The sequence below is a fragment of the Nonomuraea sp. NPDC047529 genome (assembly GCF_040642995.1).
Taxonomy (GTDB): domain Bacteria; phylum Actinomycetota; class Actinomycetes; order Streptosporangiales; family Streptosporangiaceae; genus Nonomuraea.
On sequence record NZ_JBEYTJ010000035.1, the window covers coordinates 1 to 54368 of the forward strand.

Below are 54368 nucleotides of genomic sequence, written 5' to 3' on the forward strand. Positions count from 1 at the left end.
TACGGACCGAACGTTCCGACACCTGCCACACCAGTGGGAAGAGGCCCGTCACCAGCGGAAACGCGGTGTCGGGCCTCTTGTTTCATGTCCGGCCGTCTCCGGCCTCCTATGGCACCTCGCCGCCGCCGTCCTCTTCCCCGGCGCCGCTGCGGCCACTCGCTCCTCAGACGGCAGAACAGGCCTATCCGGCCGGCGTGTCGCAGAACTCCTGCTTGACGAGGGCGTCCACAAGCGTCAGGAAGTCCTTCGCCGGGCCTCTGGTGGCCGAATCCAGCCAGGTCACCGAGGCGGTCAGGGTCTTGCTGCCGTCGGGCGAGCTGTACATCAGCGCCCCGTAGCCGTGCGGTGGGCTGCCGTTGTGCTGGTAGACGGTGCCGCAGCCGGGGCCCAGGTCCTGCGCCCATATGCCGAGGCCGTAGTCCTGCTTGGGGAGCGGCGTGGGGATCGCCGTGCGCATCTCGGCCAGCAGGTCGGCGGGCAGGAGCCGGCCGCCGTTCAGTGCGGAGAAGAACGTGGTCAGGTCCTGCGTGGTGGAGATCAGGTCGCCGGCGCCGGTCAGCAGGGACAGGTTCTGGTGGGAGAGGTCGATCACCTTGTCCTTGTACTGGTAGTAGCCGTGGGCGTGTGGCCCGGGCAGTGCCGTCGTGCGGTTGCCTGCCGCGAGGGTGTCCCGCAGTCCGAGCGGGCCGGTGATGCGCCGCTTCAGCTCGGTGGCGTAGGAGTGGCCGGTGATCTTTTCGATCATCAGCAGCGCCACCGTGTAGTTGGTGTTGGAGTAGCTCCACTGCGTCCCGGGTTCGAAGCGCGGCTTCTTGGACAGCGCCAGCCGTACCAGTTCCTCGGGCTTGTAGCTCTTGAACCGGTTGGGCACCCATCCGTCTCCGTTGGCGGGGATCCCCGGTTCGTCCATTGTCCCGTCGGGCTTGTACTCGCCGGTGTAGTTGAAGATCCCGCTGGTGTGGCGCAGCAGCATCCGTACCGTGATCCGCTCGTCCAGCCCGTAGCCGGGCAGGTAGTCGGCGGCGGGCCTGTCCAGCTCGATCCTGCCCTCTGCCACCAGTTGCAACACCATGGTCGCGGTGAAGGTCTTGATGATGCTGCCCGTCCAGAAGCTCCCGTTGGTCGGGGGCTTGGCGGCCGATCCCAGCTCGCGCACCCCGGCGCCGGCGGCCCAGTCGCCCTGCTGATCGCGCACGCGTAGCTGGATCCCGGTGAAGCCGGCGTCGACGAAGGCGTTCATCGCCTTGTGCAGCTCCGGGCGATCCGGCCCGGTGGGGGTGGCCATGGCGGGGGTGGCGACCCCCGCGAGCACCGCCGTTGCGAGCGCCGCGACGGCCGTGCGCCGGCTGATCGTCGTGTTCATGGTTTCCTCGTTTCTGGGGTTCTGGGCTCTTGGTCGCTGTTCTCAGTTCGTGGTCCGGCCGTCGCGGAACACCTCGTCGATGAGCCGCTGTGTCGCCTGCTGGAACGCCGCCGCCTTGGACAGGTCGGCGTCGTCCACGTAGGTCACCGAGGCCGTCATCGTCTTGCCGCCGTCGGGCGTGCTGTACATCAGCGCCGCGGAGCCCGCCATGCCGCCGTTGTGGTGATAGAGGGTGCCGCCGTTCCCGCCCAGGTCCTGCTCGAAGATCCCCAGGCCGTAGCCGATCTTCGGGTCCGGCTTGCGCATCTCGGTCAGTAGCTCGGCGGGCAGCAGCCGGCCGCCGTTCAGCGCGGCGAAGAACGTGTGCAGGTCCTGGGTGGTCGAGATCATGTCGCCGCCGGCGGAGATCCACGAAGGATTCTGGCTGGTGACGTCCACCGTGTGCTCCCGGCCGCCGTCCTCGTACCGGTAGTAGCTGTGGGCGTGCGGCCCGGTGATCTCCGTCGAGATGCCCGGCGCCTCGGTGCCCGTCAGCTCCAGCGGGCCGAGGATCAGCCGCTGCAGTTCCTCGGCGAACGAGCGGCCCGTGACCCGCTCGATCAGCAGCCTGGCCAGCACGTAGTTGGTGTTGGAGTAGCTCCAGTCGGTGCCCGGCTCGAAGCGCGCCGGCTTGGACAGCGCCAGCCGGACCAGCTCTTCGGGCCGGTAGGTGCGGAAGCGGCCGTCCACCCATTCCTTGCCCGACCACGCGATTCCCGGCGCGAACGTCCCGTCCTCGTAGTACTCGCCGGTGTGGTTGAAGATTCCGCTGGTGTGCTGCAGCAGCATCCGTACGGTGATCCGCTCGTCCAGCGCGAACTCGGGCAGGTAGCCGTCCACCGGGCTGTCCAGCCCGATCTTGCCCTCGGCCACGAGCTGCAGCACCACAGTTGCGATGAACGTCTTGGTGGAGCTCCCGACCCGGAACCGTCCGTCCGCCGGCGGCTTCTCCGACGAGCCCAGCTCGCGCACCCCCGCGGTGCCGACCCACTGGCCGCGCTCGTCGTTCACCCGCAACTGCATTCCGGTGATGCCGGAGTTCACGAACTCCTGGATGAGCTTCTGCAGTTCCGGGCGATCCTGCCCGGCCACGGTGTTGGCTGCGCTCACCTCGGGCGTGGCCGGGGCGGTGTCGAGGGCTGCGCTGATCTTGCGGGCCATCTCGGTCATGGTGGGGCTGGGCCTCCCCTGGGTGGCCGCTTCGACGGCGACCAGGACGGTGCGGCGGAAGTTGTCGGCCTCGGCCGGGGCCTGCTTCCTGAGCAGGCTCATGGAGGCGTTCAGAGCAGGCAGCACCTGGTCGGCGAGTTCGGCCACGGTCTTGCCGTACTTCACGCCCTTGGGCGCCTTGGCCAGCACGTGCCCGACCGGGCCGGTCGCGGAGGTCAGGGCGACGGAGCCCTCGGCGGCGGCCTTGTGCGCCGAACCGGCGGCACCGGCGGCGGACATCAGCGAGACGGCGCCCCAGGCGGCGGTGCGCAGGGTGAGCTGGTCCTGGTCGGTGAGGGCGAGGGCGAGGGACATGGCGGTGCTCCTTCGGGGCTTCCGGCTTGTCGGCGACGAGGTCCGTTGGCGACGACAGGAACGTTACGACCGTTGCCACAATCTTGGCAAGTAGTTGCCAAGATGAATTGCCAAAGCTGTCGGTGTGCGGCATGGGGATCTGGCAAGAACTTGTCTGAAGGGAGGCAAGTGAGTTAGCCTCTGGCGTGACCCTCAAGACGTCGGACGACGTCAACCGCTACCCGGGAGTTCGGACATGCTCGAACAACCAGTCTTCGGCCGCCGACTGAGGCAACTGAGGACCGAACGCGGCCTGACGCTCGCAGCCCTCGCGGGCGAGGGCATGTCCACCGGATACCTGTCCCGGCTGGAATCAGGGGCGCGTCAGCCCACCGAACGAGCCATCAAGCACCTGGCCACGCAGCTCGGCATCAGCCCCACCGCACTCACCCAGTTCACCGCCACCTCCCTGGCCCAGAGCCTGACCCTGGCCACCGGCCTGAGCCAGGACGAAGGCGGCCAAACCCTCAGCGACGCCCTGAAAACCTCCGGCGGGGAGGACCCCCTCCTGCGCTGGCAGGCCCTCTGGCAAGTCGCCGAATGGCGTCAGTGGCGTCAGGAGTACGCCGAGCAGCGCACATGCCTCGACGAGCTGGCCACGCTCAGCGCACAGATCGGGCTACCCGAGCTGCAGTCCAGAGTGCTGGCCGCACTGTCGCGCTGCATGCGCAGCACCGGAGAGATCGTCGGCGCCGTCGATGCCGCAACACACGCCTACGAGCTGGCCGAACGCGAAGCGCTGCCCGCCCGCGTGCGGGCCTCCGCGCTGCTGGCCCTGGTGTCGGCGCTGGCCGAGGCCGGGCGACTCCCCGACGCCGCCCGGCATGCCGACGAACTGCTCACGCTGGCGGACCAGGTCTCGGGAGCGCTGCGGGCCCAAGCCGTGTGGACCGTGGCCAACATCCGGGTCCGCCAGGGCGACCTCGAAACCGGCGCGGAACTGATGGACCAGGCCATCGACGGCTTCAACGGCCGTGACGACCTGACGCTCTGGACGCGTCTGCGCCTCGGCGCGGCCCGGCTCGACCTCAGGGCCGATCCGCCCAGAATCGAGTCCGCCCGGCGGCGTGTCACAGAAGTCCAGGCCGTGTTGCCGTTCGCGGACGCCCCGGCCATCGAGCAGCAACTGCTGGCCGTGCGCGCCCGGATCGCCGTCCTCGCCGGCGACCTCGACGAGGCCCGTACGGTCCTGGACCGGCTGACCGGCTTCGACGACCTGCTCACCTACCAGGAGCGGATGCGGCTCGACGTCCTGCGCAACCGCGTCCTGCTCCTGGAGGGCGAGCAGGACACGGCGCTCGCCGGGCTGCGCAAGCTCGCCGAGCAGGCCCAGCAGAGCGGCAACATGGACCTGGCCGCGGACATCTGGCGCCTCGTCGCCGAATCCCTGACCAAGTAGGGCGCTGTTCCGACCCGGGTGGCGGCGGGGCGGCGCGCGATCTCACCGGCGAGAGCTCGGGGAGGCAGTGTCCGACGCCTCGTCGTGACGGTTCGCGACACACCTGCGGGCCTGCCGGACATGACCTAGGCATGAACGTCACTGATACTGAGCCGCCGGAGCGCACCCAGCGCTTCGGCCGGCTCTACGAGCAGACGTATGCCGCGTTGCTGCGGTTCGTCGAGCGTCGCGTCCACCCCTCTCACGCCGAGGACGTGGTCGCCGACGTGTTCCTCGTTGCCTGGCGGCGTCTGGACGACGTGCCGCCGGCGGCGGATGAGGCGCGGGCTTGGCTGTTCGGCGTCGCGCACCGCACTCTCCGCAACGGGTTGCGGGCTGATCGGCGGCGGCAGGCGCTCGCCGTCCGCATCGCGGACGGGCAGCTGACCGGCGCCGCGGTGGCCGGGCTGGACCCCGAACTGGTGGCGCGCCGGCTCGACCTCGTCCAGGCGTGGCGGCGGCTCAGTCCGCTCCACCAGGAGGCGCTCGCCTTGGCCGTGTGGGATGGACTCACAGCCCCGCATGCCGCGCGGGTGCTCGGTATTTCTCCCGTTGCGTTCCGGCTTCGGCTCACCCGGGCCCGGCGTGCCCTGCGCCGCCACGCCGACGCGGCTCCCACCACAGAAACCCAGCTCGTGGCGACCGCCACCGTCGACTCTCGGAGCACGCGATGAACGACATCCTCGACCACACCCTGCGCGACCTCGACCCCGCTGTCACCCCGGCCGACCTGGACACCGGCACCGACCCGCAGGCTCGTGCCCTGCTGGCCCGGGTGGTGGCCGCCGACCCGATGAGTGCGCATGCACCGACGACCAGCAGCCCTCGCGTGCTCACTGCCGGGCGGCTCGCCATGGTGAGCGGAGGGGTGGCTGCCGGCATCGCGGCGGCGTTGCTGCTGCCCGGCGTGTTCGGCGGTGGCACGGCGATGGCCGCGTGGACCGCGACGCCGCACACGGTGAGCAGTGACCGGGCCGTCGAGGCCCAGGAGAACTGCCTCGACAACGCCCAGGACACCGCCGAGCGCACGACTGGACGCAAGCTCGACTTCCGGCCCGTGGTGACCGAGGGGCGGGGACCATGGACGCTCGTCTACGTCAACGATGACAGCAGCCACCTCGCCGAGATCACCTGCCTGCTCCGCGACGGCGACCTCGTCGGCATGCACGGCAGCACGCCGGGCCCCGGCGCGAAGCCGCTTCCGCCGGTTCCCGCGGGGTCGGCACGGGCGGCCCTCGGCGCGGCCACGAGTTCGAGTGAGGAGAGCGTGCGTACGGTGACCGGCAGGGTCGGTGCCGGTGTGGTGGGCCTCCAGCTCGCCACGGAGGCGAAAGGCACCGTCACTGCGACCGTCACCGGCGGCTACTTCGCGGCCTGGTGGCCGGACGCGCCGACGACGGAGGAGCGCGAGAACGCCTCAGGTCGGGGCGGCGTCACGGGCGTCACGACAATCCTCCAGGACGGATCGCGGCGCAGCGTCTCGCTCGAGGAGCTCACCGGCCGGACGAGCGCGCAGCTGAACACGCCGGCCACTGGCGGCTCCGTCGAGCTCGACTGACAGTGGCCACCCGCTGACGACGCCGATTCTGTCTTCTTCACCGCCGGCGCGGAGTTGGCTACAGTGGCGATCTTCCGGAGTCTCTGAAGGCGAACGTCCATGACGAACCTTGATCAGGCGTCCGCGCGTCTCCGTCTCGGCGCCGCGTTGAACCGCATGGTCGTCACCTTCCAAGGCATGACCGCACGTCCTGATGAGTACAACTGCGAGTGCCACTGGGGGAGTGCGGAAGAGCTCGCGCAGTTGAAGGTGCCGGACGTGGAGCTAGAGCTTGATCTTCTGCACCGCGCTTGGCGGCCCATCGATTGGAACGACCATGGATCCGTGTTGCGCCGTGTTCTGCCTCAGTTGTCGAGGGCTCTCGTCGGCGGTCTCGTCGAGCCGCTTTTCGGTATGGATGAGGTCGGACGTTCACTTGCCCGGGGCCAGGGGCAGCAGTGGCCTGGCGAGCAGGTTGCAGCGGTCCGGGAATTCCTGAACGCCTGGTGGGCCCGCACTCTCATCGACCCGGATCCGGTTGTGCCCGTGCACGAAGTTCTCGCACTGTGTCACGAAGCCTCTGCCACACTCAGCCCCTGGCTGGACGTCTGGGAAGCGCAGACGTCCAGCGTGGCCGACCACCACCTGGCCAAGGCGGTGGCGCACTGGGAATACGACTTGCTGGGAGACCGACTCCCCTGGGAAACCCAGGAGCACGAGGAAGAGACGTGTATCGAGTTGACGGCCTGGCTGATCCGCACCGCCCCCGCCCGCCTCCGCAGCCAGAACGCCCCCGTAGAGCTGCTCCATCGCATACGACTGCTCGGCCTCGCCGGCTCCGCCCGCTGGGAGGACCCCCACTGGCCTGACCATCGCTACTGAGCCAGTACCCACGGCGGTCTGAGCCGATGGCTGCAGGCTCCTACGCCGGAAAATCCGTGTTCCACGGATAGGCGAGCCGCTCGGGCGCCACCCCACTCTTGAGCAGGGCCAGGTCAGCGGCCCTGTCCGCCTGTGGTGGACCCGGCGGAGGCGCACCCGCAACACAAGCGGGCCCGAAGCAGGGACAGGTCGACAGCTCTGAAGCGAGGGGCTCTTTGGACCTGTCGCTGTTACGCGTGGTCGAGGCCGACTTCGACCCGTACGGAACGCCGGAAGAACTCGCCGCGGACCGCCCCGTCGTGGCAGCCGGAACAATCGACGGCTGGCAGCAGGGCCCGATCCCTGATGGGCTCGTTTACATAGAGCTCAGCCAGGGTGGTGTCGTCAGCGATCCGACGGCCTCGGTCGAGCAGTGGAAGCCGCGCAAATCCGTCGAGGATTTTGAAAAGGCTCTTCCCGCCGGCACCAAGATGCTCGCGTTCCCGCGCGAGCGTCCTGTTCAGGAACTGGAGGTGCGCGACCCGGGAGAACCTCTGCTGATGCTCGTACCTCCGCAGGGACTGATATCCGAAGACCCGCAATTGGTCGGTCAGCCATCCGGGGGCACGGCTTTGGTGGGGGGCAAGGAACGGCTGAGCGTCGGAGGTGAGGCCTGGGCATGCACCAGGTGAGCCGCGTGTTCGGCTGCCATCCAGACTGCTGAGAAGAGTGGATTCGCTCGTGTTGGATGAGATCGTCGCTCGTTACGGCGACATGCTGAGTGACCTCGACACCATCGCCTACACGGTGACGCTTCCCGACTTCGGTGTCCTGTCGATCAGGGATGCCGTACGTCGGCTTGGGGCGGACCTCACTCTGCTTCAGGGCCCCGACGAGCTGCCGCGCAGCACCGGCTCCATCAGTCTCCACCAGGTCGGCGACGGCATCGTCACGCTGGACTGGGTCAACCCGGGAGGCGACCGCATGGAGATGACCGAGCGACTCGCCGGCCAGGGATTCCGGCACTGGTACGTGTCCTTCGACATCGAAGGCAACACCAGCATGTACGCCCACTACGGCCAGGCCGAAGGCTTTCTCCATCATCCGGAGCCGGACCTCATGTCCTTTACGGAATGGGCAGACCACCTCGGTCCCTTGAGCCCGTACACCGACTTCCTCGCGAGTGGCTATGACAGCGAGGACGCGGAGGCGAGGGTGGACATCCTCGCGGCATGCCTCGCCGTGGTGGAGCTGGAAAGCGGTGTCCGCCTGGACCGAGCATTGATGGACAGCCCCTGCTCGGCACTGCCGATGCCTCTGTGATGCAGCTCGCCGCCGAGACGGCCTGATCAGCGGGGCCCATTGCCGAACCGGCCTCATGAAGATCGAACGGCGGCGCGGCGCCGTCGTAAGCCCGCCGTCCGGGCGTGCGGCCTGGCCTCATTCCAGGTTGGAACCCAGGAGAAGGCCGTGGAGATCCCAGCCCGTTGGAATGGGCCTGTCATCCGGATAGTCGATCACCTGGAGCGAAGCCTCGTCGTAGAGGCTGTACGTCGTGATGTCGTCGCCTTGGGCCACTATGAGAAGACGTGCGCCCAGCCGCCAGACCGCATGTTGCCATTCCGACTCGTCGTCCCAGCCGTCATCGATCACAGTCGGTGCGCCCAAGCGTCGTGCGACAGTCCTGTGCCCGTCTTCCCAGACGCCCTTGAACCGGGCCCGGTCGGCGGTGCGATCGATCCGCCAGATATCCGATGGGACGTGCTGGGGAAACTCGCTCAGGTCCGGGTCTGGGTCGGGATCCCAGATATCGTCGGGCTCGTAAAAGAGGGCGAAGCCCACGGAGAATCCTCTTACCCGAGTGCTCTTGCCGTTGGTGATGACACCGACGTTCCACTCTCCCGCGGGCACTATGGGCCACTCTTCATCGTCGAGGATGTGCTTGGCGAGAGAGCCGCCTTCCGGGAATGGCCATCCGGTCGGTTGCCAAGTTTGATCGAGTGCCTCACGGCTCCATGGGCTTCTCGCCAGGTTGATCACAGTGTCCACGAGAGCAAGGTCGATGCCATGCCATGCCAAGGCCATGGTGGGTGCCCCTCTGACAGATCGTTTCGACGGCTCGGGGCAAGTTACGGCCCGCATCGTCGGAACTGCAAGCCCGATGGCGGAGCGCGGTTGTGGCGGGCAGTGCGTAGAACTCGTTAGGACTGGGGGCGCGTCAGCGGTTCATCTGGAGGAAGCACAGGGCAGGGGACAGGCGCCGTGCCACCGTGACGACGGGTGATGTGGGCCTCAAGTAGCCGAACAGCCAGCCCATGACGGTAATGGAGGGCGAAGAGCAGCGGGATGTCCCCATCGGGGCCCGGGCGTTCAGGATCCGCCCCATATGCCAGGAGCGCGGCGGTGCATGCAGCATCGAGTGGCTCTCCGGTCTGGGCTGCTCCGTCCGCCTCCACGTCGATCGCATGCAAGAGCAGTGTCGTGTTGGAGCACACCTCATTCGGGTCGGTACCGGCGTCGAGCAACCGGGTCAGCTCCCTCAGGTCGCCATGCTCTACTGCCAGGTGCGCCGGAGTCATCGGCTCATGGGGTGCCGCTGCTGGTTCCATAACCGTGATCAAAGCAGACGCCGGACCCCTGCCGCCGGCTCTGGGTGAACCCCCGCGGAGTGGATCTGACTTGGGAGCCACCCTGGGCGAACGATGCTTGTCCACGTTGACGTAGCCGTCGATGAATCGCTCGAAGACCTCGGGGCTCTGCTCCGGAACCACGCGTAGACGTCGAGACATGGCGGATGGGGGCGTGAACGTGATGCCCAACGGGTCCAGAGATCGTGTACCGAAACCCTCCAACTGACATGACGATTGGCGACGGTCAGGGGACCAGAGCCTGCTCTCTTTCATTTCATACGTCGTAGTCGCGCCGCTTTCGCGATTTCTCCAGCTTGGCATCGGAGCTCATCATCAGTTGGCGGCGTGCTTCGTAAGGCTTCCCAATCATCGATGAGAATCATGAGCTCTGTGATCTCGGGAGGGTGGCCGCATCGAGGTGAGAGTTCGGTGACCAGGAAATCGGCACCAGCCGAAATGGGCAGCGTGCCTTCCTGCATGGCTAGTGAGACTTCGAACGCGACATTCCACGGTTCCTGCTGGGTATTCAAGGGGGGCATTCCACATTCGGAGAGCACCTGGCGAAGCAGCGGTTCAATCTCCGAAAGGGAGCCGATGGAGAGGGCATATCCGGCTAGTTCGATGGTGCTGGGTGTGTCGACTCCGGCTCCGATCAGATCGCAGGCCATCCAACCTGCGTCTGCGACACGACCGACGAGTCGTCGGCAGTGCAGGTCACCCCGAAGCTCAACAAGATACGCGCGCAGTTCTGCCGAGAGTTCCACGGGACCAGCATCGTCGTGGGAGCGTGATCCGGAACATGCCCGGAATGATCAGCGACATCATCTTCGCGCCAGACTGTCTATCCGCAGTGCGGTCGCACGTTGGCCGGTACAACCGCCGGCTCCGGCGGCTGGAGGAGCGGGCACAACGAACGTGATGACGTCGCAGAGCCGAGGCCCGATCCAGAGACGCAGGCCAAGCGGCCAGTTGAGGCGAGACCACGATCCCCTGTGAAAACCGTCGGCTCAGCCTACGCAAGTTCGAACCTTGCACCTGACGCACCAACGGGAAGAGGGCCGTCACCAGTGGAAACGCGGTGACGGGCCTCTCGTTTCATGTCCGGCACTCCATGGCTGACCACGGGTGATCGTTCTCTGTATGTTCCCCAACGATCAAAGACGGCAGAGCCTGATCGCCTTCTGAGCACCACCCCGACCCTCCCCGGCCTCGCCAAGGGCCGGGGAGGGGAGCGGGCCGAGGATGCCGATAGTCTCCGCAGACCCCTGCACCGCTGATCGGCGCCGGCGTACGAGAGGAGACCCATGACCCACGTGCTGCTCACCGGGTTCGAGCCGTTCGACGGTTCTGGCGTCAATCCGTCGTGGCAGGCGGTGCAACTGGCCGCGACCACGCCACCGGAAGGGGCGTCGCTGACGACTGTGATGCTGCCGGTGGTCTTCCAGGACGCCATCGCACGGCTGCGCGCGGCCGTCGAGGAGTCCGGTGCTGAGGTCGTCGTCTGTGTCGGGCAGGCGGGCGGGAGGCCGGGTATCACGGTCGAGCGCGTCGCCGTCAACCTTGATGACGCTCGCATCCCCGACAACAAGGGCGCCCAGCCCATCGACGAGCCCGTCGTCGTGGACGGCCCGGCCGCGTACTTCTCCACCCTCCCGGTGAAGGCGTGCGTGGCCGCCGTCCGCGAGGTCGGGCTGCCGGCGTCCGTCTCGCACACGGCGGGGACGTTCCTCTGCAACCACGTCTTCTACGGGCTGATGCATCTCATCGAGTCCGGCCGGCCGGGGGTGCGCGGCGGCTTCGTGCACGTGCCCTACCTTCCCGAACAGGTCCCGAGCGGCGACCAGCCGTCGATGTCCGTCCAGTCGATCGCCGAAGCGCTGACGGCGATCGTGTCCGTGGCGGTCACCACGACCGCAGACCTCAAGGAGACCGGCGGCTCTCTCCACTGATCCACTGCCGACCGTCGCCCATCTCGGCCGTCTACCTGCGGGCCAACCCGACGTTCGAGCGGCCCTGCGGCTGGGCCTGTCTGTTCGCGCCGGCCGCTGAATGCGCCTCGGCCTGGCCCGGCGTGATGCCTGCCTCGCGTGGTCACGGCCTGTTGCCGGTGGTTCACCAATAGATGTGCAAGGATCTCGGCGGCGTTTCCGTCGGTCTTCGGGGCTTGGTAGCGCACTTGACTGGGGGACAAGGGGCCTCGGGCCGGATCCGTGCGGCGCGTGACATGGCTGAGAGCCCCGGATGGTGTCCGGAGCCCTGTGGGTGTGGCTGAGCATCACGCCGCCAGTGCCTCCAGTGGCGCTCTCCGGGCGTTCCTCCGGCCCCGGCGCCCATGATGGGCGGCTCGTGAAGGATTTCGGCCTGGCGCGGTAAGTACAGGTGACCGCATACGCCAGGAAAGGTCGGTATGCATGACAATCCCTCGCGAAGTAGTTGAGGTCGACGACGCGCTCCTCATTGAGAGATCGCTGAACGAACCCGAGATCTTCGCCACGTTGTTCGACCGGCATGCGCCGCTCCTGCACCGTTACGTGACCAGGCGCCTGGGGCCCAGCGAGGCGGAGGACGTCGTGGCCGACACCTTTCTGGCCGCCTTCCAGCACCGCGGCGGCTACGACCGAAGTCGCGCCGATGCCCGACCGTGGCTGTACGGCATCGCCTCCAACTTGATCGGCCGGCGGCGGCGTACCGAGACGAGCCTCTATCGCGCCTACGTTCGCAGCGGCGTGCATCCGGCGGAGCTGTCCGGCTCGCAGGTCGAGGACGAGGTCAACACCCTGGCCGTCAACCGCCCGCTTGCGCTGGCCCTGCTGGGGCTCGCACCGGCCGATCGCGACGTGCTGCTGCTCGTCGCATGGGCCGAACTGAGCTACCAGGAGGTGGCCGACGCGCTGGCCATCCCGCCGGGAACCGTCGCCTCGCGACTCAACCGAGCCCGTCTCCGGATCCGTCAAGCCCTGAGCAAGCAAGGAGAACGCTGATGGACGCACTCAAGGCCATGTGGGAGACCATCCCCCCCGCCACCCCGGACGAACTGGCCGGAGCGCGGCAGCGGCTGCTCCACGGGATGCGGCCCCGGCGACGCGTCGTCACCGGCCCCCGGCTGCTGGTCGCGGCCGGGCTCGCGGCGGGGCTAACCGTCGCACCGCTGATCATCGGAACCGAGCCCGCCGCCCACGCGGTGACCAGAAGCCCGGACGGCACGGTCGAGGTCACCGTCAACGAGCTGAGCGATCCGGCCGGGCTGGAGGCCGAGCTGGCCGCGGTGGGCATCAAGGCCGACGTGACCTTCCTGGCCCCGGCCACGCGGTGCGCGGGCCCGCGGTTCGCCGGCGTGGACCGGGCCTACGGCGGGGAACCCGCTTCGAACGCGAGCGAGCTGCGTTCACTCGTGGAAGAGTCGCGGTCGTTCAAGGCCACCCGGGTGACGTCCGTTCGGACGATCCGGATCTTCCCGCAGTACATCAAGCCGGGCGAGACGCTCGTGGTGGAGTTCCGCGACAACAGGAACCCGCAGGTGCCCTGGCGGCTCGGCGCCTGGCTGGCCGAGGCGGGCACATCCGTGAAGCCGTGCACGCCCGTCACGGGCGCTCAATGAGGCCTTGCTGCTGATCGGCGGCAACCGCGTCGCCCGGTACGGAAGCGGGTTCAGCCCTCCTCGTTCCCGGCATTTCGGGCTTGGCGGCGACCTCTCCGGCGCCCTTCGTTCAAGCCGTCAACCAGCACCGACGCCGGCCTCGCCGGCGGGGGTGTAGCCGCGGGTGCGGACGAGGTCGCGGGTGAGCTCGGTGAAGGCGTGGGTGGCGGCGCTGCGGTAGGCGCCCTCGCGGTGCAGAAGGGTGACGGTACGGGTGGGCAGGGGCGGGTCGAGGGGGACGGGGGTGAGGTGGGGGTGGTCGTGGGTGATGGCGTCGGGCAGGACGGTGGCCAGCGGGGTGCGCTGGACGATCTCGATGAGGGCCTGGACGGAGTTGGCCTCGACCGCGATGTGGGGGGCGGTCCGGTGGCGGGCGAAGTAGGCGTCGATGTGGCCCCGGGTGGCGAAGTCGCCGCTGAGCAGGGCGAGTCGCTCGTCCTTGAGGGCGCGGACCGGTAGGGGGGCGGGCAGCGGCCGGGCGCGGGGGATGCCGGTGACGAGGCTGAGGGTCTCGGTGAACAGCGCGGTGGCGGTGACGCCGGGCAGGTGGGGGCCGGCGAAGGCGATGCCGAGGTCGAGGTCGTCGGCGAGCAGGGCCGCTTCGATGCGGTCCTGGGCCATCTCCGCCAGGGTGAGGCGGATGCCGGGGTGGCGGGTGTGGAGCTCGGCGGTGAGCGGGCCGACCAGGTAGGCGGTGAAGGTGGGGGTGACGCCCAGGCGCAGGTCACCGCGGGAGAGGTCCTGGACGTCGTGGACGGCGCGTTCGGCGGCGGCCAGGTCGCGTAGTGCGCGCCGGGCGTGGTCGGTGTAGACGACGCCGGCGTCGGTGAGGCGTACCGTGCGGCCGGTGCGGTCCAGCAGTTGCACGCCCAGGGTCCGCTCCAACTGCCTGATCTGCTGGGAGAGCGTGGGCTGCGAGATGTGCAGCTCCTCGGCGGCGCGGGTGAAGTTGCCGTGTTCGGCCACGGCGAGCAGATAGCGCAAGTGACGCAGTTCGAGGACGGCCATGGAACAAATATAGATGAGAGCAATAGATTCCATGTCGAACAACTCTTGGACTCTATAAGCCCAGGTCATGCATGATGGATTCACCAGCCCGCGAAGGGAGTGACCACACCATGCAGGACCTCACCGAAGGCGTCGCCCGTTTCCAGCGGGACGTCTTCCCGGCCAAGGCGGAGCTCTTCGCCCGTCTGGCCACGCACCACACACCGCACACGCTGTTCATCAGCTGCTCCGACGCCCGCGTCGTCCCCGAGCTGATCACCGGTACCGAACCGGGTGACCTGTTCGTCATCCGCACCGCCGGCAACCTGGTGCCCGCCTACGGCCTCGAAGCCGACGGGGTCGCGGCGAGCATCGAGTACGCCGTCGCCGCCCTGGGGGTGGAGGACATCGTCGTCTGCGGCCACTCCGCGTGCGGCGCGATGACCGCGCTCGCCGAGGGGCACGACCTCAGCGGCGCCCCGACGGTCGCCGCCTGGCTGCGGCACGCGGACGCCTCCCGGGCCCGCACCGCCACCGCCGGCGACGTTCCCGCCCTGGTCCGGCAGAACGTGCTCGCCCAGCTGGCGAACCTGGCCACCCACCCGTCGGTGGCCCGCGCCCTGGCGGAGGGGAAGGTCGCCCTGCACGGCTGGGTCTACGACATCCCCACCGGCCGTGTCGAGGACCTGACCGCCGCCGGCCCCGCGCGGGCGGCCTGACGCCGGGGTTTCGCCCGCGACAGCTCGCCGGAACCCCCGTATCCATCGAACAGAGAAGGACGTACCGATCATGGTGCACGCACAGTTCAACGCCACCGCTCGCGAGGCCCTGGCCGCCGCCGCTGTGGACGCCAAGACCCGCAGGAACCTCACCTGGCAGCAGATCGCCGACGCCTCCGGCCTGTCGGTGGCCTTCACCACCGCGGCCGTCCTCGGCCAGCACCCGCTGCCGGAGACTTCCGCCAGGGCCGTCGCCGAGCTGCTGGGCCTGGACGAGGACGCGGTGATGCTGCTGCAGACCATCCCGGTCCGCGGCTCGATGCCGAACCGGATCCCGACCGACCCGACCATGTACCGCTTCTACGAGATGCTCCAGGTCTACGGCACGACCCTCAAGGCCCTGGTCCACGAGCAGTTCGGCGATGGCATCATCTCCGCGATCAACTTCAGGCTCGACGTGAAGAAGGTCGCCGACCCCGAGGGCGGCGAGCGCGCCGTCATCACCCTGGACGGCAAGTACCTGCCGACCAAGCCCTTCTGACGACCTGACACGGCGTCACAGACGGGCGGCAACGGGGCGGGCCGCAGACGACCTGCCGGCCCGCCCCGCCCCGTTCGACGAACCCAGCCGAGCCGACTGCCCACCCAGCAAACCTCTGGAGGATTTCCGTGGACTTCGCCCAGCGCACCATCGACATCGCCCGCCAGAACGTCGCCGACGGCGGCCGTCCGTTCGCGACCGTCATCGTCAAGGACGGCGAGATCCTGGCCGAGAGCCCCAACAAGGTCGCCCAGACCGGCGACCCCACCGCCCACGCCGAGATCCTCGCCATCCGCGAGGCCTGCACCAAGCTCGGCACCGAGCACCTGACCGGCACCACCATCTACGTGCTGGCCCACCCCTGCCCGATGTGCCTGGGCTCGCTGTACTACTGCTCCCCGGACGAGGTCGTCTTCCTCACCACCCGCGACGCCTACGAGCCCCACTACGTGGACGACCGCAAGTACTTCGAGCTGAGCACCTTCTACGACGAGTTCGCCAAGCCCTGGCAGGAGCGCCGGCTGCCGATGCGCTACGAGGCACGCGAGGACGCCGTCGACGTGTACCGGTTCTGGCAGGAGCGCAACGGCGGCGACCGCCACGTCGCGGGCGCACCCACCACCGCATGAGCCCAGGCGAGGGAAAGGGGGCCTGGCTCCACCCCTAACGGCCGCCGGTCAGGAACAGCGTCGACCACCGGAGTGAAACGTGCCCAGGTCGATGTCGGGGGATGTCGTACAGCCAGTTGTGCAGTCGCTGCTGGGGGTTAAGCCGGATACTGCCGAATTGGTCTCGTGGGTTTCAAGGCTCCGGCACGGGGCTGATGGACCAGGTCCTATCACCACCTCTCGCAGATCAGCGGATGGCCCTTGACGCCTCTCGCAAACCCACTGGCGTCGTACCGGGTGCCAGACGCCCACCCCACCAGCCACTCGGTCATGGTCTCTGCGATGGGCGGCTCTTGGTCGGAATCGTGAGGAACGACGATCATCGGCCACTCTTCGGGTTCGCCTACCGTCAGCCAACCCATCGCATCACCGTCAATGGTGCTACCCCACTGGAAGAACCCGCCGGGTTCAGGCCACATGGCGAGCGTGAAATCTTCGGGAGAGTCCTCTCGGAGATCCCGGTAGTAGTCCATCCCTTCCGGTATTTGAGCACACTGCTCTGCAGTAAGAAGGCGCTGGTCGTAGATGGCCAGCCAGCGAGCGAAGTCGCAGCTCCCGTAACGTTCGATGAAGGCGACGTAGTCATCTGGAAGGCGCACCCCGATATCCGCGAAAAGCTCATCCCAGGCACGAGTGCCGAAGAGCGGTGACGATGGCGGGGGAACAAGGGCAGTGAGTTGCTCAAGCGGTTCAGGGTCGTATGCCACGGCGCCGACTGTAACGGCAACGACAGACAAATCATGGCTCCGGCACCGGGGTGATCAGGAGGGCAGAGAGCGCGTCGCGCGAGAAATGCCAGGTGACGAGCCGATCGCTGTCGCGTCTTGTCGCGGCTGGTCGACAGGAGCACTCCGGCCCACTTGGCGGTACACATTCTGCGCGGGTGAGCGACCTACAGTAAGAAGCGTGCCCCAACACGAAGTTGACCCAGCCGTTCAAGCTGCTGAGCGAGTGTGTGGTGGGTGTGGGGAACGGTACCGTGTCGCCTCGCGCGGGGAAGGGGGGCCGTTTCACTTCCGGACGATGACCATGGAGGCAGGGCTGGGTTCGGGCGTAAGAATCATTGGTCACTGGCGTTCGGGGGACTGGCGTCCCGGGGAGAAGCTCGAACTTCGGCGTCGGGACGGTTTCAGGCTCCTGATCACTGGTGCTCAACTGGAGCCGGCCGTGAGTACGGGGAGCGAGCGCCGTGGACAACGCACCCTTCTGGTGCCAGGGCATCGGTCACTTCAGGCTGGTGGCTGCATCTGGGCGCTGCCTTCCCGGGAGTAATTCGCCCTGCAACTGGACCCGGTTTCACAGCGCGTGATTTCAGTGCGGGACCATGCGTCTTACCTGCGGAAAGACGCACGAGGGCCATTTGATCGGCCTTGCTCATCGCACGCATATTGCATGGTGTCTCAGTACTCGAAAACGCCATGGGCGGCCACCACGTCACTTGACGCGTTCGGCCGCACCTCGGTGATGCGCTCGGCCGGCAGCAGCGCAGCGGCGAGCCCGCCCTTCGCATTGTCGCCGGTCAGCCCGAGTTCGATCCGGTCGGCCAGGTAGTCGTCCGGGAGGTCGCGCACCCCGTGCAGGAGGCGAGGATCCTGGTCATCGAACGCAAGGGCAGCATCTGACCCCGCAGCAGTACCCACCTGCATGGAGTTCCACCGGCAATGCCGCCCTGCGGGCCGTCGCCACCGCTGGACCGCCGGGACAAGGGGCCGGCGCGGGCTCGCACTCTGGCTAGAACGATAGCTTGAACCCGTCGTGGCTGCGGACGAAGCCGAGGGAGTCGTAGAAGCGATGGGCCTCGGTGCGCTGCTTGTTGCTGGTCAGCTGCACCAGGGTGCATCCGCGGGCGCGTGCACGTTCGATCGCCCAGGTGAGCAGTTCGCGTCCAAGTCCCGCCCCGCGTCGATCGGCACGCACTCGGACTGCCTCGATCAGAGCCCGCTCCTGTCCGTGTCGTCCCAGGCCAGGGATGTACGTCAGTTGGAGGCAGCCAAGGACCGTGCCGCCTCCCTCGTCGAGAACGAGCATTTCGTTTCGCTCATCGGTGTCGACGGCCTTGAAGGCCCGCTCGTACGCCTCGTCGACTTCAACGGTCCGGGGATCAATCACACTGTCCTCATCAGCCAGGAGGGCAATGATCGCGGGCAGATCCCGGCGCGTCGCAGTACGAATCATCACGCCACAGAGCATGCCAGGCACCTGAGCGCGGTCGAGCGGCGCGTTGGCATGCTGGCCGTTGCCCTGGACCTCGGGTGCGAGAGTGGAGGCGATCACTGGAAACAGGAGGTTCGGTCTCCTGCGCGCTGAGCAGCCTCGCCGACATCGTCTACGCCGGCCCCGGCAACGACACGGTCGACGGCGGCCTCGGCTCCGACACCTGCGCCACCGACACCGGCGACACCGGCGACACCGGCGACACCGCCACCAGCTGCTGATCTCCGCCACGCGAGGGAGCAGGGCAGCTGTCCCGCTCCCTCGCTTCCCGCCGCCGCCCACGCGGCCGCAGCGGCACCGCCCCCATCTCCTCGGCCACCGGCCTCGTCGACAGCCTCCTGCTCACCAGCTGAACCCCGCCCCAAAGCCTGTCGCAGGTCAGCGGTGTCGCCGGTACTGCAGATAGACGATCCCGTTGCCGGAGGCGGTGCTGGAGACCAGGTCGAGCCGGTAGGACTTGGGGATGCCGTCGAACAGCCGGGTGCCCTCGCCCGCGACGTAGGGGAACATGCTCAGCCGGAGTTCGTCGATCAGGTCGAGCCGCATGAGCGACCGCCAGAGGCTGACGCCGCCCCAGACGATGACGTGGCCGTCGCCGCCCAACCTGAGCTTGTCGATCTCGTCTGTCGTGTCGCCGGCGGCGATGGTGGTGTTGGCCCAGTCGGCCGTCTTCAGGGTCCGGGAGAAGACGACCTTGCGCGCGGGGTTCAGGATGTCGGCGAACGGGTGGTCGGTGGAGGTCGTCATGGCCGGGGCGATGCTTTCGTAGGCGGTTCGGCCCATGATGTGCGCGTGGGCGCTCCGGAGGAAGTCGAGATGCGCGGGCTCGTCGGGCTGACGGTTTTCGGGCAGGTCGAAGCAGAACGTCGAGAACTCGGTGCCCTCGTCGGCGAGAAGGCCGTCGAGGGAGTAGTTGAAGACTGTCGCTATCAGCTTCCGCATGATCAGATCTCCGGGGGTCTCTGCCTGATGGAGGGACGTGCGTGTGGGCGTCGCGGCCCGTCGTCCATGCGGTTGGACACCGACGCCACCCGGAAGTCATCGCTGGGCGATCACGAACGCCTTGCCAGGAAGACGAACTCCCTTCCTGGCCGGTCAGGCGCATCGCGAACGTCCTCCACCACGTAGCCGTGGGCGACCAGATCCCTCTCGACCTCTTCCCGCTCCCGGAAACGCAACGTCGAGTCCGACGTGAGCACCTGCCCGTCCGCGGCGAAGACGTAGGTCCAGCGGAACGTCACCAGGGGCAGGCTCACCTCGATCAGCTCGACCCAGCTCTCGACGGAGCCGACGCCCGGGATCTCCGTCACGTCGTGGGAGGACTCGCGGGTCCACTCCTCCCAGGCGCGTCTGGCCGGATCGCGAGCCTCGAACTCCTCCGCCATCCGGAGGTAGGCATCGAGATCGCCGCGGTCGGGGTCGAGCGGGTCGTAGAGCACGGCGAGGCGTGGATTCTCGAAACCTTCGTCAGCCATGCGGCCGAACGTATGCGGGGCCAGGGCCGAACGGCCACCGAGTATCGAGGCGGGAACGCACGTGTCACGTCCGCGAGACGCCTCCGTCCAGGGGGCGTCGTGTTCTTGGAGTACGGAACGTGTCCCGCCGTGGGTTCGATCCGATGCCGATGGAGTCTGCGGCCCGGTCCGGGCGGCGGGTGAAATCTAGGCTCGTGGGAACCCTTCCCCCTCAGGAGCTCCCATGGCCGAGCTTGAGGCGCCACCCCGCGCAGACGTCCCCAGCGGCACCGACCACGCGGAGGACCCGCGCGAGGGCATGCGGCGAGGCTGGGTGGTCTGGTTCGCCTACGCCGCCACGGCCCGGCACCTGATCCGGCTGGCGACACCGGCCGCGCTGGTGTTCGTGCCGCTCGGCCTGCTGGCCCTGCTGGGGCTGGCGCCCGTCGTGGACGGGTCGGCGGCGCTGGTCAACGGCTCGTTCGAGCTGTTCGACCCGCCGGTCGGGCCGCTGCTGGCGTGGACGGCGGCGGCGACCGCGCTCGTGCTGGCCGCCCAGGCCGTGGTCCTGCCCGCCACGGTGGTGCTCGCCACCGGGCTGCTGACCGGCAGGCGCGTCCGGGTGCCGGACGCGATGCGTGCCGCGGCGCGGAGGTTGCCCGCGATGCTGGCGCTGGCGCTGCTGGCCGTGCTGGTGTGCGCGGTGATCGCGGCGGCGGGGATCGGCGTGCTGCTGTGGCACGGGCCGTTGCCGGGGGCGTTCTTCGTGATGGGCCTTCTCCTGCTGATCGCGATGCCGTGCCTGCTGGGCATGGCGGCCGTGGTGCTGGAGGGCCGGTCGCCGGGAAGCGCGATCGCCCGCGGGTACCGGCTGGCGTGCGCGGCGGGACCGGCCCAGAGCGGCTTCTGGTCCAGCTCGTTCACGCTGGCCCTCGGCGTGCTGGCTCTTCCGGTCGCGGCGCGGCAGGCGGTGGAGTGGGCGGCCTCGGGACATCCCCTCGTCGGCGGCGTCGCGACCTCGGTCCTGGGGCTGGCCTTCCCCGCGTTCCAGGCGACGGTGATCGCCCGCCTGTACCTGCGGCGGCTGGCGCTGCGCGGCACGGCCGCCGAGTTCGACGGGCTCGTCGAGCGCCTGCCCGAGAGCGGGCCGTCCCCGGCCAGGCCGGTGCCGGTGCTCGCGGCGTTGCTGCTGCCCGGCCTGCTGTACGGGGGCACGATGCTGGTCAACCCGTTCGGCTGGCTGGAGGTGGACCAGACGGTCGTCACGGCGTCCTGGACACGTCGTGAGCCGCCGATACGGGAGGACGGGCGCCCCGCCCCGACGCTCGGCACGCGGGATCTGCGGGCCGTGTTCGCCGGCCAGGGGTCGAGCATGGTCATGCTCATGGACGGGTTCGACCAGGCGAAGCTGCTGACCTGCGCCGACAGCGCCTGCGCCCACTACCGGTACGCGTGGGCCGAGCCCGCCCAGGCCGACGAGGATCCCCGGTCGGCCGGCACCCGGCTGCCCGACGGCCGGATCGTGCTGACCACCTGGACCCCGCAGGGCAAGGACGAGACCTGGCGGGCCAGGCTCGGACTGCTGATGTGCGACGCCAAAGGCTGCCTGCCCGCGGCCGGCGGCCGGTCCCTGGGCGAGGTGAAGGACGAGAACAGGCTGGTGGCCCTGGCGCCGAGCCACTACGGCGGCCTGATGATCGCCCAGGTACGCCGGAACGGGGACGGCGAGATCCTCTCCGTCACCACCTGCGAGGACCCCGCCTGCACGAAGCCGCGGACGAAGGACCTGGCCAAGCTGCCCACCCGCACGTCGCGCTACCAGGATCAGGGCCTGGCCGTCGCCGCGGGCCCGCTCAACCGCCCCGTCGTCCTCCGATTCGACGACTACACCGGCTCCCTGGCTGTGATCACCTGCGAGGACGACACCTGTGACCCCGTGCACGTCGAACATCCGGTCCAGGGCGGCTTCACGTGGGCTTCGGGCAAGAACGACGGCCCCACCGGCGCGACCATGGCGCTCAGGGAGGACGGCCGCCCGCTGATCGCCTACCGGGACTCGGCCGACGGATCGGTCAGGCTGCTCGACTGCCGCAACCCCTCGTGCTCGCAGGCCGACACCGTCGTCCTGTCCACCCCGGGGGACGACCACCTGCCCCCGGCGCTGGCGGTGGACGAGACCGGCCGGACCGTGGTGGCCTACCAGGACCTCGACCGCGACCAGATCGTCGTCGCCACCTGCAGGGGCACCCGTTGCACGCACACCCCCGTGGCCAAGAGCGAACACACTCCCGGCCCGGGCCTCGCCATGGCCCTGGACGGCCGCGGCCGGCCGGTGATCGCCTGGATCGACGACTCCTACTCCTTCGACCTGGTCGTGACCAACCCGCTCAACCTTCCCTCCCCGTGAGCCATGAGGGGCGCGGTCAGGCCGCCTCGTCCGTGGAATCGGGAACGGAAAGCAGTCGCATCCTGCCGGACCCGGCCTTCTCGTCGGGGAAGACCCACTTCCGGAACGCCCAGAAGCGGAAGACCATGGCGACCAGCGTGCCGATGATCTGCGCGCTCATGAAGTCGGCCACCTCCTGGGTGAGCACGCTCACGTCCGGGGTCTCCAGATGGAACACGTACCGGGAGATCCAGAGCGGTGCGGTGCTGAGCACCAGGCCGATGCCGCTGACCAGGAAGAACAGCGCCGCCTCGTGACGGCGTTCGCGGCCGCCCCTGGTCCGGAACGACCATTCGCGGTTCAGCACGTAGGACGCGATCGTCGCCACGAGCACCGCGATGATCTTGGCGGTCACCGGCTTCGGTTCCAGGACGGTCAGCTTCAGCCCGTAGAACGTCGCGTTGTCCACCAGGAACGCGGCTCCGCCCACGACCACGAACTTCAGCAGCTCACGGTGCTTCAGCACGAGTGCGTGCAGCGGTTTCGGCAACCTCGCGAGTACTGCTCTAGCTGTTCTGCGCACCCCCGATCTTCTCACCAGTCGATCACCTTGGTAAATCCATACTTTTCGGACGGCCGTGAAGATCGCGAGAAACCGTGAAGAAGGATCGGGGGTTCGCCGAACCAGGTGTGTTCGACGTAACCACCTGAAAGGCCGACATGCATGACAGCTCCCCTCCATGCGGCGCCACCCGGCGAGGAAACAGACGCACAGCTCATAGGGGCATCGCGGCAGGACCCGGATCGCTTCGGCGTCGTCTTCGATCGCTACTTCGCGCGCATCCACCGCTTCATCGACCTGCGCCTGGGCACGTCGGCGGCGGACGACCTCGCCGCGGAGACCTTTCTGCACGCCTTTCGCAGCCGTGACCGCTTCGACCTCACCTCTCCCAGCGCCCGTCCCTGGCTGTACGGCATCGCCTCCAACCTGGTCGCCGAGCATCGTCGCGCCGAAGCACGCAGATATCGGGCACCGGCCAGAAGCACCGAGGGCACGGAGATCGACGGCCACGACGAGCACGGGCCGCCCCGAACGGAGCGGAGTCGTGATCGCCCTGGACCACGACGAGTCCCGCGGAGTTCCTCTACGTCGACCAGAAGGCCGTCACCTGGGGCTCCGGTTCCGAGGGCGAACACACCCAGGACGTGCGTCGCGAGTTGTGGCTGCCGGGCGGGAACGCCGACAAGGCTCTGACACGCTCGACGTACGGGCAGCCCCCACGTCACCGACGGACGGGACCCGATGCACCTCCAGTCTCCCGGAACGGTGGAGTACGAACGCGCGGGACAGTGCCGCACGGGCGGATCCACCCGGCTTCCTCAGGCCGACGATCTGGGAACGCGGGGAGCTCATCTTCGAGCCGGGAACGTACCGGTTCCTCGGTTATCGGAGCTGGCTCGGACAACCCCAGGGCGGACAGGTAAAGAGACCCCGCGTTCCAGCATGGCGGTGATGACGGTGAAGGTCGTCGACTCGATGCCGGAGGTCCCCAAGAACGCCGGCAAGCCGCTGTTCTGCTGACGCGATGTTCCGCCGGGGGATCCGTAGGCGTCGTGGAAGGCCGGTGCCCGTGCGGGCTCAGAGTCGGATGCTCCTGATGATCTTCGTGAGCTCGGGTACGAGAGGTTGGCTGGCCATGACGGTGACCACGACTCCCTTGCGCTCGACCCAGCCCGCGTACCGCCCGTGGCCCAGTGCGCCGTCGCCCTCCTGGGTGAGCACCTGACGGTCGCCGATCTTCACGGTGCTGGTGTCTCCGGAGAACGTCCCGAGGTCGAACGGGCCGTTCTTGAGCTGTGCCGGCGACTTGGCCTTCGGCCAGCACACCACCCTGATCCACAGCGACCGATGCCGGCGGTCCACGTCGTCGCGATCGTCGGTCCACTGGTAGCCGTACTCGGTGATGCCGTCGTGCTTGTTGACGAGGACCTGCCCGGACGTGAACCCCTTCGGGACATGGCCGACACGGACCCCCTTGATGGCGGCGGTCCCTCGCGGCGGCTTGTCGAGCCTGGTGTCGGCTGACCGCTTCACTTCGGCCTTGGACGGGACGGGACAGGACGGCCGAGCCGCCGCCTGGGCCGGGAGCGGCATGAGCGCCGCGACGACCGGCAGCGCGGACAGGGCGACTAACTTCTGGAGCTTGTTCACATCCGGGTTAGAGGTGACGGACGTGAAGAAAGTTCAGTGTTTCCCGGCCTGACGCCACTCTCCATGATCGCTTGTAGGGTGAGGCGTTCACCCCCGTCCTTCCGCCCCCCAAGGAAGCCCCTCGTGTTACGTCGTCACCGCTCAGCCCTGCCCGCCCTGCTCGTCGCCGGTCTGTACGGTGCCGCGCTGACGGCAGCCGCCGTCGTCACCTTGATCTCCGGCGACCTCGGCCCGTTGTGGGGGCTGACGGTGTTCTCGGCCGTGACCGACGACGTCACGGTGACAGGGGGGAATCTGCTCCTCCTGATCGTGGCCGGGCTGTCCTGGACATGGGGGATCTGGGAGGTCCTGCGCGGGCCGCTCGCGGGCCCGCCGCCCCGGCAGGACCGCGACATCCTGCGGCTGCGCGTGGCGCTCTACGTCGCGACGGCCACGACGTGGCTGCTCCACGTCACCGCGTGGATCCCGGTGGATGTCGCGGTGATCGACTCTGCGGCGATGTACGTGCTGGTGCTGCTGTTCATGCGGGTGCTGGGCCCCGGCCGGCAGTACATGCGGGGCGCGGGGGTGCTGGGGTACGGCGGATTGACCCTCATGGATGTGCTCGGCCTCGTCGGCCTGCCTGTCCCGGAAACTATGGAACTGGTCTGCGGCCTGGCCGTCCTGGCCTGGACGATTCTGATCCTGCGGGCCCAATGGGACGACGACCGCTGGCGGACGGCGACCGTCAAGTACGGTGTCGCCGCCCTGGTGGTGCCGATCCTCCTGATGCTGGCGGCGTTGCCGTTCGCGGAAGAGGGAAGCGCCGTCGAGGCTCTCGGCGTGGTCTCCAGCGTCCTGATCATGATCTGGCTGGCCCACTCCGCCCACGACCTTGCCGCCCCGCGCGACCAACCGGCCGAGGCCGGATCGACTGTGTGGAGCAGCGGCCAAGACCACTGACAAGTTGCCCCGCCCGCGCGGCGACCAGGGCGTCCCCATGTCAGTCGTGGTGTCAGGGCGGCGACAGCCCCGTATCAGAGCGGACGGACATGCTGAATGCATGAACGGTTCAGCGATGCGGCCTCCGGGCCGCGGACTGGGCCACCTACCCGAGAACCATGAGTCGCAGGAGACCATCATGCAGACGTTCGCCACCCCCGCCGCCATCCGCGCCATCCTCGACATCCCCGCGGGACGCGTGCACTTCGTCGCCGCCGACCAGGCCGAGACCACGGTCGAGGTCGTGCCCTCGAACGCCTCGAAGAGCCGCGACGCGCAGGCCGCGGAGCAGACCACGATCGACTACGCCGACGGCGTGCTGCGCGTCGTGACCCCGGTGAAGAACCAGTACCTCGGCCCGTCCGGGGCCATCGAGGTGACGGTCAAGCTGCCCGCCGGCTCCCACGTCGAGGCCAAGGCGGCCAGCGCCGAACTGCGGACCGCCGGCCGCCTCGGCGACGTCACCTTCGACGGCGCGTACAGCCAGATCAAGATCGAAGAGGCCGCAAGCCTCCGCCTCACCGCGGTCGACGGCGACGTCGAGATCGGCCGGCTGGGCGGCGCTGCGGAGATCAGCACCGCACGGGGTGACATCCGCATCGCCGAGGCCGCGGGCGGCAAGGTCGTGCTCCGCACCCAGTCCGGTGACATCTCGATCGCCGCCGCCACCGGGGTCTCGGCGGCCCTGGACGCCGGCACCGACCACGGCCGCATCACCAACGCCCTCAAGAACGACGGCGCTGTCGAGCTCGACATCCACGCCACCACCTCCAGCGGCGACATCACCGCCCGCAGCCTGTGACCCGCGGCCTCCAGAAGGGAGGCGGACCAAGTTGCGGAGGTCGTCACGAAGTCGCGCCCGATCCGGAGAACCCGGCGCTCTTGTCGGCAGGACTGGGAGATCGGCCCAGCCTGCGCGGTTCGTACCTTGTAGTTGAAGGCAGACCAGAGGCCCTTCGGGGCCTCTTCTGCGTTTCATCGGCTGCGGCCGGGACACGGCGAAGGCGGCCCCCAGCTGTGGGGGCCGCCTTCGACTCAGGCTGTGGATCGTTCCTATCGCCCGGTCGGTACGCCGGTGCCGTCGGCGGCCGTGCGGGGACGCGGAACCCGGTTGTTGCGCAGGTACTCGACCTCGGTACGCAGGTTGGCCAGCAGCTTGCCCGCGATGTCCTGGCTGAAGCCGTTGCGGATGACGAAGCGGATGACGGCGATGTGTTCGAGGTTGGGCGGCAGGTAGTACGTCGGGGCCTGCCAGCCGTGGATCTTCAGCCGGTCGGCCAGGTCGAAGACGGTGAAACCGTCGAAGCCGGGAGCCGTCCGTACGGCGAGCACCGGTAGTTCCGAGCCGTCGGCGATGAGCGAGAGCTCGGGGAGCTTCGCGATCTCCTCGCCGAGGTAGGTCGCCACGTCACGGCAGGTCTGCTGGACGGCCCGGTAGCCCTCGAAGCCGAGCCGCAGGAAGTTGTAGTACTGGGCGACGACCGGGGCGCCGGAACGGGAGAAGTTGAGGGTGAAGGTGTCTATGCTGCCGCCGAGCAGGTCGCAGGAGAGCACCAGGTCTTCGGGCAGCGCGTCCGGCTCCTGCCAGACGATCCAGCCGACGCCCGGGTAGACCAGGCCGAACTTGTGGCCCGAGGTGTTGATCGACTGCACCCGGGGGAGCCGGAAGTCCCACACCCTGTCGGGCTCCAGGAACGGGGTGATGAAGCCGCCCACGGCGGCGTCGACGTGCAGCGGGATCTTCAGGCCGCGCTCGGCCTCCAGCCGGTCGAGCTCGGCCGACATCTGCTCGATCGGGTCGTACTTGCCGCATTGCGTGGAGCCGAGCACACCGACGACGCCGATGGTGTTCTCGTCGCAGAACTCCCTGAGCCGGGCGGGAGACAGGGTGTAGGCGGGCTCCTCGATCGGGATCCAGCGCGGCTCGACGTCCCAGTACTGGCAGAATTTGGGCCAGCAGGTGTGGACGGCCGTGCCCATCACCAGGTTGGGCCTGTCGACGGGGAGCCCGGCCGCCCGGCGCCGCTCGCGCCACTGGAACTTCATCGCCAGCGCGCCGAGCATGGCCGCCTCGCTGGAGCCGCCGGTGGAGCAGCCGACGCTGGCGCCGTTGGGGTCGCTCCACAGGTGGTCGAGCATGTTGACGCAGCGCGACTCGATGTCGGCCGTCTGCGGGTACTGGTCGTGGTCGACGATGTTGCGGTCGAGGGTCTCGGCGATGAGCTCGCGGGCCTGGGGCTCCATCCAGGTGGTGCAGAACGTGGCCAGGTTGAGCCGGGCGTTGCCGTCGAGGAGGAGCTCGTCGCGGATGAGCGCCTGGGCCGCGCTGGGGTTCATCGGGTTGGTCGGCATCTTGAAGCGGGGGACGCCCCCTTCGGGGACCAGCCCGTTGTAGAGGGGATTGACATCGAGCGCTTCCTGCCACCGGTCGGATTCGACTCGTCTGAGCATGAGCTTCACCTCTCGATGAGTTGAGTGATGTCGAGCACTCACAGTAGGCAAGTTTTTACTGTCCGTCAACGACTTCCATGCCGAGGTCCGGAGTCCTGTGGTGGCTGCGGGTAGGTGTGGGGTCTCGGTCGGGGCCAGCTGGGGCTAAACGGGCGCTGATGGGGTGGGTCGGATTCGCGGCCCCGCGCCAACTCCGCGTCCCTTTTTTCCGCCAATGTGGTCCTTTGTCGGATTTGCGGGTAGGTCATGCCGCGGCGAGCAGGCGCCGGCACGTCCGGGGTCTGTACGCGCGTACCGGGCCCAGGGTGGGCCGAGGTGGTGAGTGAGCGGGAAGGAGTGCTGATCATGTCGAACAGGTTGCAGGTGGCCTTTGCCGTACTCGCCGGGTACTACCTCGGACGGCGCCACAAGTTGCGCATGGCGGCGGCACTGGCGGCGGCGGGGCTGGCCGGACGTGCCAGCTGTGGCGAGGGCGGCCTGCTGGCGCAGGGCGTCAAGGCCCTCAGCTCCAATCCGGAGCTGCAGCGGATGACCGGCCGCCTCCGGGGCGAGCTCATGGAGGTCGGCAAGGCGGCGGCCGTGTCGGCGGCCAGCAGGCAGATCGACTCCCTGACCCACAAGCTCCAGGAGCACGGCGGGAAGTCCCGTGCCGAGCAGGACGAGGCCAAGCCCGCGAAGCAGCAGGCGCCCAGAGGCGAGGAAGCGGACTACGACGAAGAGGACTACGACGAAAGCGATCGTTACGACGAGGACGAGGACGAAGAGGCGACCGAGGAACCGGAGCAGGCCGGGCAGCAACCCGAGGGTCATCGAGGACAGCGGCGAACGCGTCCTGTCCGGCGGGTCAGCCAGTCGCGGAGGTGAGTGCGGTGACTGAGGCAGAGGCAGCGAAGAAGGCGACAGGAGCCGGCGGGAGAGCCTTGGGCAAAGCCACCGGCACGGCCCGTCGCGCCGGCCAGGCCGCGAAGGGCAAGGTCGAGGACCAGGCCGGGGAAGCCGTGGGAAAGGCCGGTGAGGCCGCGGGGAAGGCAGGGGAGGCCGGTCACGGGATCGCCGACAGCCTGCCGATGGACCGGCTCGTCCAGTCCGCGCAGGGGCTGCTGCAGGCCGCGGGCTCGCGGGTGCTGTCCTCCGCGGGGGACAAGCTCGAAGGCCTGACCGGCCGTCTCTCCGACTACGTGGAACACGGCGGGAAGGGCCTGATGAGCGCGGTCACGGGCTCGGACAAACCGGGCGGGTTCGTCAGCGGAGCCCTGAAGGGCGGCCTGACCGGCGGCCTGAAGGGTGGCCTCAAGGGAGGTCTGAAGGGCATCTTCCAGAAGATCACCGGCGGTGGCGGTGGGAAGGCGGGCCACGAGAAGATCACCAACATCGTGGAGTCGATCGACGTCGGCGCGCCACGGCGTCTGGTGTACGACCAGTGGACCCAGTTCCAGGACTTCCCGACGTTCATGAAGAAGGTCGAGACCGTCAAGCAGGACAGCGACGAGGAGCTTTCCTGGAAGGCCCAGGTCTTCTGGTCGCACAGGAGCTGGAAGGCGCACATCGTCGAGCAGATCCCGGATCAGCGGATCATCTGGCGGTCAGAGGGACAGAAGGGGTATGTCGACGGAGCCGTGACCTTCCACGAGGTCACTCCCGACCTGACCCGGGTCCTGGTCGTCCTGGTGTACCACCCGCAGGGCCTGTTCGAGCGGACCGGCAACCTGTGGCGCGCGCAGGGGCGACGCGTACGGCTGGAGCTCAAGCACTTCAGACGGCACGTGATGGCGCACCTGCTGCTGAAGCCCGACGAGCTGGAGGGCTGGCGCGGTGAGATCCACGACAGCGAGGTCGTCAAGGATCACCAGACCGCCGTCCAGGAGGAACAGGACCGGCAGGGCGCCGAGGAAGAGGAGCCCGAGGAGGGCGAGAGGGCCGAAGAGGAAGAGTTCGAGGACGAGGACGAGCTGAGCGAGGGCGAGCCGGAGGAAGAGGAAGAGGAAGAAGAGCCCGAAGAGGAGGAGTACGAGGAGGAGGAGCCCGAAGAGGAAGAGGAAGAGGAAGAGGAGCCCGAGGAGGAGCGTCCCGCGGCTCCGGTTGCGCGGCGTCGGGCCGGAGCGCCCACCCGCCGGGCCGCCGAGCAGGACCGGCCGGTACGCCGGCGTCGGATCCGAGCCGAGTAGCCACTCGTCAGGGCCTGTCGCCGAAGGCCCGGCCAGCCAGTAACAGGGGGAACGACATGACCGTTCAGCCTGCCGGTCGCGGCACGCCGGCCAGCAGCGGCACCGCGGGGACAAGCCTGGCGGACGTCATCGACACCATCCTCGACAAGGGCCTCGTCATCGACGCCTTCGTCCGCGTCTCGCTCGTCGGCATCGAGGTGCTGACGATCGACAGCCGGATCGTCGTGGCCAGCGTGGACACGTACCTGCGCTTCGCGGAGGCGGCCAACCGGCTCGACCTGTCGGCCACGGAGAAGGGACTGCCGGAGGTCGTCGAGGGAGTGACGCAGGCGAGGGCCGTCAGCCAGGCGAACGAGCCTGCCGGCGGAGCGCTGGAAGCCCCGTCCGAGGAGACGGACGAGATCCAGGAGATCGCGGGTGACGTCGTGGAACGCGAGGAAGAACCGCGCCGGGCACGTCGTAGAGAGGATGGCTGAGATGTCGCCACGTGACAGGGCCGCCGAGGCCGAGGAGACCTCGCCGGCGAGCGTGAACGGCAGCGCGTCCTACGTGTACGGGATCGTGCCGACGGATGTCGAGGTGGAGCCCGGGACCGAGGGGGTCGGGCAGCCGGCCGGGGAGGTGCGGCTGGTGCCGTTCGGCCAGATCGCCGCTCTGGTGAGCGACGTCGAGGTGGACCGCCCGCTGGGCCGCCCGAAGGATCTCCAGGCGCACCAGCGGCTGCTCGACCAGACCGCGGCGGAGGTCCCGGTGCTGCCGTTCCGGTTCGGGGCGGTGCTGACCGACTCCGACGCCGTGGTGGAGGAGCTGCTGAAGCCGTACCACGACCAGTTCGCCGACGCCCTGCAGGAGGTGGAGGGCCGGACGCAGTACGTCGTCAACGGCCGGTACGACGAGCAGGCGATCCTGCGCGAGATCCTGCGGGAGAACGGCGAGGCCGCGGACCTCCGGCAGCAGATCGCCGGCCTGCCCGAGGACGCGACGCGCAACGAGCGCATGCGCCTGGGAGAGATCATCGAAGGCACGATCGCGGACAAACGCGAGGTGGACACGGCGGCCGTCGTGGACGAGCTCTCCGACGTCTGCGAGCAACTGGTCGTGCGCGAGCCCGCCCACGAACGAGACGCCGCGCACGTGGCCGCGCTGGTGGAGCGGGGCAAGACGGCCGAGTTCGAGCAGGCGGTGGACGAGCTGACCCGCCGCTGGTCGGGCCGGGTCGAGGTACGCCTGCTGGGGCCGATGGCGCCGTACGACTTCGTCGGCACGAGCTGACGGCACGAAGCTGACGGTTCGGCGCGGACAGCGACGTCAGAGAGGAGTGAACATCCTTGGGACTGGGGACGTTGCTTTTTGGCTGGCCACTTATGCCGGTTTATGCGGTCGTCAAACTCGGAGAGCTCCTGCGCGACCAGGTCGAGCGAGAGCTGCACGATCCGGCCGTGGTCCGGCGCCGCCTGGAGGAGGTGGAGCAGGCCAGGGCCGCCGGCCGGATCTCCGAGGAGGAGGAGGAGCGGGCGGTCGAGGAGATCTTGCAGGGGATGGTCGGCTGGTGAGGCGCCCGCGCCGCATCGGGGGAGTACGGGGGTGATTTCGTGCCTGCCAGGCAGGGAACCGGGAGCAAGCACGCGCCAGGAACGGGAAGCGCGGACATCAGCGGCGAGGGGCCGCCTCGTACGCGCTCGGCGGACCTCCCGGCCGCCGCGGTGGCCGGGGTGGGGCTGCGCATGATGACCGAGCTGACCGGCAAGGAGGCCGAGTCCGTCACGCTGGTCGAGCCGGCGGAGGACGGGTGGCTGGTCGGCGTGGAGATCGTGGAGGACCGGCGCATCCCGTCGTCCGGGGACACCCTGGCCCTGTACGAGATCGAGCTCGACATGGCGGGCGACCTTCTGTCCTACCGCCGGGTGCGCCGCTACAAGCGGGGCAGCGGTGACCTGGCCGAGGGGGCGCGGTGAGCGCCAACGTGCGGCCGAGTCCGTACCTTCCCGGGTCCTCGATGCAGTCCGGCCACGGCGGCCGGGAGTCGGCCAACCTCGGCGACATCCTGGAGCGCGTGCTCGACCGGGGCGTGGTGATCGCCGGCGACATCCAGGTGAACCTGCTCGACATCGAACTGCTGACGATCAAGCTGCGGCTGCTCATCGCCTCGGTGGACACCGCCCGCGAGATGGGCATCGACTGGTGGGAGCACGATCCGTGGCTCACCGGCGGCACCCAGGAGCTGGCGAAGGAGAACCGCAAGCTGCGCCGCCGTCTCGCGGCGCTGGAGGAGATGGTGTCCGCGCGGGTGGTGCCGAGCGGCGACGCCGGGCACGTGTCCGGTCACGGGCCTGAGGCGGTCGAGCGTGGCCACTGATGAGGGCGTCTACCTGTACGCGGTCACGCGTGCGGAGGGCGAGGGGCCCGACGGCCTGACCGGCGTGGCGGGCGCGCCCGTGCGCCGTCTCGTGCACGCGGGCCTGGCCGCCTTCCTCAGTACGGTCTCGCTGGAGGAGTTCGGCGAGGAGGCGCTGCGGCGCTCGATGGAGGACCTGGCCTGGCTGGAGGAGACCGCGCGCACCCATCACCGGGTGGTGGAGGCCATCGCCGGCCTGCGGTCCACGGCCCCGGTGCGGCTGGTCACCGTCTACACGGGAGAGGCGCAGGTACGGGAGCTTCTCGACGAGCGGCACGAGCAGTTCGACGCGGTGTTGTCGCGGGTGACGGGCCGGCAGGAGTGGGGCGTCAAGGCGTACGCCGTCCCGGTCCCCGCCGAGCCGGCGGCCGAGCCGGTGGACGGTCCGCGGAGCGCGTCGCCGGGGGCGGCGTACCTGAACCGCCGCCGGGCGGCCCTGCGCGGGCGGGAGGCCGACTGGCGCCGGGCCGCCGAGCACGCCCAGGCCGTGCACGAGGCGCTGATGCACGTCGCCGTCGTCGGCCGTCGCCACCGCGCCCAGGACCCGCAGCTGTCCGGACGCCGGGAGCAGATGGTCCTCAACGGCGCCTACCTGGTGGACGAGGAACGCGCCGCCGAGTTCACCCGGGTGATCGAGGACGTCGTCGGGCAGGGCGTCGCCGTGGAACTCGTCGGCCCCTGGGCGCCCTACTCCTTCGCCGCGCTCGACCAGGAGGGTGAGGCGGCCCACGGTGACGCTTCCTGAGCCGAGAGGAGGCCGGCTCGCCGCCGAGGGCCGCCTTCCCGAGCAGCGGGTGGCGCTCGTCGACCTGCTGGACCGCCTGCTGGCGGGTGGAGCGGTGGTGATCGGCGACGTCGTGCTGTCCATCTCCGGCATCGACCTCGTACGGATCTCCCTGAGGGCCCTGCTGGTGAGCGTCAGGGAAGGCGACGCGGTCGAAGGAGGGATGCGACGTGACGGGCAGGAGTGACGGGCGGACGGCGAGACGCGGCGAATGGCGGCTGGAGACGGACGCCGACTCGGTGGAGCGCGACCTGAGCCGGCTGGTGCTGACGCTGGTCGAGCTGATCCGCCAGCTCGTCGAACGTCAGTGCGTGCGGCGGATGGACAACGGCGACCTGTCGGAGGAGCAGCTCGAAGCGGTGGGGCTGACCCTGATGCGGCTGGAGGAGGCCATGGCCGAGCTCTGCGAACGCTTCGGCCTGTCCCCCGCCGACCTCAACCTCGACCTCGGCCCCCTGGGTACCCTGCTCCCCATGGACTGACGCAGGCGCGCAGGCCGAGGAGGCGGACCGTTCAGTACGGGGTGCTCGCAGCGCGGGAGCCCCCACGGTCCGCGCGGTCACGCGGTCGGGGTGACGGGGGCGGTGTCCAGGGTGAAGGTCTCGACGATCTCGGTGCAGGTGCCGTGCTCGCCCATCACGCACAGCGCCAGGGTCTGGTAGGTGGCGGTGAAGGCCGCGGGCTCGGCCAGGAGACCCAGGTCGAGCGGGTGGTCCGGCCGCTGGAGCCGGGTGAGGGTGATGTGCGGGCGGAACAGGTCGCCGATCTCGTCGTAGCCGTGCAGGTCGAGGTTGGCGCGGGCCGTGGGCGGCGCGGTGAGCCGGTGGTCGGCCAGGACGCGGCCGACCGGGTCGAGGTGGCGCAGGCCCGTGCGCAACGGGTTGAGCGCGGTGACGACGTCCTCCTGGAGCCGGGTGATCGCGTCCGTCTTCCGGAAGAACAGCTCGACCATGCCGTGCTCGTTGGCGGCGAAGGACTCGCCTTCCAGGTGCATCGCGGAGGTGCGCCGGCCGAGCTCGTGCAGCAGCGCGACGGCCTCTTCGAGCCCGTCGGGGGTGAAGTTGGCCATGTAGAGCGAGATGTGCGGGTAGAGGCCGTCCTCTCGCAGGACGAACTCGGTCGCGGTGGCCTCCGCGCAGCGCCGGCTCAGGCGTACGGACTGAGCGTTGACGTCGTGCGGAGGCAGCAGGACAACGTCGTAGACCGGGAGATCGCCCATAAGGGAGGAGTCTAGGACGGGCCGGGGGCGCCGCGCGCGGGCGGCCTGCCGCCGCAGGGCCAGGCGCACGGCCGGGAACGCGAAGGCGGCCAGCGGCACCAGCAGGAACACCGCCCCGGCCACGCGCTGGTCGGCCAGCGGGTCGGGCACCCCGAGCGGGGCCGCCAGGGAGAACCAGTCCGCCGCGACCGCCGGTCCCACCAGCAGGTACGTCCCGAGCCCCAGGTACGCGACGGCGGCCACCGCCAGCAGCCGGACCCGCGCGGCCCACGGGAACGGCCTGGGCAACGGGTCGAGGTCGAGCACCGCCCAGGCGACCAGCAGGCCGACCCCGGCGGACCCGGCCATGGTGACCAGGTGGGGCGCGTACCCGGCGAGCGACCAGGGCAGCCACGCCGTCCCGTACAGCAGCAGGAGCAGCAGCGGGACGGCGGCCGTCAGGAGGGCGGGACGGGTGAGACGCCGCCCGAAGGCGCGGTCGCCGAGCGGGCCGTACTGGGAGCCGGGGCCGGTGGCCCGCGCGGCGAGGGTGAGCGGCGCGCCCGCGCACAGCAGCAGCGGCGCGACGACGGCGAGGACGACGTGCTGCACGGCCTGGGCCGACGCCATCGCCCGCGCGTAGCCGCCCACCCCGCCGAGCAACGCGACCGCGGCCAGGGCCAGCCCGGCGTGCCAGGAGAGCGTGCGGAGGACCGGCCAGCCGGGCACCCGGCGCAGGCCGGCCAGGTAGCCGGCGGCGGGCAGCGCCAGCAGCAGCAGGACGAGCGGGTCGAGCCGCACCTCGCTGAAGAGGGCGCCGGGCGAGAAGGGCGCGAGGGCGTACTCCAGGACGGGATGGTCGTGCCCGCCACCCGCGCCGGGCGGCGGCGGGGTACGGGACAGGCCGACGGCCAGCCCGGTCGCCGCCACCATCACCGTCACCTCGCCCACGGCCAGGCGGACGAACGTGCGGCGCACCCCGCGATCGGCCACCCCGGCGACGGTACGCAGACGATGCCGCCGGCCGAACCAGGCCAGCACCGCCAGGGCCGCGACCTTGGCCAGCAGGAGCAGGCCGTACCGGCTCAGCCACAGGTCGGAGAGGCTGTCGAGCCGCACCCAGGCGCTGACCAGGCCGGAGAAGGCGACCGCGGCGAAGCAGCACAACGCGATCGTGCTGAACCGGGGCAGGACGACCCGCAGGTCCGCCGAGCGCCGGAAGTGCAGCAGCACCGCGCCCAGGCCGCCCACCCACACCGACACCCCCAGCAGGTGGGCCATCAGCGCGGACACGGCGATGTCGTGGTCGGCCGCCGAGGCGGCATGGCCCACGTAGGCGGGCGGCAGCAGCCCGAACGCCGCCACGGCCAGTGGGACCCAGGCGGGCAGCCGCCGTACGAGCGTGGTCAGCGCCACCGCGAACGTCGTGACCAGCACCACCAGCAGCGCCTGCGTCTGCGGCAGTGACGTGCCGAAGTCGAGCATGCCGGGCTCGGCGAGCAGGTTCGCCACCGGCATCGGGATGAAGCTGGACAGGGTGAACACGTAACCGGCCAGGGCGGCGACCGCCCATCCCAGCGCCCACCAGCCCGCCGCGCGCAGGCACCGCTCCGACTCCGGCGAGCCGCCAGGGGCCAGCACGGACGCCGCCAGCAACGTCCCCACGCAGGCCACCGCGCACAGGTCGAGGGCGAGGCGGGCCAGCGGCAGGCCCCAGTCGGTGACCGGCCCGGCGGTGGGCAGCCCGAAGACCTCCACCGTGCCGGCGCCGCCGCCGAAGCGCAGCACCGCGACCAGCACCAAGACGCCCACGCCGACCGCGAACACGGCGTACGTCCGTGCGGAAGCTCTCATAGGCCACCCGCCACGTCGTCCGAGGCCAGAAACCCGGCCGCGCCGGCCGGGGCGGGCGCGGTCCCCACATGCTCCCACAGGGGCCGTGCCCGGGCCAGGCGCGGTGATCGTCTGCTTCCGGCGCACAAGCGAAGGTACGCAGCCCGACCGGCCCCGGTTCAGCCGTCCGGGGCGCGGGTCAGTCGTGCAGGCCCAGGAGGGTGACGGCCTGTTCGCGCATCTCGACCTTGCGGATCTTGCCCGTGACCGTCATCGGGAACCCGTTGACCAGGTGGACGTAGCGGGGGACCTTGTAGTGGGCCAGGCGGCCGGAGCAGAAGCGCCTGACCGCCTCGGCGGTCAGCGGCTCGGTGTCCGGGCGCATGACGATCCAGGCCATCAGCTCCTCGCCGTACTTCTCGTCCGGCACGCCGATCACCTGGACGTCGGCGATGTCGGGATGCGTGTACAGGTACTCCTCGACCTCGCGCGGATAGACGTTCTCGCCGCCGCGGATCACCATGTCCTTGATCCGGCCCACGATGTTGACATAGCCCTCGGCGTCCATGGTGGCCAGGTCGCCGGTGTGCATCCAGCGGGCCTCGTCGATCGACTCGGCCGTCTTGTCCGGCTCGTTCCAGTAGCCGAGCATCACCGAGTAGCCGCGGGTGCACAGCTCGCCCGGCTCGCCCCGGGGCACCGCGAGCCCGGTCTCCGGGTGCACGATCTTCACCTCCAGGTGCGGCATCACCTGGCCGACCGTCTCGGTGCGCCGAACCAGGCCGTCGTCGCGGCGGGTCATCGTGGACACGGGCGACGTCTCGGTCATGCCGTAACAGATCGCCACCTCGCTCATGTGCATCTCCCCGATCACCCGCTTCATCACCTCGACCGGGCACGGCGAGCCCGCCATGATGCCGGTGCGCAGCGACGACAGGTCGAACTCGGCGAAACGCGGATGGCCCAGCTCGGCGATGAACATGGTCGGCACGCCGTACAGGGACGTGCACCGCTCGGCCTCCACGGCCCGCAGCGTGGCCTCGGCGTCGAAGCCGGGCGCGGGCAGCACCACGCAGGCGCCGTGCGAGGTCGCGCCCAGGTTGCCCATGACCATGCCGAAGCAGTGGTAGAGCGGCACCGGCAGGCAGACGCGGTCGGTCTCGGTGTAGCCGACGCCCTCGCCGACGAAGTAGCCGTTGTTGAGGATGTTGTGGTGCGACAGCGTCGCGCCCTTGGGGAAGCCGGTCGTGCCCGAGGTGTACTGGATGTTGATCGGGTCGTCGAAGGACAGCGTGGCCGCCCGTACGCGCAGCGCGTCGGGGTCGGCGCGGCGACCGGTCTCGACCAGTTCGTCCCAGCCGGGCTCGCCGATGAACACCACCTGCGTGAAGCCGATCTCGGCGAGCATCGCGCGGTAGTCGCTCGTCTTGTGCTCGACGGCGCTGACCAGCAGCCGCATGCCCGACTGGCGGACCACGTAGTCCAGCTCGTGGGCGCGGTAGGCCGGGTTGATGTTGACCAGGATCGCGCCGATCTTGGCGGTGGCGTACTGCGTCAGCACCCATTCGGCGCAGTTGGGGGCCCAGATGCCGACCCGGTCGCCCTTGGCGATGCCCCTGGCCAGCAGGCCGAGCGCCACCTCGTCTACCGCGGCGTCGAACTCCGCGTACGTCCAGCGCCGCCCGCTCGCCATCTCGACCAGCGCCTCGCGGTCGGCGTACCGGGCCGCGGCGCGTTCCAGGTTCTCCCCGATCGTCTCGCCCAGCAGGGGGAGCGCGGATACGCCGGACGCGTAGGAGAGCAGTGAGTCACCCATGCCGGAAGCATCCGCCAGGGCGGTGAGGCACGCTACCCCCGTTCAGGGGTAGCCGCAGGAGACCGGCCGCGTGCCATGCTGGTGACATGGCGGTGACACACCTTCCGTCGAGTGCCCTGGCCCCGCAGGCCGCCGTGCTCCTGCGGGCCGCCCTCACCCGGATGCGGCACGTGGTCGGGCTGCCCGTCCTGTTCGGCGGCGCGGTGTCGACCCCGGGCGGGGCCGTGCGGCTCACCGAGCTGACGGGCGTCCGCACGGACGTGCTGCGCGGGCTGGCCATCCACACCGGCACCGGCCTGGGCGGCCGGGTGCTGGTCACCGCCCGGCCGGGCAGCGTCGAGGACTACGTCACCGACTCCCGCATCAGCCACGAATACGACAAGCCGGTGGCGGTGGAGGGGCTGCGCGCGATCGCGGCCGTCCCCGTCGTGGTGGGGGAGACGGTCTACGGCCTGCTCTACGGCGGCGTCCGTGAGCCGCTTCCGCTCGGCACCCGCGTCCTCGACGGCATGAACCAGATCGCCGCCCGGCTCGGCGTCGAGCTGGCCGTACGCGCCGAGGTGGAGCGGCGGGTGGCCGCGCTGGAGACGGCCGCGATCACCGGCGCCGCCCGCGAACGGCCCGCCGGCCCCGAATGGGAGCAACTGCGCGAGGCGCACGCCGAGCTGCGCTCGATCGCCCAGGAGGTCGCCGACCCGGTCCTGCGCGAGCGGTTGCAGGGCGTCTGCGACCGGCTGAGCTCGCCGAACGTCGGGCCCGTCCCGGCCAACCCGCTGTCGCCCCGGGAGCTCGACGTGCTCTCCCTCGTCGCGGTCGGCTGCGGCAATGCCGAGGTCGGCCGGCGGCTCGACCTGAAGCCGGAGACGGTCAAGAGCTACCTGCGCAGCGCGATGCGCAAGCTCGGCACCCACACCCGGATGGAGAGCGTGGTCTCGGCCAGGCGCGCCGGCTACCTCCCCTGAGCCCCCGGCGGATTTACCAACAACGGACGATGCCCATCAGCGCCGTCGACCGGTTCCGGGTAGGCCCCCACCATGACTGCTTGGACGAACGACGAACTGGACCGGATCGCCGCCGCCGAGGAACTCCAGATCGCGTCCCTGCGCGGCGACGGCGAGCTGCGCCGCCCGGTGACGATCTGGGTCGTCCGCCTCGACGACGACCTGTACGTCCGGGCCGTGAACGGGCGCGACGGCACCTGGTTCCGCGGCGCCCAGGAGCGGGGCAGGGGCCGGATCCAGGCCGGGGGCGTCGACAAGGGCGTCACATTCGCCGACGCCGACCAGGAGCTCAACGACCGGATCGACGCCGCGTACTGGGACAAGTACCGCCACTACTCGGAGAGCATCGTGGACTCGGTGGTCAGCGGGCAGGCCCGCGCCGCCACGATCAGGCTCGTGCCGCGCTCCTGACCCCGCCCGGCAACGAGAGGTCCGAAGGCCGCCAGCGCCCGGCCGCCACCGGCCGCGACAGTGGAAGGCATGAACACTGTCGTGGATGAGCACGTCCGGATTGAGCCCAACATTCTCTACTTCGGCACCCCCGTCGTCCTGATCTCCACCCTGAACGAGGACGGCACCCCGAACCTCGCCCCCATGTCGTCGGTCTTCTGGCTGGGCTGGCGCGGCATGCTGGGGCTCGGGGCCAGGTCGAAGACGTCCCAGAACCTGTTGCGGACCGGCGAAGGCGTGCTCAACCTGCCTTCCGACGCCCTCGCCCCGCAGGTGGACCGGCTGGCGCTGACCACCGGGAGCGACCCGGTGCCCGAGCGCAAGCACCAGCGCGGTTACCGGTTCGTGCCGGACAAGTTCGGCCGGGCCGGGCTGACCGCCGTCCCATCGGAGACGGTGGCCGCGCCCAGGGTGGCCGAGTGCCCGGTCGCCATGGAGGTCGTGGTGGAGGAGACGCATCCGATGGGCGACGGCGGGGTGCTCACGTTCGAGGTGCGGGTGCAGCGGGTCTGGGTGCACGAGGACATCCGCCTGAAGGGCACCGACGACCACATCGACCCCGACGCCTGGCGTCCGCTCATGATGAGCTTCCAGAAGCTGTACGGGCTGGGCCCGCAGGTGCACCCGTCCACGCTGGCCAGCATCCCGGAGCGGCACTACCGCAGCGCCGACCTCGAACGGGCGCGCACCCTCTAGAGGCTCTCCAGCAGCGGCAGCCAGGTGCGCCCGGCGCACAGCTCCTTGATCCGCGTCGGGGGCAGCCACTCCGCGCCCGTGCTCTCCGACCCCGCCGGCGGCGCGGTCGCGGCGCCGGGCGTGGCCAGCCGGGCCCGGAACATCACCATGTGCGTCAGCGCCGCGTACCGGTAGCCGGCGGGGGCCGGGGCCAGAAGCTCGACGCGCTGCCACGCGAAGACCGACAGGGCCGACAGCTCCAGGAGAAGACCGGTCTCCTCCTGGAGCTCACGGACCACGGCCTCGGTGGCGCTCTCACCGGCCTCCAGGTGGCCGCCCGGGATGTCCCAGCCGCGCCCGACCCGGTCGACGCACGTCAGCAGCGTCCTGCCGATGCTGTCGGAGACGAACGCGAACGCCGAGGTCGTGCTGCCGGCGGGCGGGAGGGCCGAGGAGAGGATCACGTCGAGGCGGTGGTCGACGGGGATCCACGGCACGACGCAGGAGGCCACCACATGTGTCATGCCCCTATTTCACACGCCTTTGCGCATGGCCCGGTTGCCCAGGTACAGCCCGATCGCGGCGACCAGGCAGGCCGAGGCGGTGCCGTACAGGACGGAGGGGTTCGCGAGGTCGCCGGAGAACAGCGCGCGCTGGGCCTCGACGATGTACGTGACCGGGTTCGCCGTGCCGACCGCCCGCAGCCAGCCCGGCGCGGTGTCCAGCGGGAGCAGCACGCCCGACAGCAGGAGCAGGGGGAACAGGATCGACTGGCTGACGATGTAGAACAGCGTCCCGCCGGGCGCCGACCGGATGGCCAAGACGAACGAGAACGCCCCCAGCCCCACCCCGAAGACGGTGAGCTGCGCCAGCCCCGCCAGCACGCCCGCCGGATACAGCTCGAACCCCAGCGGCACGGCCAGCACGATGATCAGCACGGCCTGCGCCAGCAGGACGACCATCGCCTTCAGCGCCCGGCCCACCAGCATCGCCGTCCGGTTCAGCGGGGTGACCAGCATGCGCTCCAGTGAGCCGCCGATCAGCTCCACCAGCAGCGTGTAACCGGCCGACATCGGCCCGGTCAGGCACATCATGACCAAAATGCCCGGCACGAACCACTGCCACGACGAGCCCACCGCGCCGTCCAGCAGCGCGCCGAACAGGAACAGGAACAGCAGCGGCTGGCCCATCTCGAACAGCAGCGCGACCGGCTCGCGCAGGACCGGCCGGAACTCGCGGGTGAAGACGGTGGCGGTGTCACGCAGGAAGGTCGTCATCGGTCAGGCTTCTCCCGGTGAGAGTGAGGAACACGTCGTCGAGGGTGGGGCGGGCGGTCTCGGCGGCGGTCACCTTGATCCCGGCGGCGTCCAGCGCCCGCAGGCAGCCGGGGAGCGCGGCGGGCGCGTTCGCCACCCGCAGGCGCATGGTGAGGCCCTCGGCGTGGCCGCCGGTCAGCTCGGCGGCCCTGGCGGCGTCCTGGGCGGTTTCGGCGGTGACCGTGACGGTGTCGCCGGCCAGGTCGTTCTTGAGCTGCTCGGCCGTGCCGTCGGCGATGATCGTGCCGTTGTCGATGATCACCACCCGTTCGGCCATGTCGTCGGCCTCCTCCAGGTAGTGGGTGGTGAGGAAGAGCGTGGTCCCGTACGCCTCGCGCAGGCGCAGGATGTGCCGCCAGATGTCGGCGCGGCTCTTCGGGTCGAGGCCGGTCGAGGGTTCGTCGAGGAAGAGCAGGTCGGGGCGGTGGATGAGGCCGAGCGCGATGTCCAGGCGGCGGCGCTGGCCGCCGGAGAGCGTGCCCGGCCTGCGGCCGGCCAGGTCTTCGAGGTCGAGCAGGCGCATCAGCTCGCCGGCCCGGGCGACGGCGTCGGAGACGTTCAGGCCGTAGCAGCGGCCCTGCGTGACGAGCTCGTCCCGGACGCGGAAGTTCTCGCCCGCGCTGTTCTTCTGGCCGACGTAGCCGATGCGGGAGCGCACACCGGCCGGGTCGCGGGTCACGTCGTGGCCGGCGACGACGGCGGTGCCGGAGGTGGGCGGGAGCAGGGTCGTGAGCAGGCGCAGGGTGGTGGACTTACCGGCGCCGTTGGGGCCTAGGAAGGCGACGAGCCGGCCGGGTTCGACGTCGAGGTCGATGCCGCGTACGGCTTCGACGGTCTCCTTCTTCAGCGTGAACACTCGGGTGAGACCCCGGGTGTGGATCATGGGTGGTCGCCTCCTGGGCATGGCGAAGAAGCCCCTGGTCAGGGGCCCTTTCGGGGATCGGTTCAGTTTGAGCCGGGTGATATCGATTTGGCAAACGCGAATGTGACGTTCATGTACGGCTCTGACCTGCGGAAACGCCGTCCTGGGAGGTGGGTGCGGGAGGCTGATTTCCGGGCCGCGACATGGGGTTTTGCGATTTTTCGCGAAGAGACGCAATATTTCAGGTCTTGCGGTGTATGTGGTGGCTCCGTCATGATCTCCGGCGTGAAAAGTCTGTGGTTAATTGCGGTAATTGCCGCAGTCGGCATGACAGGGGTCGCGGAGGCGGCCGACGGTGTTCCCGGCGTCGACGTCAGCAACTGGACGGGCGACGTGGACTGGGCGAGCGTGGCCTCCGGCGGCGGCAAGTTCGCGTTCGTGCAGGCCACCGAGGGCACGAACTACCGCAATCCACGGTTCGACGCACAGTTCGCCGGAGCCGCGACGGCCGGTCTTCTGCGCGGCGCTTATCACTTTGCGCAACCGCATGAATCCGACGGGACAGGGCAGGCCGAGTATTTCCTGCAGAACGGCGGAAACTGGACCAGCGACGGTCAAACGCTGCCCGGCGTCCTCGATATCGAGGACAACCCGTACAAGGACAAGAACGGCAAGAACAACTGTTACGACCTGTCCGCCGAGGACATGGTCACCTGGATCAAGGACTTCACCAAGAAGTACCGGCAGCAGACCGGCCGGGACGCGATCATCTACACCACCACGAGCTGGTGGCAGACCTGCACCGGCAACTCCGCGGCGTTCAAGGCCAACCCCCTCTGGCTCGCCCGCTGGGGCGGCGACCCCGGTGAGCTGCCGAAGGGCTGGAAGAGGCACACGTTCTGGCAGTCGGCGGAGAAGGGCTCGCTGGCCGGCGGCCAGAACTCCTTCAACGGCACGGAGTCCCAGCTCAGGTCGCTGGCCAACCCGCCCGCCCGGGTGTCGGTCTCCGGCCTGGTCAAGGGCAGGAAGCTCTACCGGGTCACCGTCACGAACACCGGCCCGCACCCCGTCGAGAACATCGTGATCTCCGGGCGCGCGTACGGCGGGCAGAAGGTGGTCAAGGCCCCGGGCTGCAAGTTCAGCGGCACGGCGGTGCGCTGCGCGATCGAGAAGCTGGAACGCGGTCAGAAGGCCGCCTTCACGTTCACCACCAAGCCGAAGCCGACGGGCCAGGTCGGGGTGGTCGTCAAGGTAGGAACGGTCACGCTTAACCTCAAAAGCTGATAAATCGCGATAGGTAGGATAAATCCCGGGATCTCGGCTTAAAGGGGAAACGGGTGGCGCGGCGGCGGTTGAGCGTGTTGGCGGCAGGCCGGGTCGTCCCGCTGGTCGTGCTGCTCGTCGTCCTGCTGGCCGGTACGGCGTCCATGCCGTTGTCGACGTTCGTGCCGTCCAGGATCGTCCGCATCGCGTACGAGATCGAGCGGTACGACATCACGTACTCGTGGGGCGGCGGCCACGGCGAGCGGCCCGGCCCCACGAAGGGCACCTGCCAGGGTTACAGCGGCCGGATCAAGCCCTGCCCGGCCGCCCGGACCCGCGGCCTCGACTGCTCCGGCCTGGCCCGATGGGTGTACGCCCTGGCCAACGGCACGGACGTGCTCGGCCCCGGCAACACCGACGACCACGTGCGCAGGATGCGGCGGGTCGAGCGGGCACTGCCCGGCGACTTAGTCTTCTTCGGAAAAATCATGAAAAATAAGATCAAGACGCATCATGTGGGCATCTATCTGGGCCGTGGGAAGATGATGAACGCACCTGAGACGGGGGCTCTGGTGCGTATTGACGATATCGGGCGAAGATCGGACTTCGCGGGCTTCTACCGGTACTGAAAAAGGGTGCCATGATCCAGTTACACCTCCTTGGACCGCTCCACGCCACCCTGGACGGCCGCCGCCTCGACCCCGGATCCGCCAGACAGCGCGCCGTGCTCGCCCGCCTGGTCGCCGCCGACGGCCAGGTCGTCTCGACCGACCGGTTCATCGAAGATCTGTGGCAGGGACAGCCCCCGCCCAAGGCACTGGCCGCCCTCCAGGTCTACGTCTCGAACCTGCGCCGCGCCCTCGAACCCGACCGGCCGCCGCGCGCCCCCGCCCGCGTCATCGTCAGCGCCCCGCCCGGTTACCGGCTCTGCCTGCCCGACGAGGCCGTGGACGCCTGGCGGCTGCCCGGACTCATCGACGCGGCCGGCGCCGCCCTGAAGCGGGGCGCGGGAGCCGTCGCGCACGACCTGCTCGACCAGGCGCTCGACCTGTGGACGGGCCCCGCCTACGCCGAGTTCGCCGAGGAGTGGGCCGCGCCCGAGGCGGCCAGGCTGGCCGAGCTCAGGCTCGTCGCCGTCGAGTACCGCGCCGAGGCCGCGCTGCTGATGGGCCGCCACGCCGAGGCCGTGCCGGAGCTGCGCGTCCACGCCGACGCCCATCCGCTGCGCGAGAACGCCGTCCGCCTGCTGGCCCTGGCCCATTACCGCGCGGGCAGCCAGGCCGAGGCGCTGGCCGTGCTGCGCCAGGCCCGCGAGAGCCTGGCCGAGGAGCTCGGCGTCGATCCCGGCCCGGCCCTGCGCGCGCTCGAACAGGACATCCTCCGCCAATCCGAGTCCCTGCACGCGCCCGAGGTCGTCGAACGCGTCCAGGAACGGCACGTGGTCACGCAGGAGCCCTCGATCGTGGGCCGGATGCGCGAGCTGGCCGTGCTGCGGGAGGAGGCCGCGCGACCGGCCCGGCGCACGGTCTGGCTGGGCGGCGAGCCGGGCGCGGGCAAGAGCGCGCTGGCCGAGGCGTTCGCGGCCGAGCTGACCGAGCGCGGGTGGCGGGTCGCGTTCGGACGCTGCCCGGAGATCGACGGCGACGCGCCGCCCGCCTGGGCGTGGAGCGAGATCGTCCGGCAGCTCGCCGCCGTCCGGCCGCCGTCCGCCGCCGACGCGGCCCGTCTGGCGCCCCTCCTGAACGACCACGTCGCCATCCAGAACCAGTTCCAGCTCGCCAGGGCCGTGGCCGGCTACCTGGCGGGCTGCGCGCCCCTGCTCGTGGTGCTCGAAGACGTCCACCGGGCCGACGGCGAGACCCTGCACCTGCTGCGGCACCTGGACCCCGCCGCGCGGATCATGGTCGTCGCCACCTACCGCCCGGCCGAGACCACCGAGGACCTCACCGCCACCCTGGCCGCGCTCGCCACCGGCAGCAGGCACGTCGAGCTCGCCGGGCTCGACGAGGACGCCGTCGCCACGTTGCTCGAACGCCACTCCCAGCACACGGGCCTCGACCCCGCCACCGTCCGCACGGTCCTGGAGCGATCGCTCGGCAACCCGCTGTTCGTCTGCGAGATCGCCCGCCTCCTGGCCTCGGAGGGGCCGCAGGCCGCCGAGGCGCTGCCGCCCGGCGTGCGCGACCTCATCCGCCGCCGCATCACCCGCCTGCCCGCGACCGCCCAGACCGTGCTGCGCAACGCCGCCGTCGTCGGCAGGGACGCCGACGTGGACGTGCTGATCGCGCTGCACGACGGCGACGAGGACACCGTCTTCGACGGCCTGGAGGCGGGCGTCATGACGGGCCTGCTGGCCGAGCCGGGACCCGGCCGCGTCAGGTTCACGCACGTCCTGGTCAGGCAGGCCCTGTACGAGGACACCGCGCGGATCCGGCGTACCAGGCTGCACGGGCGCGTGGTGTCGGTGCTGGAGCGGCTGCGGCCGAACGACGTGGCGGCCCTGGCGCACCACGCGCTGGAGGCGGCCGCGCCGAGCGCGGTGCGGTACGCCAGGGCGGCGGCCGTACAGGCGTCGGGCCTGCACGCGCACCGCGAGGCGGCGGCGCTGTGGCGCGCCGCGCTGGAGTTCGCCACCGACGACGGGACCAGGCTCGACCTGCTGTGCGGACTGGTGTCGGCGCTGGGACACGCGGGCGACGTCCTGGGCGCGCTGGCCGCCAGGGCGCGGGCCGTCGAGCTCGCCGCCGCCCGCGGCGCGCTCGCCCGCGCGCTGACCTCCTACGAAGCCCCCGTGGTCTGGACGATCCAGGTGGACTCCCGCTACAACCGGGAGTTCATGGAGGCCGTGGAACGCGAGCTGGCCGCCGGACCCGACGACGAGACCCGCTGCCGGCTGCTGGCCGCCCTCGTGTTCGAGCTGGAGGGGCACGACGACGACCGCGTGGACGCCGCAGGCGCCGAAGCCGTGGCCCTGGCCCGCCGCCTCGGCCGTCCCGACCTGCTCTGCCTGGCGCTCAACGCCCGCTACTTCGCGCTGCTCAGCCCCGAACGGCGGGACGAGCTGGAGGCCGTCGGCGCCGAACTGCTGGAGCTGGGCCGCACCCACCGCCTCGTCGGCTACCTCACGCTGGGCCACTGCGCGCTGCTCATGGCCGCGCTCGGACGCACCGACCTGGACGCGGCCAGGCGGCACGCCGACAGCGGCGTGGCGGTGTCCACCAGCGGTCAGCTCGGCATGTCGCTGGCCATCCTGACGCTGTTCGGCGCGCTGCGGAAGCTCGTCGAGGGCGAGTTCGACGAGGCGGAGGCCGTCTACACCGGGCTCACCGAGCAGATGGCCGAGCGCGGCGGCGTCAACGCGCGGGCCATGGGTGCGCTGTGCAGGTTCGCCGTCCGGATGGCCCGCGGGAACGTCCGCGACTCGCTCGACGAGCTGGCCGCCATCCGGGAACGCGTGAACAGCGACACCGTGCACGAGATCTACGCCGGGGCGCTGGCGGCCGCGGGCGAGCTCGACGCGGCCCGGCGGGTGTGGCGGCCCGAGTCGTGGCTGCCGCGCAACTACTACTGGCTGATGTGGCAGGCGCTGCGCGGCCAGACCGCCGTCGCCCTGCGGGACCGCGAGGTGGCCGGACGCTCCTACCGCGTCCTGCTGCCGTGGGCGGACGAGCTGGCCGGGATGAGCAGCGGGTCGATCACGCTCGGGCCGGTCGCGCTGGTGCTCGGTGACCTGGCCGAGCTGCTCGGGCTGCCCGCCGACGGCCACTACGCCCAGGCCCTGAAGGTGGCCGAACGCGTCGGCTCACCCCACTGGGCGGAAGCGGCCCGCCGCCGGACGACCCCCTGACCGGTCTGGCGGGCTTGCCGCCGGGCGATCTCCTGACCGGTCTGGCGGGCTTGCCGCCGGGCGGCCTTCTGGCCGGCCGGGAGGGGTCATGGTGTGCCGAAGATGAGGGCCTGGCGGCGCTGGTGACCGCGCCGCATGAGCGCGAGCAGCACCACGAGCACCGGCCCGGCCAGACGCCGCAGTTCGGCCAGCTCCGCCGGCTGGGCGTACTGGGCGATCCTGGGCAGGTCGAACCGGGCGTCCCCGCCCTTCCGCACCTCGGTCTCGACCTTCTGCCAGTCGGCCTCCGAGACGTACTTGGCGACGACCGGGAAGATCAGCCGTTCCTCCTCCTCGATGTGCTCGTCCAGGAGGTCGGCCAGCGCGGCCAGGGACTTGGCCATGCGCCGGGCCGCCTGCCCGTCTGCGCCGAGCTGCGCCGCGGCCGTCGTGATCTCCTCCAGCAGCGGGTCGAGCGCCGCGTGGTCGTCGGTCAGGTCGCTCAGGTCCACCTCGGCGCCCGCCGAGCGGACGATGACCGGCCAGAGCACGTTGTCCTCCGCCTGGTGATGGTGGTGGATGCCCGCGCAGAGCTTCGCGGTGAACGTCGCGATCGCCCGCAGCCGTTCCTGACCGGCCCGCTGTTCGCCGGCGGCGATCGCGCTCATCACCTCGGCCAGACGGCGGGTGTCCCCGCGCATGGCCCGGTGCGTGATACGGAAGCCGAGCATGTTGGGTGCCATTTCGGTGCTCCTCTTGTCGTGTGGGCACCAGCGTGGGCGACCGCTCTTAGACACTTCTTGGTGCCGACTTGTGCCGACTTGGCATGGCTGTAACACGTGTGGCCGGACGGAAATTGAGAGACCCGCGGGCTAAGGTGTGCCGCTATGGACAGGCGATGGGTCGGCCTCGACGGCGTCGAGATCGTGCCGGCGGTGCGAGCGGGCCGGCAGGTGCTGCGGGTGCTCAGGAACGGGTGGCTGGTCGCCGACTGTCGTTCGGTCGAGGAGGTGGCCGGACACGTCGACCTGGCCGATCTGTGCGAGGTCGTCGATCTTGCCGCGCGCCGCCGATCCGCCACCGCGACGGAGGTCCGTACGAGTTCGCATCATGGCTGAGTGCCGTGTATGGTTACACCTGTCCGCAGCGAGCGGACAGGCCCCTATAGCTCAGTCGGCAGAGCGTCTCCATGGTAAGGAGAAGGTCAACGGTTCGATTCCGTTTGGGGGCTCTTGTAATGAGCAGGCGCGACGCCCGGACCAAGGTGACTTGGGGCCGGGCGTTTCTCGTTGTCCAGAGCCATTCGCAATGAGAGCCCATTAATCCGCACGCGAAGTCGGAAATTCGCCTCCCCGCGAACCCCCATCGGGGCGCTCGGCTCCCGCTCTCCGCCACGAACGGAGCCGGCAACACCCTCATCTCGGATACATCGGCGGATAAGGCGGCTGGTAGACGTTCTGGACCGGATACGTCCTGGTGACATTCCAGCCGATGAACGTGAGCGGGATCGCGGCGAGCAACCAGATCCCCATGCTGCACCCTGCCAGCCACCAGTGCACGAACAGCCACAGGCAGAGGTGCACGATGAACGCGGTCGGGTTGAACCCGCGCTCGCGCACCGTGACCCACTGCACCGGCCCGACCTGGGGTGCCTGCCACGCCTGCTGGTACGGCTGCACGTAGGGCTGCGCCCGGTAGGGCTGGCTGTACGGCTGAGGCAGGTAGTGGTGTGGCCCCTGCTGCCCGTACACCTGCGGGTCCTGCGGCCCTGACGGCCCATGGGGCTGCCCGTACGAGTCCTGGGGCGGCTGGGGCGGATAGGTCATGAGGCGACTCCTGAGACATCGGCCCCTATGAGACGTCGCCGCTCTCCGTTTGGTTGCCCCTGACCTTGTCCGCATCCGGACACCTCGTTCTGGCTGCCGGGGACGGATGCCATGGCGGCGGGCGTGAACGCGGCTGTGATCGCTCCGGCTGGCGTGCGGGTGGCGTTCACTGCCAAGAAGCGCGGACCGGGGCCGCTCTCCTTCGGGGGCGAGGGCTCTCTGCGTTGTACGGCTACTGCCCGGTGCGGTACTCGACCCAGGCGCGGCCGCCGGCGGCGGCGCGAGCGCGCGAGGCGCGGATCGGTACAGGGCCACGGCGGGCGACGAACTCGCGGAACAGAGACCATACGGCCATGAGTCCGGTCACTGCCTCTTCGGGTGCGCTCTTGTACGCGGGCACCTGGGAGGCGACTGTCTCGGCCTGCTGTGGACTGTGTCCAGCCAGGATCAGTCGCGAGATGAGCAGCGCGGTCTCGATCCAGGCGGCGCCTTGGCAGGCGAGCCCCCAGTCGATGACACGCATCCCGTGCTCGGTCGTCATGAGGTTGCCCTCGTGCAGGTCGGCGTGCAGCAGTGCGTCCCCAGCCATCGCGTCGAGGTCGAGCCCGGCGCGAGCGGACCGGTAGGCGTCGAGGCACCCCAGATCGGCGGGCGGATCGGCCAGCAGGACGTCCGCCCGCTTCCGCAGGAACTCGACATTGTCGCTGATGGGCGGCACGTCGGCACCTGGGGTCGGTGTGAGCGTCTCGCCCAGAACGCGGACGAGCTCGACCAATGAGGCGACATCCGAGGAGCCGGGCGAGAGGTCTACCGGGCGGGTGGCATTGATGTGCTCGAACAGCAGCCATACCCATCCGGCGGTGTGCCCGCCGCGCAGCATCTGCGGGGCGGGCACGGTTGCGGGCAGGACGGCGCCTACCCGTCGTTCACGCTGGTAGAGCGGCGCAGATGGGGAATCGTCCGGCAGGGCCTTCAGGAACATCAGTCCCGAGAGGGTGGCCAGTCGTACAGCCGCCCCCGAGGTGAGCCCGCCAGGCAGACTGACCGCCTGCCGGATCGGGCCGCACGCGGATGTGACCGCGTCCCGGACCTGCTCGGGGAGCTCCTCCCACGGATACATCATGTGCCGCACTGTACGACGCCCCTACCTGCGTTGTCGGCTACTTGGGGGTGTCGGCACAGCCCGCATAGCACTGGCTGCACTTGTCGCCGCCGCCGCTGGAGCAGTCGCCGGCGGACGGCCACAGCGCCGGGTTGACCCGGTAACCCGTGGCCTTGATCGCCTTGACGGTGGCGGCGAGGCCGGCCCCGCTACCGGTCTGGCCGGGGACGTCGTCCGGCTGGTGGTGGATGAACCTGCCCGCGACCCGGGCGCTGAACCGAGCGTACTCCTCCGTGTACATCAGGAAGGTGTGCCAGCCGATGTCGACCAGCTCGGACGGACCGAGGCCGGCGCCGGGGTTGGCGGCGCAGGCGGCGAGGAACGCGAGCGCCTCCACCATGATGTTCTCGGCCTGGTGGGCGTGCTCGGGATGGTCGGCGCGGATGCGCGCGGTGAGCCGGTCGAAGAGCTGCGGCGTGACCAGCATCGTGGCGTCGGCCCAGGGTGGGGCGTTCGATGGTGATGGTCATGTCGTCCTCCCACAGGGATTTGGGATGCGCCCCGGGCCGGGGCGGCTTCGGCAGCACACACTTTCGGCCGTCCGCACTTTGTGCGGCTGCGGCCTCTGGTTGTTCTTGCTGGTCAGCGAAGTGTGTACTACATACTTCATAGGACCTCGACCGAGACATGGTCAACGAGTATGTAGTACATACTTCCGCTAAGGTGAGGTGGTGATCACATCAGGCGGCTATCGCGACGTGGCGGCCACAATCCGTCAGGCCATCCATGACGGCGTCTATCCGCGTGGCTCTCTGCTTCCCAATGAAGATCAGCTTGCCGAAGAACTCCACGTGAACCGGGCCACCGTCAACAAGGCTCTGCGCATCTTGAAGGGGGAGGGGCTGGTCTACGTGCACATGGGCGTGGGCACCTATGTTCATGCTCTGCCGCCTCTGTTGCGTGACGCCGCTGTACGGCATAGCCGTGATCACCGTGAACCTGGAGGTGTTCGGGGCTCCTTGGCGAGCGAGCTTGCCCAGCTCGGCCACGAGTTGAACTCTGCCAACACGGTCGGCCCCGGCCGCCCCCCACTGGACGTAGCCGATGTCCTGGGCGTCGATGCCGGCACCGACAGCGTCATCATCCGCGCGCGACGCATGAAGGCCGACGACGTCCCCATTCAGATCGCCATCAGCTACATCCCGCGGGACATCGCCGATGGGACGCCGATCGCCGAAGTCGACCCGGGAGTCGGCGGACTCAGCAGCCGCCTGGCCGAATTGGGGCATGCGCAGGTCGAGCTTGAGGAGAACGTCCGGGTCCGGCCGCCTACGCCCGATGAGGCGCGCTTTTTGCGGATGATCCCTGATCAGTGGGTATACGAGATCTTCCATATCGGGTGGACGGCGAACGGTCGGGCCGTCAAGGTCACCACCTATGTGATGCCGACGTATCAGTGGAATCTGCGCTACCGCTACCCTGCGGACCCTTCGTGACTGGTGGTCTTGGCTCTCTGTGGCCGGGATTTCGGTGAGCGGGACTCACCGCCAGGTCGACGTGCTGCACGATCTGGCCGATGGTGCCGTAGTGGCCGAGGGGGGCGGCTGTTGGCGGTCTGGGTGGCCTTGAGGCGTTGTCTCGCGCTGAGGAGGCCGCAGGGGCTGTGCCGGCGTGTCGCGCCACAACTCTGTGCAAAACGGACAAAAGCATAGAAGGTGGACTGGTGGGCAGTAGGCCGGTGAGGGTTGGTTGCCCATCCACGAAAGCTCCGGACGTGGGGAAGCGTCCGGAGCTTTCGCGTGTCCGGGGTTCCGTCGCTAGGCGGTCTCGTCCAGGGGCGGGTAGGCGAAGTGGCGGGTGTCGGCGAACGTCTGGGGGCCGGTGAGCCGGTAGCCGTGGGCCGCCTCGCTGGTGGTGTGGTATGGCCCCACGTCCACGGTGTCCGCGATCGACCAGACGCCCTTCACCTGCTGCCTGACGACGTAGAGGAACTCGTTGAAGTCGAGGGAGGAGGAGACGAAGGTGTTGACCACGGTGAGCGAACGACGGCCCGCGGTCAGCGCCAGTGGCAGGTCGACGGCCTGGTCCCGCCAGCGGTAGGTGTTCTCGACGGGCAACGGGTGCCACATGCCGGCGGGGGCGCCGTTCACGGTGATGGCGGCCTGCTGCATGGAGATGCCGGCGTCCAGGCGGCGGATCAGGCGTACGCCGGTGTTGGCGGGGTCCACGGTCACCGTGAACCGGCTCGAACCTCCGGGGCCGAACGCGCGCCCGTCGTCCGAGACCGGCCGGCCCAGGGTGAGTGGCTCCACGTGCCGCGGCGCCATCCACAATCCGACCGCCACCCCGACCCCGACGGCCCCGGCCACCACCACCGCCGCCACCCCGACCACCCTCCACCGCCCCGACCCCCGCGCCCCACCCGCCGAAGCCCCCACCCCACCTGGAGCGGTCGCCACCCCACCCGCCGCCGGACTGCCCGGCCCCCCGCCGACCGGGGAAGCGTCGGCGGGGAGAGCATCGGGCAGAGAAGCGTTGGCAGGGAGAACATGAGGCAGAGGAGCGGCGGCGTGGGCCCTGCCGACGGGGGGAACACCCTCCGCGGACGCCTTCGGCGTGTGCTCACCGGCCGATGGCTCGCCACCAAGAGCTTCCTCACCAGGAGGTTTGGCGGCGCTCTGCCCGCCGACGGGCAGAGCGTCTATCGGGGATGCGGCGCAAGGAAGGCCACCGACCGCCGAACCACCAGAAAGCCCGCCGAAAGCCAAACTGCACGGACGCCTGTCGCTCCCCAACCCGCCGCCGGAAACAACCGGGAGTGCACCGCCGGGGAGGCCGCCCACCGTAAGCCCCCCGCTCGACAGGCTCTCGACTGGGAGACCGCCGGTCGGGGGGGTGGCTGATGGTTGACCGCCGCTGACGGGCGCGCCGACAGAAGGGGCACCGGCCGAAGGCAGCCCACTCCACGCCATCTGAGCATCTGTCGAGCGGCCTGTCCCGTCATGCGGCTCGGTGAAGCCTCCGGCGGGGTGGGCGGAGAGCCCCTCAGTAGACAGGGCAGCGCCTCCAAGCGGCGCGTCAGCGGCTCCGCCAGGCGGGGTTGCAACTCCCTCGGACGAAATGGCGGCTCCGAAAGGTGGGGCAACGGCCCCAGGCGGTGTAGCACTTCCGACATGCTGGGAGCCGGCTTGGGCGAAGCCTCCAGGAGGCTCAGTATCCGGCAGAGACGTCCCTCCAGAAGGCGCGACGACCTCGCCGAGCCTGCCGGGGAGCGCAGGGCCCTGACCAGGCTCTCCAAGGGGCGTGGCGCCTTGGCCCGGTCCCCCGAGAGCTGCGGTGCTACCACTGGGCCCACCGAGAGACGTGGCGCCTTGGACGGGCCCTCCGGGAGGCGCGCCAGGCTCGGTGAAGTTCCCGACGAGGACGGCACCCGGTTGGCCCGGCCCCATGTGGGCTGGGGTGCCTGGCTGGCCCAGTCCCGCGGGGATTGTCGTGCCTGGCTGGCCCAGTGCCGTGGGGGTTGTGGTGCCCGGGTGGCCCATCCCCTCAAGAGGCGGCATGTGCGGCGGGTACGTGTCCACCAGGGGGCCGGGGGTCGGCTGGGTGGGGGCGGTGGGAGAGGCGGCGGGGACCGGGAGAGTGGGGTTTTCGGGGGAGAAGGTTGTTGCGGCGAGTTGGAAGCCGGTCGGGGGCATGCGGGCGATCCGTACGCGTTCCCAGGCCCGTTCCCACTCCGGGACCCGATGATCGGGCACCCCGCAAGCCCGCAGGAACGTCACCATCACCGCCTTCTTCGGAAACCGTCGCCCGGCCAGCATGTCCGCGCAGGTCGCCCGGGGAAGCCGGGGCCCGCCCGCCCTGTCCGCCCGCGCCTGGAGCTCCCGCAGCGACACGTCGGCTCGCGCGAACTGCTCGGCCAGGAGCCTCACGAGGCCCTCATGACAGTTCACCGACTCCACGCCGGGTTCCGCGCCTTCCTGGTCCTCGCCCATCGCCCCTCTCCCCGACCGGCCGTGTCCTGTCCGACAGTGTACGAACGATGACCGTACGTGTCCGGGGGGATTTCAGTGGCGTCCGAGTCAGGCTCGCATGTGGACGACTCCGGACGAGCCTGTCCGCCCTGCTGTTGGACACCGGCGCCCGATGGCTTTCCTGGCATTCGAGCGCAGAACAGC

57 protein-coding genes, 1 tRNA gene and 1 pseudogene are annotated in these 54368 nt (G+C 69.8%); 36 read left to right on the forward strand and 23 right to left on the reverse strand.

The features are described from left to right. Positions 1 to 181: 181 nt before the first annotated feature. Positions 182 to 1363 carry a serine hydrolase domain-containing protein gene (locus tag ABZ815_RS39205; protein ID WP_357706278.1) on the reverse strand — a complete coding sequence of 394 codons (1182 nt, stop codon included), beginning with the start codon at positions 1361 to 1363 and terminating at the stop codon, positions 182 to 184. Between the two features lie 42 nt (positions 1364 to 1405). After that, positions 1406 to 2926: a serine hydrolase domain-containing protein gene (locus ABZ815_RS39210; protein ID WP_357706279.1), complete on the reverse strand. Its 1521-nt coding sequence runs from the start codon at positions 2924 to 2926 to the stop codon at positions 1406 to 1408. A gap of 235 nt (positions 2927 to 3161) precedes the next feature. Here ABZ815_RS39210 and ABZ815_RS39215 point away from each other — a divergent pair, with 235 nt between their 5' ends. The 6 genes from ABZ815_RS39215 to ABZ815_RS39240 all read left to right on the forward strand — a co-directional run bounded on the left by ABZ815_RS39215 (position 3162) and on the right by ABZ815_RS39240 (position 8124). Beyond that, positions 3162 to 4364 (forward strand): helix-turn-helix transcriptional regulator, encoded by a 1203-nt coding sequence (locus ABZ815_RS39215; protein WP_357706280.1) that lies wholly within the window; start codon positions 3162 to 3164, stop codon positions 4362 to 4364. A 131-nt stretch (positions 4365 to 4495) separates the two neighbouring features. Continuing rightward, on the forward strand, positions 4496 to 5077 hold the full coding sequence (locus ABZ815_RS39220; protein ID WP_357706281.1) for a sigma-70 family RNA polymerase sigma factor: 582 nt from the start codon (positions 4496 to 4498) through the stop codon (positions 5075 to 5077). Then, positions 5074 to 5961: a hypothetical protein gene (locus tag ABZ815_RS39225; protein ID WP_357706282.1), complete on the forward strand. Its 888-nt coding sequence runs from the start codon at positions 5074 to 5076 to the stop codon at positions 5959 to 5961. Before ABZ815_RS39220 ends, ABZ815_RS39225 begins: the two co-directional genes overlap by 4 nt. Positions 5962 to 6060: 99 nt before the next feature. Further along, positions 6061 to 6822 (forward strand): hypothetical protein, encoded by a 762-nt coding sequence (locus ABZ815_RS39230; RefSeq protein WP_357706283.1) that lies wholly within the window; start codon positions 6061 to 6063, stop codon positions 6820 to 6822. Between the two features lie 215 nt (positions 6823 to 7037). Beyond that, a complete protein-coding gene (locus ABZ815_RS39235; RefSeq protein WP_357706284.1) occupies positions 7038 to 7493 on the forward strand; it encodes a hypothetical protein in 456 nt (151 codons plus the stop codon). A gap of 37 nt (positions 7494 to 7530) precedes the next feature. Next, positions 7531 to 8124, forward strand: a complete 594-nt coding sequence (locus ABZ815_RS39240) for a hypothetical protein (RefSeq protein WP_357706285.1) — start codon at positions 7531 to 7533, stop codon at positions 8122 to 8124. A gap of 117 nt (positions 8125 to 8241) precedes the next feature. On the opposite strand, the gene ABZ815_RS39245 is transcribed toward ABZ815_RS39240, so the two are convergent. Then, positions 8242 to 8850, reverse strand: a complete 609-nt coding sequence (locus tag ABZ815_RS39245) for a hypothetical protein (protein ID WP_357706286.1) — start codon at positions 8848 to 8850, stop codon at positions 8242 to 8244. Between the two features lie 850 nt (positions 8851 to 9700). Then, positions 9701 to 10195 carry a hypothetical protein gene (locus ABZ815_RS39250; RefSeq protein WP_357706287.1) on the reverse strand — a complete coding sequence of 165 codons (495 nt, stop codon included), beginning with the start codon at positions 10193 to 10195 and terminating at the stop codon, positions 9701 to 9703. A 540-nt stretch (positions 10196 to 10735) separates the two neighbouring features. On the opposite strand from ABZ815_RS39250, the gene pcp reads away from it, so the two are divergent. The 3 genes from pcp (at position 10736) to ABZ815_RS39265 (ending at position 13029) form a co-directional block, all read left to right on the forward strand. Then, complete coding sequence (gene pcp, locus ABZ815_RS39255) at positions 10736 to 11380, forward strand: pyroglutamyl-peptidase I (protein ID WP_357706288.1); 645 nt, start codon at positions 10736 to 10738, stop codon at positions 11378 to 11380. Positions 11381 to 11842: 462 nt separating this feature from the next. After that, positions 11843 to 12412: an RNA polymerase sigma factor gene (locus ABZ815_RS39260; RefSeq protein WP_357706289.1), complete on the forward strand. Its 570-nt coding sequence runs from the start codon at positions 11843 to 11845 to the stop codon at positions 12410 to 12412. Next, entirely contained in the window at positions 12412 to 13029 is a 618-nt protein-coding gene (locus ABZ815_RS39265; RefSeq protein WP_357706290.1) for a hypothetical protein, read from the forward strand. The genes ABZ815_RS39260 and ABZ815_RS39265 overlap by 1 nt, the downstream gene beginning before the upstream one ends. Before the next feature lie 117 nt (positions 13030 to 13146). On the opposite strand, the gene cynR is transcribed toward ABZ815_RS39265, so the two are convergent. Then, positions 13147 to 14076 carry a transcriptional regulator CynR gene (gene cynR / locus ABZ815_RS39270; protein WP_357706291.1) on the reverse strand — a complete coding sequence of 310 codons (930 nt, stop codon included), beginning with the start codon at positions 14074 to 14076 and terminating at the stop codon, positions 13147 to 13149. 110 nt (positions 14077 to 14186) lie between these two features. Between cynR and ABZ815_RS39275 the strand changes: the two genes are divergently transcribed. The 3 genes from ABZ815_RS39275 (at position 14187) to ABZ815_RS39285 (ending at position 15944) form a co-directional block, all read left to right on the forward strand. Further along, complete coding sequence (locus tag ABZ815_RS39275; RefSeq protein ID WP_357706292.1) at positions 14187 to 14774, forward strand: carbonic anhydrase; 588 nt, start codon at positions 14187 to 14189, stop codon at positions 14772 to 14774. A 70-nt stretch (positions 14775 to 14844) separates the two neighbouring features. After that, positions 14845 to 15315, forward strand: coding sequence for a cyanase (cynS, locus tag ABZ815_RS39280; RefSeq protein ID WP_357706293.1), 471 nt, complete (start codon positions 14845 to 14847; stop codon positions 15313 to 15315). 128 nt (positions 15316 to 15443) lie between these two features. Continuing rightward, positions 15444 to 15944: a nucleoside deaminase gene (locus ABZ815_RS39285; RefSeq protein WP_357706294.1), complete on the forward strand. Its 501-nt coding sequence runs from the start codon at positions 15444 to 15446 to the stop codon at positions 15942 to 15944. Between the two features lie 209 nt (positions 15945 to 16153). On the opposite strand, the gene ABZ815_RS39290 is transcribed toward ABZ815_RS39285, so the two are convergent. From ABZ815_RS39290 to ABZ815_RS39300, 3 genes are all read right to left on the reverse strand, one after another. Beyond that, on the reverse strand, positions 16154 to 16690 hold the full coding sequence (locus tag ABZ815_RS39290; protein ID WP_357706295.1) for an SMI1/KNR4 family protein: 537 nt from the start codon (positions 16688 to 16690) through the stop codon (positions 16154 to 16156). Between the two features lie 693 nt (positions 16691 to 17383). Beyond that, positions 17384 to 17554 carry a hypothetical protein gene (locus ABZ815_RS39295; protein WP_357706296.1) on the reverse strand — a complete coding sequence of 57 codons (171 nt, stop codon included), beginning with the start codon at positions 17552 to 17554 and terminating at the stop codon, positions 17384 to 17386. 160 nt (positions 17555 to 17714) lie between these two features. Next, positions 17715 to 18257, reverse strand: coding sequence for a GNAT family N-acetyltransferase (locus tag ABZ815_RS39300; protein ID WP_357706297.1), 543 nt, complete (start codon positions 18255 to 18257; stop codon positions 17715 to 17717). Between ABZ815_RS39300 and ABZ815_RS39305 the strand changes: the two genes are divergently transcribed. Next, complete coding sequence (locus ABZ815_RS39305; RefSeq protein ID WP_357706298.1) at positions 18236 to 18418, forward strand: hypothetical protein; 183 nt, start codon at positions 18236 to 18238, stop codon at positions 18416 to 18418. The genes ABZ815_RS39300 and ABZ815_RS39305 overlap by 22 nt on opposite strands. 157 nt (positions 18419 to 18575) lie before the next feature. Here the strand turns inward: ABZ815_RS39305 and ABZ815_RS39310 are convergent, their stop codons facing one another. Together ABZ815_RS39310 and ABZ815_RS39315 are read right to left on the reverse strand one after the other, a co-directional pair. Further along, positions 18576 to 19139: a dihydrofolate reductase family protein gene (locus tag ABZ815_RS39310; RefSeq protein ID WP_357706299.1), complete on the reverse strand. Its 564-nt coding sequence runs from the start codon at positions 19137 to 19139 to the stop codon at positions 18576 to 18578. Positions 19140 to 19249: 110 nt separating this feature from the next. Then, positions 19250 to 19672 (reverse strand): hypothetical protein, encoded by a 423-nt coding sequence (locus tag ABZ815_RS39315; protein ID WP_357706300.1) that lies wholly within the window; start codon positions 19670 to 19672, stop codon positions 19250 to 19252. Between the two features lie 223 nt (positions 19673 to 19895). Between ABZ815_RS39315 and ABZ815_RS39320 the strand changes: the two genes are divergently transcribed. Continuing rightward, complete coding sequence (locus tag ABZ815_RS39320) at positions 19896 to 22058, forward strand: hypothetical protein (protein ID WP_357706301.1); 2163 nt, start codon at positions 19896 to 19898, stop codon at positions 22056 to 22058. Between the two features lie 16 nt (positions 22059 to 22074). Here ABZ815_RS39320 and ABZ815_RS39325 read toward each other — a convergent pair whose 3' ends face one another. Beyond that, complete coding sequence (locus tag ABZ815_RS39325; protein WP_357706302.1) at positions 22075 to 22563, reverse strand: GtrA family protein; 489 nt, start codon at positions 22561 to 22563, stop codon at positions 22075 to 22077. A 198-nt stretch (positions 22564 to 22761) separates the two neighbouring features. On the opposite strand from ABZ815_RS39325, the gene ABZ815_RS39330 reads away from it, so the two are divergent. After that, on the forward strand, positions 22762 to 23292 hold the full coding sequence (locus tag ABZ815_RS39330; RefSeq protein ID WP_357706303.1) for a sigma factor: 531 nt from the start codon (positions 22762 to 22764) through the stop codon (positions 23290 to 23292). Positions 23293 to 23676: 384 nt separating this feature from the next. On the opposite strand, the gene ABZ815_RS39335 is transcribed toward ABZ815_RS39330, so the two are convergent. Then, a complete protein-coding gene (locus ABZ815_RS39335; RefSeq protein WP_357706304.1) occupies positions 23677 to 24249 on the reverse strand; it encodes a hypothetical protein in 573 nt (190 codons plus the stop codon). A 123-nt stretch (positions 24250 to 24372) separates the two neighbouring features. On the opposite strand from ABZ815_RS39335, the gene ABZ815_RS39340 reads away from it, so the two are divergent. Both ABZ815_RS39340 and ABZ815_RS39345 read left to right on the forward strand, forming a co-directional pair. Then, on the forward strand, positions 24373 to 25191 hold the full coding sequence (locus tag ABZ815_RS39340) for a hypothetical protein (protein WP_357706305.1): 819 nt from the start codon (positions 24373 to 24375) through the stop codon (positions 25189 to 25191). 178 nt (positions 25192 to 25369) lie between these two features. Beyond that, the gene (locus ABZ815_RS39345) at positions 25370 to 26032 is read left to right on the forward strand and encodes a DUF4097 family beta strand repeat-containing protein (protein WP_357706306.1); all 663 of its coding nucleotides are present in this window, start codon (positions 25370 to 25372) and stop codon (positions 26030 to 26032) included. Between the two features lie 251 nt (positions 26033 to 26283). Here ABZ815_RS39345 and ABZ815_RS39350 read toward each other — a convergent pair whose 3' ends face one another. Beyond that, a complete protein-coding gene (locus ABZ815_RS39350; RefSeq protein ID WP_357706307.1) occupies positions 26284 to 27681 on the reverse strand; it encodes a glutamate decarboxylase in 1398 nt (465 codons plus the stop codon). 345 nt (positions 27682 to 28026) lie between these two features. On the opposite strand from ABZ815_RS39350, the gene ABZ815_RS39355 reads away from it, so the two are divergent. The 10 genes and pseudogenes from ABZ815_RS39355 (at position 28027) to ABZ815_RS39400 (ending at position 33507) form a co-directional block, all read left to right on the forward strand. Continuing rightward, entirely contained in the window at positions 28027 to 28545 is a 519-nt protein-coding gene (locus tag ABZ815_RS39355) for a hypothetical protein (RefSeq protein ID WP_357706308.1), read from the forward strand. 56 nt (positions 28546 to 28601) lie between these two features. After that, positions 28602 to 29846: an SRPBCC family protein gene (locus ABZ815_RS39360; RefSeq protein WP_357706309.1), complete on the forward strand. Its 1245-nt coding sequence runs from the start codon at positions 28602 to 28604 to the stop codon at positions 29844 to 29846. A 56-nt stretch (positions 29847 to 29902) separates the two neighbouring features. Further along, a pseudogene (gene gvpJ, locus ABZ815_RS39365) lies at positions 29903 to 30109 on the forward strand (gas vesicle protein GvpJ); the annotation flags it as partial. Positions 30110 to 30323: 214 nt separating this feature from the next. Further along, positions 30324 to 31118, forward strand: coding sequence for a GvpL/GvpF family gas vesicle protein (locus ABZ815_RS39370; RefSeq protein WP_357706310.1), 795 nt, complete (start codon positions 30324 to 30326; stop codon positions 31116 to 31118). A gap of 92 nt (positions 31119 to 31210) precedes the next feature. After that, complete coding sequence (locus ABZ815_RS39375; RefSeq protein ID WP_357706311.1) at positions 31211 to 31399, forward strand: gas vesicle protein GvpG; 189 nt, start codon at positions 31211 to 31213, stop codon at positions 31397 to 31399. A 39-nt stretch (positions 31400 to 31438) separates the two neighbouring features. Beyond that, a complete protein-coding gene (locus tag ABZ815_RS39380) occupies positions 31439 to 31801 on the forward strand; it encodes a gas vesicle protein (protein WP_357706312.1) in 363 nt (120 codons plus the stop codon). A gap of 41 nt (positions 31802 to 31842) precedes the next feature. Continuing rightward, positions 31843 to 32202 carry a gas vesicle protein GvpJ gene (gene gvpJ, locus ABZ815_RS39385; RefSeq protein WP_357706443.1) on the forward strand — a complete coding sequence of 120 codons (360 nt, stop codon included), beginning with the start codon at positions 31843 to 31845 and terminating at the stop codon, positions 32200 to 32202. Continuing rightward, on the forward strand, positions 32192 to 32986 hold the full coding sequence (locus ABZ815_RS39390; RefSeq protein WP_357706313.1) for a GvpL/GvpF family gas vesicle protein: 795 nt from the start codon (positions 32192 to 32194) through the stop codon (positions 32984 to 32986). The genes gvpJ (ABZ815_RS39385) and ABZ815_RS39390 overlap by 11 nt, the downstream gene beginning before the upstream one ends. After that, positions 32973 to 33212, forward strand: a complete 240-nt coding sequence (locus ABZ815_RS39395) for a gas vesicle protein (protein ID WP_357706314.1) — start codon at positions 32973 to 32975, stop codon at positions 33210 to 33212. The genes ABZ815_RS39390 and ABZ815_RS39395 overlap by 14 nt, the downstream gene beginning before the upstream one ends. After that, the gene (locus ABZ815_RS39400; RefSeq protein ID WP_357706315.1) at positions 33196 to 33507 is read left to right on the forward strand and encodes a gas vesicle protein K; all 312 of its coding nucleotides are present in this window, start codon (positions 33196 to 33198) and stop codon (positions 33505 to 33507) included. The genes ABZ815_RS39395 and ABZ815_RS39400 overlap by 17 nt, the downstream gene beginning before the upstream one ends. A 77-nt stretch (positions 33508 to 33584) precedes the next feature. On the opposite strand, the gene ABZ815_RS39405 is transcribed toward ABZ815_RS39400, so the two are convergent. Together ABZ815_RS39405 and ABZ815_RS39410 are read right to left on the reverse strand one after the other, a co-directional pair. Continuing rightward, complete coding sequence (locus ABZ815_RS39405; protein WP_357706316.1) at positions 33585 to 36077, reverse strand: cytochrome c oxidase assembly protein; 2493 nt, start codon at positions 36075 to 36077, stop codon at positions 33585 to 33587. Between the two features lie 178 nt (positions 36078 to 36255). After that, positions 36256 to 37872 (reverse strand): AMP-binding protein, encoded by a 1617-nt coding sequence (locus tag ABZ815_RS39410; protein ID WP_357706317.1) that lies wholly within the window; start codon positions 37870 to 37872, stop codon positions 36256 to 36258. Between the two features lie 86 nt (positions 37873 to 37958). Here ABZ815_RS39410 and ABZ815_RS39415 point away from each other — a divergent pair, with 86 nt between their 5' ends. The 3 genes from ABZ815_RS39415 to ABZ815_RS39425 all read left to right on the forward strand — a co-directional run bounded on the left by ABZ815_RS39415 (position 37959) and on the right by ABZ815_RS39425 (position 40019). Beyond that, positions 37959 to 38834, forward strand: coding sequence for a LuxR C-terminal-related transcriptional regulator (locus ABZ815_RS39415; RefSeq protein ID WP_357706318.1), 876 nt, complete (start codon positions 37959 to 37961; stop codon positions 38832 to 38834). Positions 38835 to 38906: 72 nt separating this feature from the next. Then, positions 38907 to 39284 carry a DUF2255 family protein gene (locus tag ABZ815_RS39420; protein WP_357706319.1) on the forward strand — a complete coding sequence of 126 codons (378 nt, stop codon included), beginning with the start codon at positions 38907 to 38909 and terminating at the stop codon, positions 39282 to 39284. Positions 39285 to 39353: 69 nt separating this feature from the next. Then, the gene (locus tag ABZ815_RS39425) at positions 39354 to 40019 is read left to right on the forward strand and encodes a flavin reductase family protein (RefSeq protein ID WP_357706320.1); all 666 of its coding nucleotides are present in this window, start codon (positions 39354 to 39356) and stop codon (positions 40017 to 40019) included. On the opposite strand, the gene ABZ815_RS39430 is transcribed toward ABZ815_RS39425, so the two are convergent. From ABZ815_RS39430 to ABZ815_RS39440, 3 genes are read right to left on the reverse strand one after another with little or no spacing between them, the layout of a single operon-like run. Next, a complete protein-coding gene (locus tag ABZ815_RS39430; protein WP_357706321.1) occupies positions 40016 to 40522 on the reverse strand; it encodes an NUDIX hydrolase in 507 nt (168 codons plus the stop codon). The genes ABZ815_RS39425 and ABZ815_RS39430 overlap by 4 nt on opposite strands. 9 nt (positions 40523 to 40531) lie before the next feature. Continuing rightward, positions 40532 to 41275: an ABC transporter permease gene (locus ABZ815_RS39435; RefSeq protein WP_357706322.1), complete on the reverse strand. Its 744-nt coding sequence runs from the start codon at positions 41273 to 41275 to the stop codon at positions 40532 to 40534. After that, entirely contained in the window at positions 41256 to 42197 is a 942-nt protein-coding gene (locus ABZ815_RS39440) for an ATP-binding cassette domain-containing protein (RefSeq protein WP_357706323.1), read from the reverse strand. Before ABZ815_RS39440 ends, ABZ815_RS39435 begins: the two co-directional genes overlap by 20 nt. Positions 42198 to 42449: 252 nt before the next feature. Here ABZ815_RS39440 and ABZ815_RS39445 point away from each other — a divergent pair, with 252 nt between their 5' ends. The 3 genes from ABZ815_RS39445 (at position 42450) to ABZ815_RS39455 (ending at position 47286) form a co-directional block, all read left to right on the forward strand. Further along, positions 42450 to 43460 carry a lysozyme gene (locus ABZ815_RS39445; protein ID WP_357706324.1) on the forward strand — a complete coding sequence of 337 codons (1011 nt, stop codon included), beginning with the start codon at positions 42450 to 42452 and terminating at the stop codon, positions 43458 to 43460. A 74-nt stretch (positions 43461 to 43534) separates the two neighbouring features. Then, the gene (locus ABZ815_RS39450; protein ID WP_357706325.1) at positions 43535 to 44068 is read left to right on the forward strand and encodes an NlpC/P60 family protein; all 534 of its coding nucleotides are present in this window, start codon (positions 43535 to 43537) and stop codon (positions 44066 to 44068) included. Positions 44069 to 44079: 11 nt separating this feature from the next. Beyond that, on the forward strand, positions 44080 to 47286 hold the full coding sequence (locus tag ABZ815_RS39455; RefSeq protein WP_357706326.1) for a BTAD domain-containing putative transcriptional regulator: 3207 nt from the start codon (positions 44080 to 44082) through the stop codon (positions 47284 to 47286). A gap of 86 nt (positions 47287 to 47372) precedes the next feature. On the opposite strand, the gene ABZ815_RS39460 is transcribed toward ABZ815_RS39455, so the two are convergent. Beyond that, a complete protein-coding gene (locus ABZ815_RS39460) occupies positions 47373 to 48008 on the reverse strand; it encodes a hemerythrin domain-containing protein (protein WP_357706327.1) in 636 nt (211 codons plus the stop codon). Between the two features lie 144 nt (positions 48009 to 48152). On the opposite strand from ABZ815_RS39460, the gene ABZ815_RS39465 reads away from it, so the two are divergent. Further along, positions 48153 to 48383, forward strand: coding sequence for a transposase (locus tag ABZ815_RS39465; protein ID WP_357706328.1), 231 nt, complete (start codon positions 48153 to 48155; stop codon positions 48381 to 48383). Between the two features lie 40 nt (positions 48384 to 48423). Further along, a tRNA-Thr gene (locus ABZ815_RS39470) sits at positions 48424 to 48496 on the forward strand. Between the two features lie 184 nt (positions 48497 to 48680). Here the strand turns inward: ABZ815_RS39470 and ABZ815_RS39475 are convergent. From ABZ815_RS39475 to ABZ815_RS39485, 3 genes are all read right to left on the reverse strand, one after another. Further along, positions 48681 to 49091 carry a hypothetical protein gene (locus tag ABZ815_RS39475; protein WP_357706329.1) on the reverse strand — a complete coding sequence of 137 codons (411 nt, stop codon included), beginning with the start codon at positions 49089 to 49091 and terminating at the stop codon, positions 48681 to 48683. Positions 49092 to 49323: 232 nt separating this feature from the next. Continuing rightward, positions 49324 to 50214 carry a phosphotransferase gene (locus tag ABZ815_RS39480; RefSeq protein WP_357706330.1) on the reverse strand — a complete coding sequence of 297 codons (891 nt, stop codon included), beginning with the start codon at positions 50212 to 50214 and terminating at the stop codon, positions 49324 to 49326. A 37-nt stretch (positions 50215 to 50251) separates the two neighbouring features. Further along, the gene (locus ABZ815_RS39485) at positions 50252 to 50680 is read right to left on the reverse strand and encodes a hypothetical protein (RefSeq protein WP_357706331.1); all 429 of its coding nucleotides are present in this window, start codon (positions 50678 to 50680) and stop codon (positions 50252 to 50254) included. Between the two features lie 244 nt (positions 50681 to 50924). Here ABZ815_RS39485 and ABZ815_RS39490 point away from each other — a divergent pair, with 244 nt between their 5' ends. After that, positions 50925 to 51689: a GntR family transcriptional regulator gene (locus tag ABZ815_RS39490; protein WP_357706332.1), complete on the forward strand. Its 765-nt coding sequence runs from the start codon at positions 50925 to 50927 to the stop codon at positions 51687 to 51689. A 321-nt stretch (positions 51690 to 52010) separates the two neighbouring features. Here the strand turns inward: ABZ815_RS39490 and ABZ815_RS39495 are convergent, their stop codons facing one another. Further along, positions 52011 to 52577 carry a hypothetical protein gene (locus tag ABZ815_RS39495; RefSeq protein WP_357706333.1) on the reverse strand — a complete coding sequence of 189 codons (567 nt, stop codon included), beginning with the start codon at positions 52575 to 52577 and terminating at the stop codon, positions 52011 to 52013. Between the last annotated feature and the right edge of the window lie 1791 nt (positions 52578 to 54368).

Excerpts from the sequence above, each read along its gene's own strand:
- ABZ815_RS39480 (WP_357706330.1), bottom strand. The coding sequence starts at position 50,214 with ATGATGTATCCGTGGGAGGAGCTCCCCGAGCAGGTCCGGGACGCGGTC.
- cynS (WP_357706293.1), top strand. The coding sequence starts at position 14,845 with ATGGTGCACGCACAGTTCAACGCCACCGCTCGCGAGGCCCTGGCCGCC.
- ABZ815_RS39220 (WP_357706281.1), top strand. The coding sequence starts at position 4,496 with ATGAACGTCACTGATACTGAGCCGCCGGAGCGCACCCAGCGCTTCGGC.
- ABZ815_RS39355 (WP_357706308.1), top strand. The coding sequence starts at position 28,027 with ATGTCGAACAGGTTGCAGGTGGCCTTTGCCGTACTCGCCGGGTACTAC.
- ABZ815_RS39485 (WP_357706331.1), bottom strand. The coding sequence starts at position 50,680 with ATGCTGGTCACGCCGCAGCTCTTCGACCGGCTCACCGCGCGCATCCGC.
- ABZ815_RS39475 (WP_357706329.1), bottom strand. The coding sequence starts at position 49,091 with ATGACCTATCCGCCCCAGCCGCCCCAGGACTCGTACGGGCAGCCCCAT.
- ABZ815_RS39260 (WP_357706289.1), top strand. The coding sequence starts at position 11,843 with ATGACAATCCCTCGCGAAGTAGTTGAGGTCGACGACGCGCTCCTCATT.
- pcp (WP_357706288.1), top strand. The coding sequence starts at position 10,736 with ATGACCCACGTGCTGCTCACCGGGTTCGAGCCGTTCGACGGTTCTGGC.
- ABZ815_RS39455 (WP_357706326.1), top strand. The coding sequence starts at position 44,080 with ATGATCCAGTTACACCTCCTTGGACCGCTCCACGCCACCCTGGACGGC.
- ABZ815_RS39225 (WP_357706282.1), top strand. The coding sequence starts at position 5,074 with ATGAACGACATCCTCGACCACACCCTGCGCGACCTCGACCCCGCTGTC.
- ABZ815_RS39370 (WP_357706310.1), top strand. The coding sequence starts at position 30,324 with ATGTCGCCACGTGACAGGGCCGCCGAGGCCGAGGAGACCTCGCCGGCG.
- ABZ815_RS39320 (WP_357706301.1), top strand. The coding sequence starts at position 19,896 with ATGGCCGAGCTTGAGGCGCCACCCCGCGCAGACGTCCCCAGCGGCACC.
- ABZ815_RS39415 (WP_357706318.1), top strand. The coding sequence starts at position 37,959 with ATGGCGGTGACACACCTTCCGTCGAGTGCCCTGGCCCCGCAGGCCGCC.
- ABZ815_RS39425 (WP_357706320.1), top strand. The coding sequence starts at position 39,354 with ATGAACACTGTCGTGGATGAGCACGTCCGGATTGAGCCCAACATTCTC.
- ABZ815_RS39265 (WP_357706290.1), top strand. The coding sequence starts at position 12,412 with ATGGACGCACTCAAGGCCATGTGGGAGACCATCCCCCCCGCCACCCCG.
- ABZ815_RS39215 (WP_357706280.1), top strand. The coding sequence starts at position 3,162 with ATGCTCGAACAACCAGTCTTCGGCCGCCGACTGAGGCAACTGAGGACC.
- ABZ815_RS39420 (WP_357706319.1), top strand. The coding sequence starts at position 38,907 with ATGACTGCTTGGACGAACGACGAACTGGACCGGATCGCCGCCGCCGAG.
- ABZ815_RS39210 (WP_357706279.1), bottom strand. The coding sequence starts at position 2,926 with ATGTCCCTCGCCCTCGCCCTCACCGACCAGGACCAGCTCACCCTGCGC.
- ABZ815_RS39375 (WP_357706311.1), top strand. The coding sequence starts at position 31,211 with ATGCCGGTTTATGCGGTCGTCAAACTCGGAGAGCTCCTGCGCGACCAG.
- ABZ815_RS39440 (WP_357706323.1), bottom strand. The coding sequence starts at position 42,197 with ATGATCCACACCCGGGGTCTCACCCGAGTGTTCACGCTGAAGAAGGAG.
- ABZ815_RS39310 (WP_357706299.1), bottom strand. The coding sequence starts at position 19,139 with ATGCGGAAGCTGATAGCGACAGTCTTCAACTACTCCCTCGACGGCCTT.
- cynR (WP_357706291.1), bottom strand. The coding sequence starts at position 14,076 with ATGGCCGTCCTCGAACTGCGTCACTTGCGCTATCTGCTCGCCGTGGCC.
- ABZ815_RS39430 (WP_357706321.1), bottom strand. The coding sequence starts at position 40,522 with ATGACACATGTGGTGGCCTCCTGCGTCGTGCCGTGGATCCCCGTCGAC.
- ABZ815_RS39275 (WP_357706292.1), top strand. The coding sequence starts at position 14,187 with ATGCAGGACCTCACCGAAGGCGTCGCCCGTTTCCAGCGGGACGTCTTC.
- ABZ815_RS39465 (WP_357706328.1), top strand. The coding sequence starts at position 48,153 with ATGGACAGGCGATGGGTCGGCCTCGACGGCGTCGAGATCGTGCCGGCG.
- ABZ815_RS39460 (WP_357706327.1), bottom strand. The coding sequence starts at position 48,008 with ATGGCACCCAACATGCTCGGCTTCCGTATCACGCACCGGGCCATGCGC.
- ABZ815_RS39205 (WP_357706278.1), bottom strand. The coding sequence starts at position 1,363 with ATGAACACGACGATCAGCCGGCGCACGGCCGTCGCGGCGCTCGCAACG.
- ABZ815_RS39315 (WP_357706300.1), bottom strand. The coding sequence starts at position 19,672 with ATGGCTGACGAAGGTTTCGAGAATCCACGCCTCGCCGTGCTCTACGAC.
- gvpJ (WP_357706443.1), top strand. The coding sequence starts at position 31,843 with ATGCAGTCCGGCCACGGCGGCCGGGAGTCGGCCAACCTCGGCGACATC.
- ABZ815_RS39330 (WP_357706303.1), top strand. The coding sequence starts at position 22,762 with ATGACAGCTCCCCTCCATGCGGCGCCACCCGGCGAGGAAACAGACGCA.
- ABZ815_RS39345 (WP_357706306.1), top strand. The coding sequence starts at position 25,370 with ATGCAGACGTTCGCCACCCCCGCCGCCATCCGCGCCATCCTCGACATC.
- ABZ815_RS39350 (WP_357706307.1), bottom strand. The coding sequence starts at position 27,681 with ATGCTCAGACGAGTCGAATCCGACCGGTGGCAGGAAGCGCTCGATGTC.
- ABZ815_RS39405 (WP_357706316.1), bottom strand. The coding sequence starts at position 36,077 with ATGAGAGCTTCCGCACGGACGTACGCCGTGTTCGCGGTCGGCGTGGGC.
- ABZ815_RS39410 (WP_357706317.1), bottom strand. The coding sequence starts at position 37,872 with ATGGGTGACTCACTGCTCTCCTACGCGTCCGGCGTATCCGCGCTCCCC.
- ABZ815_RS39445 (WP_357706324.1), top strand. The coding sequence starts at position 42,450 with ATGATCTCCGGCGTGAAAAGTCTGTGGTTAATTGCGGTAATTGCCGCA.
- ABZ815_RS39435 (WP_357706322.1), bottom strand. The coding sequence starts at position 41,275 with ATGACGACCTTCCTGCGTGACACCGCCACCGTCTTCACCCGCGAGTTC.
- ABZ815_RS39230 (WP_357706283.1), top strand. The coding sequence starts at position 6,061 with ATGACGAACCTTGATCAGGCGTCCGCGCGTCTCCGTCTCGGCGCCGCG.